This window comes from Segatella bryantii, from assembly GCF_022024215.1.
GTDB classification, from domain to species: domain Bacteria; phylum Bacteroidota; class Bacteroidia; order Bacteroidales; family Bacteroidaceae; genus Prevotella; species Prevotella bryantii.
In genome coordinates this window covers 392,501-450,171 of record NZ_CP091798.1, presented here as the reverse complement: position 1 = coordinate 450,171, position 57,671 = coordinate 392,501, and the positions used below count along the sequence as shown (strand labels likewise).

The following is a 57,671-nucleotide window of genomic DNA, read 5'->3' as shown; positions in this document are numbered from 1 at the left end:
ATCTTACACTATCGGCAACCACACACTGGGGGTAAGTGGTTATTACAATCGTTATAAGGAATCTCAACCATCCTTAACTACCGTACAAGAAGATCCAAGTCTGTATTACTATCAGATGACAGGTCTTGAGGCTGCTACAGGTACGCTTAAAGGATGGACGGGCTATAGCCGTGAATACGTAAACCACAAGTTTGGTGGCGAACTGAGTTATGGTTTTCGCAACAACAGTTATACGCAGGTCACCTCAGTAAGTATCTCCCGTGGTGCCGAATCTATCTTTGAACAATATAAGCGCGAACCTGGTAAATATTATGAATACAATTACAAGGTAAACACCCAACATCGCATATACCGTACCCAAACTATACACCAAATCGATGCACAGGCTGTTTTCTCTCAAGACTATGCAGATGAATATCGCCCAAAGTTGATCATTACTATCGATAGTATACATGGCTATACTTCTAATCAATATATCAACCAGTTTACCTACAAAAAGCGTTATCAGTTAAAAAGTGCTGACGTAAGTCTTCACTATCGTGCCAACAGGCTCGAAGGAAACAGCATAAAAAGCTATATCGGTTTGCAAGCAGGCTTTACCTCTATCAACCAAAAACATCTACTGCCAACCAGTACTTTCAAGTATCAATCAACAGACCTACTTGCCGAATATGGTATTGCCCTTCTGTCCAACCATCAGTTATGGATAGACGCACAGGCAGGTTATCACTTTAGTAACCAAGCAAAACTGAATTTAGCCGATGCTACTGGTACATATGCACAAAGCGTACTGATACAAGATTTAGCTTATTATGGAGCCCATTACTTCAAGGGTAAGCTACAGATAACCTGGCAGATGCCTATTACTATCAAAGGCTATCGCAGCATATGGTATGTTAAAGGATATGTCAACACCATACAAGCCCAACATAGTCTCAATACGACAACTTATGGCTTCACTATAGGTACGTTTAATTAAAAAATATGATCACAAAAAAAATAGGAGTCTGCTACTCAGACTCCTATTTTTATATCAAAATTTAGTAATGTTTTTAGCAATATCTTGATACATACTCTTAAATCGTATAGAAAATAAAAAAGCCCTTAGGAAATTCCTAAGAGCTTAGCGGAGAGAGAGGGATTCGAACCCCCGGTACCTCTCGGTACGACGGTTTTCAAGACCGTTGTAATCGACCACTCTACCATCTCTCCAGGCGTGAGCCGATTTGCTATTTCTTTTTAGCGAGTGCAAAATTAATTATAATTTTTGAAATTACCAAACTTTTCTGCTAAAAAATACTTTTCACGCCATTTTTTCATAAGATCCTTGATAACACCACGCTGTCTGATAAGACCAATAAAGTGGCTTCCAACTGATAGAATCATATAAATTTTATTGATATCAACTGTGTTATGGTTAGCTTTTTCACTACGACAATCATACTCTTCTTCCTGAATACACTCTGGTGCACCCTCCTGCCAAACTTGGTGTCAAGAACGAGATCAGAGTCAACGATTTTGTAAAGAATTTAAGATAAAAGGTGCAAGATATGAACATATATTTACTATAAACATGATAGTAGATATGGCTATCGACAATATACTCTGTATACTTGTCATAACCAATCTCTCTCATTTTTGTAATAACCTTATTAATATCATGTTCTTTCATTTTGATATTCCGATAAACGAATACTATACATGAAGGATAATCCAGGAATAAGAATCGGCAATACGAAAAGCAAAATCCTGAAAGTGCCCACCTTTATTCCATAATAAGACCGTATTATCCCCACCCAACTGTCGGATAAGCTGCTCATGATAGGAACGAATATTATCGCCAACTTGTTTCATATAACGATTCTTACAATGCTCCTCTCTGTCGCCAAGACTCATATATACTTTTTTAGCTTGAACGGGATGATTCTCTACATAAGTCATCCAATTCGAAATCCATACAGAAGGAGAAGCAGCTGCAATATAATCGAAACAAGAAGAACGAGTTGAAGCCCACAGAGCAAACAAACCACCCAAAGAATACCCACCAAGCACTACTGGCAGTGCTCCATATTGCTGATATAACTGAGGAAGTATCTCGTTTTCTAATAACGCTAATACTTGAGGCGCATACTTTCCCGACTCAGGTCTACGGTCTACAGCTTGATCATTCCATGGCATAAGTTCCTTGCACCAATCGATAATCGGCACACCCACTAGGACAAATGAGCGATTGGTTGAAGCATGTATTCTATCCACAATTTCATCAAGAAGCGCAATTTCCTTACGCTCTACTAACTGAATAAGAATGACTTCTGGAGCCTCATCCGCATAAATCATGCAACGACGAAGCGTTTCATCGAAAGTTGTTTTTATCAATAGTTCCTGATACATGCTCTTAAATCGTATAGAAAATAAAAAAAGCTCTTAGGAATTTCCTAAGAGCTTAGCGGAGAGAGAGGGATTCGAACCCCCGGTGCCTCTCAGCACGACGGTTTTCAAGACCGTTGTAATCGACCACTCTACCATCTCTCCATGGTATCGCAACCAATAGCTTTATTCTCAAAAGCGAGTGCAAAGGTAACATAACATTTTGGTTCCACCAAATTTTTTCTTAACTTTTTTGCTCAAAATGATAAAAAAGCGTATTTTTGCAACATGATATACCCAGATAACTTCGAAATCAAGATAGGTTTTAGTGAAATACGACGATTACTGAAGGAACGTTGTCTTTCAACTCTCGGCAAGGAAGAAGTAGACAGAATCTCTTTTTCTACAAAAGCTGATGAGGTTAATGAGTGGTTGGCACAAGTACGCGACTTCAGAAGAATACAAGAAGAAACCGAGAATTTCCCTCTCAGTTATTTTTATGACGTTCGCGCAAGCGTATTACGTGCCCGCGTAGAAAATACATTTCTTGAGGAGCATGAACTCTTCGACTTACGTCGCTCGCTCGACACTATTGCCCAAATCGTCAAATTCCTAAATACGAATGTAGATGGTGATGATGAAGAAAATGAAGAACAAGACGGATGGAAAGTAGATAAGAAATATCCATATCCCGCTCTACATCGACTGGCTGAAGATATTATGACTTTCCCTCAGCTGATTTCTCGTATTGATCAGATCCTTGACAAATTTGGCCATATTCGTGATAACGCTTCGCCAAAATTGTTGGATATTCGAAGAGAACTTGCCCGTACAGAAGGAAATATCTCCCGCATACTGAATGGGATATTACGATCTGCTCAGAGTGAAGGCGTAGTAGAAAAAGATGTTACCCCTACCCTTCGCGACGGCCGACTGGTAATTCCTGTGGTGCCTAACCTTAAGAAAAAGATTCGTGGTATAGTACATGATGAGAGTGCTACAGGAAAAACCGTTTTTATCGAACCGGCTGAAGTTGTGGAAGCCAACAACCGGGTAAGAGAACTAGAAAGTGAAGAACGCCACGAGGTGATTCGCATTCTCACCGAATTTACGGACAAAGTACGCCCACATATTAAGGAGATTATTCTAAGTTATCTATTCTTAGGACAAATAGACTGTATCCGCGCAAAAGCAGAATTGGCTAAAATAATAAGAGGATTTGAACCAGAAGTTAAAAAAGGTCCTGCTATGGATTGGATTCAGGCTTCTCATCCGCTTCTGCGCTTATCACTGGAAAGACAAGATAAGAAAGTAATACCACTGGACATTACATTGACGAAGCAAAAACGCCTACTTATTATTTCTGGTCCTAATGCCGGCGGTAAATCAGTTTGTCTCAAAACTGTAGGTCTACTACAATATATGTTACAATGTGGTCTTTCTATTCCTGTAGGCGATCGCAGTACTACCGGTATGTTTACCAATATCATGATTGATATCGGCGATGAACAAAGTTTGGAAAATGACCTCAGTACCTATTCTTCACATCTATTAAATATGAAGAATATGATGAAACATGCGAATGAATCTACAATCATCCTCATTGACGAGTTTGGTACAGGTACGGAACCGGCTATCGGTGGTGCCATAGCAGAAAGTGTACTGAATCAGTTCTGTCAGAAAAACGCATTTGGAGTAATCACCACCCACTATCAAAACCTAAAGCATTTTGCTGATTCTCACGAAGGAGTGGCTAATGGTGCCATGCTCTACGATAGACATGAGATGAAACCTCTATTTCAGTTGGCTATCGGTCAACCAGGAAGTTCATTTGCTATAGAAATTGCTCGCAAAATAGGTTTACCAGAACAAGTCATTCAAGAAGCATCTGAAATCGTTGGTAGTGACTATATTCAAAGTGACAAATATTTGCAGGATATCGTACGAGACAAACGCTATTGGGAAACCAAACGCCAGAACATTCATCAGCGTGAGAAAGACATGGATAAAGCTGTGAGCCGCTATGAAACTCGTCTGCAAGAAATAGAAGCACAAAGAAAGGAAATTCTCGCTAAAGCACGCCAAGAAGCCGAAGAATTGCTGAAAGAGAGCAATAAGAAAATAGAGAATACAATTCGTGAAATACGCGAAAAGCAGGCTGAGAAAGAAGAGACCAAACGAATAAGACAGGAGCTTCATGAATTTGAAAAGGAAGTCAGTGCCATCGATACTAAGGCTAACGATGACATGATAGCCCGACAAATAGAAAAAATAAAACAACGCAAAGCGCGTCACGAAAAACATAAGGCTGAAAAAGCTCAAAAACAGGAACAGGCTGCTGCAACCTTACGCCAAGCTGTAAATAAACAAACGGGTTCTAAAGTGCTTGAAGTGGGCGACGAGGTACGTATTAAAGGAACTAGTAGCACAGGAAAACTGGAAAACATAGACGGTAAAACGGCTACGGTTATTTTTGGTGGCATGCGCACCAAACTAAAATTAAATCGTTTGGAATATGCAGCTACACCGTCGACATCTTCGCAAGATAGCCAAGAGAAGACGCTCAGTAAAAATGAAGAAATGGCGGAAAGACTTCGTTCGTATGGAATCTCGAAAGAAACAAGAAAGACGATGGATGACCATAAACAGAATTTCCATCAGGATCTTGACGTAAGAGGTATGCGAGGGGACGAAGCTTTAACGGCCGTACAATATTTCATAGATGATGCAATTCTGGTTGGAATGCCTCGCGTAAGAATACTCCATGGAAAAGGAAATGGCATTCTGCGTCAGCTCATTAGACAATATTTAGGAAGCGTGCCAAATGTAACACATTATGGCGATGAGCACGTTCAATTTGGCGGCGCAGGTATCACGATTGTTGACATCGGATAAAAAAAATGCAAAAAAGTTAGCAAAATATTTGGCAGAACCAAAAATAATGCTTACCTTTGCAACCGCAAAAATGAGACGGGCAAGTCTCATACGGTCAGCTCCCTCGGAACTCCCCCAGGATGGGAACATAGCAAGGGTACTTGGTCGTAGCGACGCGATATGAATCGCTTGCCCACCCATGCCTCTTTAGCTCAGTTGGCCAGAGCACGTGATTTGTAATCTCGGGGTCGTTGGTTCGAATCCGACAAGAGGCTCAAAAAGTGAATCAAAATTACTTTTGATTCACTTTTTTTGTTATACTACTACAACAACTTTTATTACCCTACCCCCATCAAAAGAATCCATGTAAAAACATACCCAAACGGGGCCATTTACAGAGATATCCCTAAGTAGACATACCTCCATAAGCCATTAAGAAGTTAAAGAAATAAGAAAAATTATCATAACGCAGAAGGCTATCTCAAAGAAATTGACTATTTTTGCATATTAAAAAGGAAAGTATAATGATTACTCAACAAATAATACAACAGACTAGAGCATTTGCCCGTCAGGATGGTTTTTTCCTATCCCTAGTCTGGATAGCGTCTTTTATTGGAGCCATGCTAGCCCACAAATGGCCTAGCCTCAGTTTAATATCATTCATTTTTGCAATATCCACCCCCTTCGTGGTAAGCTATACGCTTAAACTCTTCCGCGATAAAGCACTGGATGGGCTCATTTCATTTAGACGAGCTTGGTTTTATGCAATGGAAACATATTTCTATGCTACCCTAATTCTAACCGTTGTGCAATTTGCATATTTCGAATGGGGAGACACAGTAGGATTTATGACCCAAATCAATGAATCCGTTAAAATCGCAAGCGAATACTACAAGCAACAAGGAATATCAGCTCAGGAGATTAAAAATATGGGAGAAGCTCTAACTATGATGTCTTCTGCAGCATGGGCTTCGCTATTTATGATATACGAACTCATATTTGGATGTATTACCAGCCCTATCATCGCACTGCTGATGAAAAGAACAACGAAAATAACAAAATAGAAGAATTAAAATAATATTATCATATGAATATTTCAGTTATCGTTCCTCTCTACAATGAGGAAGAATCATTACCAGAACTCCACGCATGGATTAAACGCGTGATGACAGCAAATAATTTTACTTACGAAATTATTTTTGTCAATGACGGTTCTACAGACCGCTCCTGGGATGTTATTGAAGAACTGAGCCAAAAAGACGAAAATGTAAAGGGTATCAAATTCCGTCGTAATTACGGTAAGAGCCCAGCTCTATATTGTGGATTCAAAGAGGCTAAAGGTGATGTCATCATAACTATGGATGCAGACTTACAAGACTCACCTGACGAAATTCCTGAACTTTATAAAATGATTACTGTAGATCATTATGATTTAGTATCAGGTTATAAGCAGAAACGATATGATCCACTTACCAAGACTATACCTACCAAACTGTTTAATGCTACTGCCAGAAAAATCAGCGGTATACATAATCTCCACGACTTTAACTGTGGTCTAAAGGCTTATCGCAAGGAGGTTGTCAAAAACATAGAGGTGTATGGCGAGATGCATCGTTATATCCCATATCTTGCAAAAAATGCTGGTTTTGACAAGATTGGAGAAAAGATAGTACACCATCAAGCAAGAAAATACGGTTCAAGCAAATTTGGCATTAACCGATTTTTCAATGGCTATCTCGACTTGCTCACCTTATGGTTCTTGAGCAATTTCGGCAAAAAGCCAATGCACGTATTTGGCTTTTTAGGCTCTATCGTCTTCTTTATCAGCTTCTTAGCTTTGATAGGAATGGGTATTGGCAAGATTATCGAACTATCCCATGGCAACTATGGTCATTTGGTTACAGAATCGCCTTACTTCTATATCTTCCTTACTACCATGATGATAGGAACACAACTCTTCCTCACTGGTTTTATAGGAGACTTAGTAAGCAGAAATTCGCCTCGCCGAAACGATTATCAGATAGAAAAAGAAATAAGATGCGAAAAATAATTCCCGTTTTATTTGTACTTCTCCTCACAATGGTAGCATGCTCCAGCAGTATCGACTATCCACTGAATAATACAGTTTATACAAACTATAAACTGGCAGGATATGTAGATACCCTGAAAGACACGCTGACCATTTGGACAGTAGACCAAAACAACCAAAGAGATACGGTTTTTCAATCAAAAGCCAATGTTGATAGTTGCCTGGTGGCTATGAGCTATACGAGAGATCAGGATATCCTTATCTTTGAAGTAAAGAGTTTAGATCACCAGACTTATCTCGATACGGTGACGGTAAGTAAGACCAATCAGCCGCACTTTGAAACAGTAGACTGTCCACCTGCTTATTTTCACACCATAACGAAGGTTGACTATACAACCAACGCACTCGATTCTATTCGAATTAACAAAAAGGAAGTAAACTACGATGCAACAACCCCACACTTCTATATCTATTTCAAAGATCTTGACTAGTTTGCTGCTTCTATGCACGCTGAGTATACAGGCGCAACCAAGAGGAAAAGTTATTCCAAAAGTAGAAAAGGATACAACTGCTCTATTTAAAAATATAGCAGTATCTGTTGATCTTGTGGGTGTTGCCCAACTTGCATTTGGCGACTATGGGCAATACGAAGCTGCCGTGCGCATCAATCTGAAAGACAAATACTTTCCTATACTTGAGCTTGGATATGGAAAAGCCAACACGACAGACGAAACGACTAACAATACCTTTAAGACGAAAGCCCCTTACGGAAGAATCGGTATCGACTTTAATTTATTAAAAAATAAACACGATATCTACCGACTCTACGGAGGAGTTAGATATGCTTTTACATCCTATAAATATGATATCATCAATACTACGGTTACAGACCCCGTATGGAAAGACCAAGTGGACTTCAGCTACACAGGCGAAAAAGCAAATATGCACTGGCTCGAACTTGGACTTGGCGTAGACGCTAAGATAGCTGGTCCGCTACATTTAGGATGGAGTGTACGATACAAAAGAAGACTAATCCACTCTGAGGGAGCTATCGGTAACAGTTGGTATGCACCCGGATTCGGACGAAATGAAGGTTCACATTTAGGAGGAACATTTAACGTAATCCTAGAATTTTAAAAAGAAAACAAATGGAAACCACACCCAAGAAAACAGCATGGCAAATAGGGGCATTACTTGTACTGACAGCCATCATTATAGTTATCGTTCGTCAGCAAAAAACGATTCCCTTTCAACATAATACCGGATTTATTTTCGGAACCATATATAATATAACTTATCAGTCTGATAATGACCTGCAAACCGAGATAGAAGGAGAACTTAAAAAAGTAGATGAGTCTTTATCTACCTTCAACAAGACATCTACTATCTCTAAGATAAATCAAGGTAAAGATGTAAAAGTCGATGATATGTTTGCAGAAGTTTTCTCTCTAGGCGAGAATATAGCCAAAGAGACAGATGGCGCATTTGACATGACCGTAGCCCCAATGGTTAACACCTGGGGGTTTGGATTCAAAACAGGAAAAGAACCATCCAAAGCTGTTGTTGACAGTTTAAGAAATATTGTGGGCTACCAAAAAATCAAAATGGAAAAAAAACATATTATCAAGCAAAACCCAAATACGATGCTTGACTGTTCGGCCATTGCGAAAGGATTTGGAAGTGATGTAGTAGCCAAGTTCTTAAGACAAAAAGGAATTAAGAATTTTATGATTGAAATAGGTGGAGAAATCGTAACCTATGGCCTGAATGAAAAAAGAGTACCTTGGAAAATAGGTGTAACCAAACCTGTAGACGACTCTTTAAACAATCAGCAAGAGATACAGACCATATTAAATGTTACCAACAAAGCTATGGCAACTAGCGGTAATTATCGCAAATATTATTATAAGAATGGCAAGAAATATGCTCACACCATAGATCCCAAAACGGGCTATCCTGTACAACATAATATCCTCTCTTCAACCGTTTTTGCTGACAATTGTGCAACAGCAGATGCATATGCTACAGCCTTTATGGTAACCGGATTAGATGGAGCCAAAAAAATATTAGCAAAACACCCTGAACTCATGGCATACTTTATCTACGCCGATCAAAATGGAAAAAATGCCGTTTGGTATTCTCCAAAATTAAGAAAAAAGATAGTAAACTAGAACATGAAAGAGCTACAAATATATAATAATCTCTTACAACTCCCTCTCTTTCTTGGTATTAGTAAAAATGACATCTCACTTATTGTAGCACATACAAGATTCAATTTTTCAACAATACGAGCAGGAAAAGATATTGTAAAAGAAGGTGATCCATGCCATGAATTATTTTTCATTTTAAATGGAAAAGTTGAAATTAAAACGGTTTCTGACGATGGAAGTTACTACGTTACAGAAATTTCAGAAGGGCCATCTGTGATACAGGCTAACCGCCTATTCGGATTACACCAGCGATATACACGTACTTATAAGGCATTAGAAGATTGCAAACTCTTCAGCCTAGATAAAAAAGAAGTTTTACGACTTAGTGATCAATTTGTCATATTCCGAATCAATATATTAAATCTACTTTCCATGGAGAACCAACGCTACGAACATCGCCCATGGAAAAAAGTTCCACAAACACTCGAAGACAAAATAACACGCTTCTTTGAAGAGCACTGTATATACCCTGCCGGTCCAAAAACCTTCTATATCAAAATGAACCAACTGGCACTCGAAGTAAATGATAGTAGACTAGATGTGTCAAGAGCATTAAACAATATGCAAGATGCCCAAAGACTGACATTATATCGAGGAAGAATATTTATACCCGCATTGGAAAAATTACTGATGTAACAATAGTTAAATTCTTTGATAATCAGGCTTTGTCTTTTATTATTTTTATTATCTTTGCAAGGAATTATAGAAAAGCATAGTATGAATGAAAATATAAAAGAAAATAGCAAACATATCAATCCTTTTTTTCACCCTTATAACACCCCTCATGACACCGTACCTTTTAACCAAATTGCGTTAGAAGATTACGAAGAAGCATTCATGGAAGGTATCAAAAGGGATAACGAGGAAATCGATAAAATTATTAATAATCCTGATGAACCAACATTTGATAATACGATAGTTCATGAGGATGATGAAAAAGGCCCACATTATTATGACCTGTTAGATCGTGTTTCTAATGTGTTCTCGTGCATGTTAAGCGCAGAGACAAATGATGAATTGGACGCACTAGCACAAAAAATGAGTCCTATTCTTACGAAGCATGCCAACGATGTAAGTCTTAATCCAAAATTGTTTGAACGTGTAAGAAAAGTATACGAAAACCATCGTGAACTTACACCAGAAGAACAGATGCTACTGAATAATAGCTATGACGGATTTGTTAGAAGCGGAGCTCTACTGGATGAAAAAGGCAAAGAAAAACTCCGAAAACTGACTGAAGAATCAAGCATACTTACGTTACAATTCTCACAAAATTTACTTAAAGACACCAAGGCTTTCGAACTTCACATTACTGACGAAAAGCAATTGGAAGGTCTACCTGATAGCGCAAAAGAAGCAGCAGCTCTTTGTGCCAAAGAGAAAGAAAAAGATGGTTGGATATTTACTCTCGACTATCCAAGCTATTCTCCTTTTATGACATACTCAACTCAAAGAGAATTGAGAAAACAAATGTACATGGCACGCAATACGCTATGCACACATGATAATAAAGAAAATAATTTAGATATCTGCAAGCGTCTCATCAACCTAAGAAGAGAAATTGCACAATTGTTAGGCCACGAAACCTATGCAGACTATGTGCTAAAACACCGTATGGCAAGTAATGCTGATCATGTATACAAATTGCTGAACGATCTCATCGAAGCCTACAAGCCAACTGCTCTGCAAGAAGTAGAGAGTATCAAGCAAGAAGCCCAAAAATTAGAAGGAAAAGATTTCGAACTCGAACCTTGGGACTTCAGCTATTACTCGCATAAACTGCAAATGGAAAAATATAATTTGGACGCAGAAATGCTTCGCCCATACTTTGAACTATCTAAAGTTATCAAAGGGGTATTCGGCTTAGCTACCAAATTATATGGAATTACGTTTAAAGAGAATAAAGATATTCAGGTGTACCATCCTGACGTAAAAGCATACGAAGTATTCGACAAAGATGGCAGCTATCTGGCTGTACTTTACGCAGATTTTTATCCACGTAAGGGTAAACAGGGAGGTGCTTGGATGACCGAATTTAAAGGTCAATGGATAACCAAAAAGGGCGAAAACAGCAGACCACACGTAAGCGTAGTTACTAACCTGACCAAACCTACTGCAGAAAAGCCTGCCTTACTGACACTCTCTGAAGTAGAAACATTCTTGCATGAATTTGGACATTCTCTACATGGTATGTTTGCCAACACCCGATTTGAAAGTTTGTCTGGCACAAATGTATGGTGGGATTTCGTAGAACTACCTTCACAATTCATGGAAAACTATGCCATTGAAAAGGATTTCTTACGAACATTCGCTTTCCACTATGAAACAGGAGAACCTATACCTGACGATCTCATTGAACGAATCGTCAAAAGCCGTAATTTCTTAGCGGCTTATGGCTGTCTAAGACAAGTAAGTTTCGGCCTTCTCGATATGGCCTATTATACTAAAAAAGAAGCTTTCGATGAAGATATTATACCATTCGAGAAAAAGGCTTGGGAAAAGGCTATAATTACTAAACAATTGCCAAACACCTGTATGACAGTACAATTTGGACATATTATGGCTGGTGGATATGCAGCAGGCTATTACAGCTACAAATGGGCAGAAGTACTCGATGCTGACGCCTTCAGCGTATTTAAAGCAAACGGTATTTTCAATCAGGAAACTGCACAACGATTCAGAGATAATATCTTATCAAAAGGTGGAACGGAACATCCGATGACACTGTATAAACGTTTCCGTGGACAAGAACCTACTATAGACGCTCTACTCAAACGTAATGGAATTATCAAATCATAGTAACACCATGACCTCAGAAGAAAAAAAACACCAACTAGACTTGCGATACCTACGTATGGCACGCATTTGGGCTGAAAACAGCTATTGCAAAAGACGTAAAGTCGGCGCATTAGTAGTTAAAGATAAAATGATTATCAGCGATGGATACAACGGTACGCCTAGTGGATTCGAAAATATATGTGAAGATGATAACGATGTAACTAAACCATACGTTCTTCACGCAGAAGCAAACGCTATCACAAAACTTGCTAGAAGCAGTAATAATAGTGATGGCAGTACGCTTTATGTTACTGCTTCTCCTTGCATTGAATGTGCAAAATTAATAATTCAAGCTGGTATTAAACGAGTAGTTTATGCTGAAAAATACAGGCTTGAAGATGGTATAAATCTTCTGAAAAGGGCAAAAATAGAGGTAGAATATCTTAATCCAGACGATAAATGACAAATTCTAACAAACATAACCGATATACACCCTTACTGATGGCTCTATGTATAGTCATCGGTATTCTTATCGGTTCTTTTTTTACAAATCATTTTTCAGGTAACAGACTGAATATTATAAATTCAGGTAGTAATCGCTTGAATAATTTGCTTCATATCATTGATGATCAATATGTGGACGAAGTAAATATTGACTCCCTCGTGGATAAATCTATTCCACAGATTCTGGCAAACTTAGATCCACACTCTGTCTATATTAATGCTAAAGATGCAAAACAAGCAGAGGATGACCTTAAAGGGTCTTTCTCTGGAGTAGGTATCGAATTTGTAATTCGAGAAGATACCATCCACGTGCAAAATGTAATACATAATGGACCTGCAGAAAGAGCCGGAATATTAGCTGGTGATAAAATCGTAACTGTAGATGGAAAAAAATTCGTTGGTAAAATGGTTACTAACGATGAAGCACAACGCAGATTAAAAGGGCCTAAAGATACAAAGGTACAGATCGGTGTCGTAAGATATGGTACCAAGGAAGTCAAGAACTTTACGGTTACTAGAGGAGAAATACCACAAAAAAGCATTTCTGCAACATACATGATCAATGAGGCTACTGGTTACATCAGAATCAAGAACTTCTCCGAAACAACCTATCCAGAACTCCTGATTTCATTGGCCAAACTTTCGCAAGAAGGCTTTAGTAACTTAATCATCGATTTGCGAGATAATACAGGCGGTTATCTTACATCTGCCACACAAATAGCAAATGAATTTTTACCAAAAAATAAGCTGATTGTTTATACGCAAGGTAGACATAGTAGAAGACAAGATTACAAGAGCAACGGAAACGGAAGCTACCAAAATATACCGCTTGTAGTATTAATCAACGAGGCGAGTGCTTCTGCTGCTGAAATTTTCGCTGGAGCTATGCAAGATAACGATCGTGCTACAATTATAGGAAGACGCTCTTTCGGAAAAGGCCTAGTACAACAACAGCTTGCTTTTAACGACGGTAGTTTGATACGTTTAACTATAGCTCGCTATTATACACCTTCTGGTAGATGTATTCAAAAACCATATACTTTAGGCGAGGGAACAAATTATGAGCAGGATTTACTGACCAGGTATCAGCATGGCGAATTCTTCTCAAAAGACAGTATTAAGCATACGGGGCCGGCATATCACACCAGTATAGGCCGAATCGTATATGGCGGAGGTGGTATCACACCTGACATTTTCGTTCCAGAAGATACTACAGAAGTAACCTCTTACTTAAAGCAAGCAAGTATGAGTGGACTGATACTACAATACGCTTTCACATATACGGACAACAATCGCTTGAAATTGAATAATTTTAAGGAAATGTCTGAAATGGCGGATTACCTGAAAAAACAGAATACGGTACAACAATTCGCCATCTATGCGGATAAGCGCGGACTACAGAGAAGAAACTTGATGATCAAAAAATCACATGCTCTTCTCGAAAGATATATTAACAGTAGAATTATCTACAACATGCTTGATGAAGAAGCCTGGAACGAATATCTTAATCAAAATGACCCAGTTGTAAAAACTGCACTACAGGTTTTTAGCAATCACGCCGCTTTTCCTAAGCTCCCGGCAACCAACTCACAAAACCATTCTCAAAAAGTCATCAAAAAAAGGAAAAAGTAATCGATGAACAAACAAGAAATCAGAAAGAAAATAAAGCAAATTAAGCGACAGTTCTCTGAGTCTCAACTCAAGGAACTGTCGCTTCCTATTATAAAAAAATTATTTCTTTCACCTACAATACAAAAAGCGAATACAATTGGCCTATACTATTCGCTTCCTGACGAAGTCGACACCCATGACCTTATAGACATACTCTTGCAAAAAGGAAAAAAAATCATACTTCCAAAAGTAATTGATGATTCCAATATAGAAATGAGAGAATACTCAAACAGCAAAGATATGGAAGTAGGTTCCTACCATATTCAAGAACCCATCGGGAAAATTTTCGAAAACTATTCTTCAATCGATGTGATAATAGTACCAGGAGTAGCCTTTGATAATCAAGGCAATCGTTTAGGAAGAGGAAAAGGATATTATGACCGATTCTTAAAAAAAATTCCAGCTACAAAAAAAATCGGTATATGCTTTGATTTCCAAATGATAGAGCAAATACCGACTGAAAAGAATGACATCCCCATGGATGATATCATCACCAATTAATAAAACCTGATTTCTGTAATAATCTGAGCTTGAACTTCCGCATTTAAACGCTCTACTAATTTCGAACGCATCATGGAGAGATCCTGTCGCAAAGCAGGACTTAAAATCTTTACAAATAAGGTTTGATTTTTGATATATTTCTCACCGGTCAATGCTGCAATAGAAGGACCAACAACAACAGGCCAACTATCTATCAGACGCTTCTGAAGTAATGGAGTTTCCAAACCTTCAGTACGAATAAAATTAAGAAGAATCGCCTCGAGCGAACGTGGATGACGTTTAAACATATTATGCGTTTCTTTGAGTAATTTCACCGTTTTCGACAGAGAAAATTTTATAAACATTGTTACTATGTTTCAAAATACGATCTAAATGATCTCTGTTCGTGTCTGTTATAAAAATTTGCCCATAATTATTGCTTGAAACGAGATTAACAATCTGCTCAACCCGATCTGCATCTAATTTATCAAAAATATCATCAAGCAATAGTAAAGGAGTAGTCCCAGAAGCTGTACGTTTCAAAAAATCAAATTGAGCTAATTTCAAAGCCAGTACAAATGTTTTATTCTGCCCCTGACTACCTTCACGCTTCATCTGATAATCACCAATAAGCATTTCCAAATCATCACGATGAACGCCATGAAGAGAATATCCAACAGCACGATCTTTAAAGCGATCACGACTAATAACATCATACAAATCACCTCGCTGACCATGAGAAACATATCGAAGACTCACCGTTTCACGATTGCCCGAGATCTTCCTATAAATCTCTTGAAATACAGGAACCAATTTCTTGACAAAGTCATCACGTTTTTGATAAATCAGAGTACCCTGTTCTGCCATTTCATGCTCCCAAATATCAAGAAGAGAAACATCAGGTTCGTCCTCCATTTTCAGCAAAGCATTACGCTGCTGCAACGCCTTATTGTAATTATTCAACGCATCCATATAAGTATTGTCATATTGTGAGATGACAACATCCATCAACTTGCGGCGCCCCTCACTACCCCCTTCGATCAAAAAAGAATCTGAAGGAGAAATAAAAATAAGAGGAATCAATCCAATATGCTGGGATAAACGCTTGTATTCTTTTTTGTTACGCTTAAAATGCTTTTTGGTACCACGCTTCATACCACAATAAATATTTTCAGAGTCTCCATTGTCCGTAGAATAATTTCCTTCAAGAACAAAGAAGTCCTCATCGTGCGTAATACATTGCGAATCCATAGGATTATATGCACTATGACAAAAAGAAAGATAATATACGGCATCAAGTAAGTTTGTTTTACCTACTCCATTTTGTCCGATAAAACAATTAATTTTAGGAGAAAGAACAAGATCTGCTGTCCTAATATTCTTATAATTGATTACTGAAATATTATTTAAAACCATAATGTGATACTATCTTTAGGTTGCAAAAGTAATGTAAATCAATGGAAAAAGAGAAAAAAGTAAGTGATAAATTTCAATATGTGGGATAAATTCATTAATTTTGCCACGCTAATATATGAATAATAAAAACAACTAAATACATGGCAGACAATATGGAAATGGGTGCTCAGGAGATGAATGAGTCACTCAACAGTTCACAGGCCTTTATCGAGAAAAACAAAAAGGCCATTTTCGTTGCAATTGCAGCTATTATCGTAGTTATCCTTGGTATCTTTGCCTACAATGCTTACATCGTAGGTCCACGTGAGGAAAAAGCAAGTACAGCACTTGGTAAAGGACAAGAATACTTTGGCCAAGAAATGTTTGACAAGGCCCTTAACGGAGATGGTGCAAACTACGCAGGTTTTGCTAAAATAGCTGAAGACTATAGTGGTACAGATGCTGCTAATCTTGCTAATCTATATGCAGGTTTATGCGAAGCCTACCTTGGCAAATGGGCTGAAGCTCAAAAATATCTAGAGAATTACGATGCACAAGATGATCAAATGGTAAGTCCTGCTGCTATCGCTGCTTTAGGTGATGTTTATGCACACAACAACCAATTAGACAAAGCAATTGATAGCTTTAAGAAAGCTGCCAAGATGGCTGATAGTAAAGCTGCTGATGGTGTAAACAATAGCTTATCACCTACATTCCTTTTGAAAGCCGGTGAAATTCTTGAAAGCCAAAACAAACAGGAAGAAGCACTTGAAATCTACCAAGATATCAAAAAGAATTACTTAAATTCTGCACTCGTACAGTCTGCAGAAATTGATAAATATATCGAAAGAGCTACAAAGTAAAATGGCTACAGCACTTCATAATCTATCAGAATACGATATTAACAAAATTCCAGATGCTAGCAACATGTGCTTTGGCATTGTAGTTGCAGAATGGAATCAAGAGATAACAGGCGCCCTCTTACAGGGCGCAGTTTCTACTCTGCAGAAACATGGTGCACTCGAAGAAAACATACATATCAAAACTGTTCCTGGAAGTTTTGAACTCATCTATGGCGCTCACCAAATGGTCTTAAATGGCGGATATGATGCCGTTATTATCCTTGGAAGTGTAATTCGTGGTGAAACACCTCATTTTGATTACATCTGTGAAGGGGTTACTTACGGCATAGCAAGACTTAACGCTACACAGGAAATACCTGTTATCTATGGACTTCTTACCACAAATGACCTTCAACAGGCTAAAGATAGAAGTGGTGGTAAGCTAGGTAACAAAGGTGATGAATGTGCTATTGATGCAATTAAAATGGCAAAATTCTAAAGTTTATATTCCAACATGAAACTATACCAGCTATTACAGGCCTTTGAGTTTAAAGAACTCTTTCCTGAAATTAATAACATGTTCCCTAATGCAAACCTGCATAGAGACGTTTATGAAAAGGCATTTCAGCTTGCTTGTGAGCTCAAACCAATAGCAAGCAAAAAGGTTATTAGATATGAAGTCATGAACGACCCTGACACAAATGAAATGTTTTATGGTTCTGACGACAAGAATTTTGAAGGTCCTTGGGAAGTCGTTATTGGTAAAGAAATAAAAAAAGAAAAAGGAGTAGATCTTAATGACACTGAAATAGCTGCAAACTGTCTACTCAACCTACTCATGATTAGTAGATGTCCTAAGAGTTTCGAACCAGAATATAGAAAACTGATGAAATAAAATATATATCACATATATTATTCTGAAGCCTCATCCTCATCATCGGATGGGGCTTCTGTCATATTATTAGTATCCATTTGAGTATCTTTATTAATGGAAACATTACCCATACGGGATACTTGGACTATTAATGGTACATATTCATCACTATTAGCATCAGGTGAACCTACACTAGCAGCAAACCTTAATACATCGCCTTTTGCTTCAACAAAAATAACACCTAACAAAGCACTTCTCTTAGCCATATCGTCATCAATATATGGCGAGAAGTCGCTCTTAACAAATGAGCGATGAAAAAATTCTGTTCCATCTGAACGCAATACCCTAACCGTTACACGATTATCATAGTACTTAGTATGATCATCAACTCGAACAATACCAAGCTTGGTATCTGCCTGACGTTCATATTGTACAGTATATTCTTGCCCTAACCATTGTACTTTACGTGACTGAGCATAGTTACTCATCTTTTGTGTACGGGCAGGAGCCTTTACCACAGGCTTATGCGTGATAATAATATTTTTTTCTTTCTTCTCATGACAAGAAGAAATGTTTACCACGGCTAAACCAATCATAAAGTAACAGAAAATCTTTTTCATCGCGCAAAAATTTTACGGATACAAAGATAATAAAAAAGACTGTAATAAAAGAATATCACTAAAATTTATTATCTTTGCCAGCAAAACAAAAGATTTTAGGATGAGAATTAGCACCTTATACATACTGCTATTGCTTACAGTACTGGTTTCATGTAATAATCCGCAGAAATCAAAATCTTCTGATACTGTAAAAGATACGATACCCAATATCGTCATGCTTATTCAAAAATGCAGCAGACTTTATACGACTGAAGTTCATGTGCACAAGATTATAACTCATGAAGATGATAAGAAAATAAAAGGCTCTTTTTTAGGACAAGATATAGACATCACACTTCCTGCTAGTGAAAGAAAAATAGCCATTCCCCTAGATGCAACACTAAAGGCATATATAGATTTTAGCCATTTTACAAACAGGAATATTACTAAAAAAGGAACAAAAATTGAGATTATATTACCTGATCCCAAAATCATACTTACTAGTTCAAAAATCAATCATCAAGAAATTAAAAAACAAGTTGCTTTCATGAGAAGTAACTTTACTGATGCTGAATTAAGTCAGTTTGAACAACAAGGAAGAGCACAAATCATCAAACAAATACCTGAACAAGGTATAATCTCGTCTGCACAAGAAAGCGCTGCCAAGATACTTATACCTATGATTCAAAGAATGGGATATCAAGAGAGCGATATCAAAATTACATTCAGGAAACAATTTACTCTTCATGATATCCAAATATTAATAGATAAATCAACTGTAGAAAATGGAGAAGCAAAATAAAAGATTAAAAAACATTCTCAGATATATACCCTTTTCTGCCTGGTTGGCTATACTATCTATTGTCCTCATCGGAGGTCTTGTCTTCTATCTTACTTTGCAGTTCAGGAAAAGTGAAGTACATATCGAAGAAAATAAAAATATCGATATTACGCCTACTCAAATACGCTCTATCGAAAGTATTGGAGAATGGGAATTTCTCACTATTCATGATGAAGAACTCATAGACACCATCAAAAAAGGGTTCTTTACTGACAGTCAACTCACAAAAATATACTATGGAACTTTAAGATTAGGTATTGACTTGCAAGAAGCTCCACATGACTGGATTGTTACGAAGGGAGATTCTATCATCTGTACACTACCAGCTATAAAATTGTTGGATAAAAACTTCATTGACGAAGCAAAGACGAAATCTTTTCTCGAAAAAGGAGATTGGCAAGATCAAGATAGAGAACTGTTATATCAGAAAGCCTATAAGAAAATGTTGAACAGATGCATGACACCTCAAAATATCAAATCAGCTGCCAATAATGCAACACAACAATTTCATCAGCTCCTAAAATCAATGGGATACGAAAAAATTAAGATTAAAATAAAATCTACTAAATAAAAAGGTATGGAACTACTTAATAATTTATTCTCTGAATTAAGTGGACTGTTATGGGGATGGCTTATGATTATCCTATTATTAGGTACTCATATATTCCTTACCATCCGCCTTCGCATTCCACAACGCAAGATTTTCACCGCAATAAAATTATCCTTTAAACATGATAAATCTGCCCATGGAGATGTTTCACAATTCGGAGCTTTAGCAACAGCTCTTGCAGCAACCATCGGAACAGGAAACATCATTGGAGTAGCGACCGCAATAGCCTTAGGAGGTCCGGGGGCGGTCCTATGGTGTTGGCTTACGGGTGTATTTGGCATAGCCACAAAATATTCAGAAGGACTCTTAGCTATAAAATATAGAACCATCACAGAACGTGGCGAAATGTTAGGAGGCCCTATGTATGCTTTAGAAAAAGGACTTGGATGGAAATGGCTGGCCATACTGTTCAGCATTTTTACAGCAATAGCAGCTTTTGGTATCGGAAACACGGTACAAGCCAATGCTATCGCTACTATAGCGACAGAGACTTATAATATATCTCCTGTCATTACAGGAGCTATCGTTTGCACCCTCACTGCCTTTGTGTTATTGGGAGGTGTAAAAAGTATTGCAAAAGTATGCCAAATATTAGTCCCTTTTATGGCTCTTTTCTATGTATTAGGCTGTATATATATTCTATTCGTAAATGTACACTACATCGTTCCGGCAATACAACTGATTGTCATATCAGCTTTTAATCCTCAGGCTGCCGGAGGAGGATTTGTAGGTGCAAGCGTGATGATGGCAGCAAGATTTGGTATCGCCAGAGGTCTTTTTTCTAATGAATCCGGATTAGGTTCTGCACCTATCGTAGCTGCAGCTGCTCAGACCCGAAATCCGGTTCGCCAGGCACTCGTCTCTTCTACCGGAACTTTTTGGGATACTGTTGTAATATGTGCACTAACAGGTATAGTCATTGTAAGTAGTATTATCGCTTATCCTGACATGAACTATAGCGATGGTGCCACTTTAACCAAAATAGCTTTTAGCAAAATACCTTATATAGGCTCTCCTCTACTTAGTTTTGGCCTTCTTACCTTTGCTTTTAGTACAATACTTGGATGGAGCTACTATGGAGAAAGGGCTATGGAATACTTAAAAGGAAGGAAATGGATGCTTGCTTATCGCATATTATACATTACTGCTACATTTTTTGGAAGTATAGCTAATCTCAGTATCGTATGGAATATAGCAGACTGTATGAATGCTCTGATGGCAATACCAAACTTAGTTTCATTACTGTGTCTAAACGGTGTTTTAGTACAAGAAACTAGAAAATATCTATGGAAAGGAAATCTTGATCAAGACATGGAAGAATAAGCACAAAGCCTGATTACAAAAAATTGCAATCAGGCTTTTACTTTACTCACTAATATCAACAAAAAAGTCTCCTTTTTATACATGCAAAGATACAACGAAAAAGAAAAGATAATCAGCCTAAATAAAAAAAATCGCACAAAAACGTAGACAAACGATTGCACGATATTAATGATTAAAACTATTGCCTATGATGGATAAAAATATATACTTGAACTGATTAACATGATGTTTTTACTGCATAAACACTATGTTTTTAAGTCGTAAACATCATACTTTTAAGTCGTAAACACTATACTTAGGTCTAGCACCTACAAAGTGACAAATGCAAAATGAATAACGTATTGACATTCAGATAGATATAAAGCCATGCAAATAAGGAACTCCCAAGACAACTCATGTCTCAACCAAATTCAAATATGCATGATAAACTTGGGTGATTATTTTTTACTAGACTCTCGAATCTTTAAAATCATTGGAACGACTTCTTTATATACATGTGTATCACCCATAATACCCCTCATCAACAGTTCACAAGCTTTTGAACCCTGCTCATGTGCCTGATCCATGATAACAGACAAGCGTGGCGTTACAAAGGCAGCCGTATCACCATCTGTAAATCCAATAATTGCCACATCATTAGGAATACGTAATCCTTTTGCCTTTATAGCATCAAACGCAGCATAAGTGATAATATCATTAAAAGCTAGAATCGCATCAGGATGAGCATTCTCAAGAACCCTAATCGTATTAGCCCGTGCTACCTCAAAGTCTATTTTATCGCAAGCCACCAATTCACGTTCTATAGGAATATTTCGATCTCGCAGTGCTTGTAAATAGCCATGCTTACGACGCTTTACCATATTCAGGTTATTAGGACCACCTATAAAAGCCACTCTCTTGGCACCAGAATCTATCATATGAATTGTTGCATCATATGCTGCTACATCACCATTGCCAATAACATGAGAGAACTGATCATCAAGACAAGTACGAGCAAAGAATACCAAAGGAACACCTACTTCCTTTAACTTAAGAAAAGGAGAAAAGTCAACAGTATCCTGAGCTAAACAAACAATTATCCCCTCTACATGCATATCCAAAAAATTCTCGATAGCTTGCGCCTCACGTTCATGGTCTTCATGACTATTGGCACTTAGTACAGAATACCCTTTACGACGAGCGAAATCTTCTATTCCATCGAGTACTGCAGCAAAATAATGGGTAACTAAATTCGGAACAATAACTCCTATAACCTTAGGTGCCTCTTTACGAAGAGATTGAGCAAATGGATTCGGACGATAATTCATCTCCTTAGCTAAAGCCTTAACCTTAACTTTCATTTCCTCACCTACCTCATGCGAATTACGCAATGCACGAGATACAGTTGCTATACTAACCCCAAGTTTATCTGCCAGGTCTTTCAAGGAAGTCCTGTGTTGTTTCATAATGCTTTAGTTGATAATTTATGCAAAGATACTAATAAAGTCTTAATTCGCAAACGTTTACGTTTATTTTTCTTTATTTCAGGATACAATTTAGATAAAAATCAAGTACTTTTGCACTCGTTAGGAAAATGAGTAATGAATAGTTGATAATAAGTTAGTTAGAAAACAAGAGCTTGAAACTGTCGAGAGATATTTTCAAGCCTTTTTGTTTATATATAGTATTCTGCAGAATCTACCAAACCCGCACGCAATGCATATTTAGTAGCTTCATGTACATTGTTTACATTTAACTTTCGGAAAATATTTTTACGGTGAGTATTGACGGTATGGAAACTTGAAAAACGCTTTTCTGCAATTTCCTTTGTGGTCATACCCAAAGCAATATCTTTGAGGATTTCTATTTCTGTTTTTGTCAGATTTATTTGCTCTTTTTCAGGAGTAACCTCACGTGATACGAGAAGCATTTCTGTCATTCGCTGGCAAATATATCGATGATTACGCATTGCAAACATTATAGCTTCATGTATTTCCGGCAAAGAACTCTCTTTAAGAAGCACACTGAACTGAGAGCTAGAGGCGATAATACGACGGACAAAGTCGATGCTTAAATCTTCACTAAACAAAATCCACTTGGTTTTAGGAAAGCGAGCACCAATAATCTCTAACTCTTCTACATCATTAATATCAAATAATGTATAATCCAATATAACTACAGCATCTTCTTCTTGCTTAAGAGCCTCCAACAATTCACTTTTATCTTCAGTGAACTGTGTTACAGATTCTGGTATATCAGAAATGATATAGCTTAAGCCTGCGCGCGTTATATCTTGTTTATCAGCCAAAAATATTTTCATTTTACCTTAAAATCTTACATTTTGACGCAAATTTAGACAAAATAATTCATATTTCGAAATAAAAACATAATTATTTGTACTAAAATGTCATTTTAAATCCAAATCTTATTCCCCACTTATTTAAATACTTACGTTGTTCTAAATAATTAATACGACGAACCAAAGATACACTTAAAAACTTTAATATATTATGTATACCAAATTCCGCTTCCCAATACGGTTGATTCCCCATAAGATGCGACTTAGAAGGAAAAATATAAAGTCTTTCATCAGAAGAGTTCTGTGCCGGATTATTCTTATCCGTCAAGGTTCCCCAAATGCCTTTTATAGCAAAAAACTCTCTAAACTTTAACGATTTGATTAGCGGTATTCTATTAAGCAATTTTCCATTTAAGTTCCATTTAATCCCCCAAAATACTTGTCTGTCATTCAAAAATTCCCAATCACTTAACAAGGAAAAAGAAGTTTCATTTGCAATAAAACTCAAATTGACGGGTGGCTGTAATAAAAGTGGGAATGGTACTTTATTCCACTGTGCCATTGCCCGAATATTGAAAGATAAATATCCCCAACTCCCCAACCATTGACGTTTATAAAAAGATAACGTGCTGACATTGCTCTTAAACTGCCCACCCAAGAAATGTTTAAATCCCACGGTATGGGATATACCAATTTCAGGAGAATCTAAATTTATGGGTAATCGTTGTTGTTTCGTATTCACATAAGTGACACCTGGATTATACACCACACCCATCGTTGCATCTGATAAGCGTATTTTATGTACTTCTACACTATCTGTAAGTTTATAATAATGAAGTTCACCAGCCGTTTGATTACTCTGAGTCTGAATGGAAGCACTAAAACGAAGTCCCCAATCTGTTTCATATCTAAAAGACAAACGCTGTCGATTATAAAGAAATACTTCTTTCAAGGCAGAAGTACGTGTCATAAATATATTGTCTTTATTATGCCCTAGATTGAGATCTGAAGGAGAAGTGAGGTCTGATGACGTATCAAAAGTTAAACTACGCTGAGGAAACTCAAATACATTTGCTTTTTTCTTGTTAAAAGAATAAGTAACAGCACTACTATAATACCACTGTTTACTATCTACACCATAAGCCGCAAAACCCGACCAAAACCAATGTGGGTTTAGATAAGCTGTCGTACGACCAGATAATCGTAATCGAATTTTATCAACATAATTCATGCTGACTAAAGTATTAACAGGCCCAAAATCAAACTTGCTTTTCCGATTTGCCCCACCCGTTTCAACATAATTTTCTATCAACGCTTTAACACCAAATATGATATACTTCCATCCTTTGCTATTTTGCATTTTATGTATAAAAGTATCCATAGAACTTTCACTTTTGGTCAATGCTACAGCACGATACTTATTCCAAAAAGATTCATCCCGATTAAAAGCCTCAAAATCATATTTTACTTTTACCTTACCACGAAAAAGTTGCTTGGGTATCGTGTCAAAAGAATAATCATTATACCTGGTATTCCTGACTATTAATAAATCTTGCAACACCTTATTCACATGAATTTCTGCATACATATCATCTTTAGAAAGTACCCATTCACCATTACTCAACTGGGAATATTTCTGTTCTATCTTCATATTATCTACCCAATTCACATCACTTTTTTGGGGTATAAACAGAATACATTTCTTTACATGCAATGTAGAATCTTTCAGTACAAAGATTTCACCACGAAAGCCAAAATCCTGCTGATTAGCTGGAATAAACTGTAGGTGATAACATAACTGATGATCTACATACACTGTATCTTCGATATAAAAGTGATAAAAAGAAATTGCCGTCTTACCTATTGGAGAAACAAAGGGAAATTGAAGTAATCGTACGTAATCATTATAGATATCAACATCCGTAAAAACATCTTTAATTACTTCGTTCAAAATATCACCAGTTTCGATAACATTACCAATTCCATTGCTTTGCTGTCCCTGAATGATCTCCTTCTCTGAAAAAGGATTCTTCCTATAAATATGCTGAGAAACCGTTTCGTCAACAGATAAAGGTAATATTTTCTTATCATTGATTGGTGATTTCTCTATCTGATCAAGCATGTATTGTCGTTTTTTTAAAAAATTACCCTGCAATTGTTTTTCAGTGATATTGTTGAATGCCATGGTTATCTTCTGATAGCGATTATACTGAAAATAATCATGATTTTTCAAATCCGTCTTAGCCTTCGCAGCAATAACCTTTTTCATTAATTCTACTGCTGGATTATCTTTGCGTCGATATCGTCCAGACTTACTTTTCACAACAACTTCATTTAGCGAACGGCTCTCTTCTTGCAAGGTCAACTTGCCCAAATCGGTCATTGAGCTAGTAACTCGAATTACTATGCTTTGATATCCTACAGAACTAATTACCAATGTACCACCAACCCGCCTAGGAATAGAAAACAGACCATCCTTATCACTAGATACAGCTAAACGAAGCCCTTTGTAAGAAATACTTGCATAAGGAATAGCACCGCCATCCTTACCAATTATCTTACCTGAAATATTTTGAGCATGAGCCATGATGCTTATAAACAACAACATCATAACAAGCAAAAATGCGTTTTTCTTACAATTCATTTCGTATATCATTACTTGCAAAGTTATGATTTTTTTATCAAACAAATCAGGCATTTTGGTATTTTAAGTTTTTTCTGTTAATTTTGCGTTTCAGAAAGAAGAAAATAACTGAAAAAACAATGAATAACAAAAATAATATTTCTGACAAACGACCACCACTCATTCCTATGTTAATAGGAACTGGATTCGGAAGCGGTTTTTGGCCATGGGGACCAGGAACAGCGGGTAGCATAGTTGCTTTATTAGGTTGGTTTGCACTATCTTCACTCTTCCATAATGATAACAGTGCAATACAACAATACATCATAATAGCCTTTATCCTACTCTTTACTTGCTTGGGAACATGGGCCATAAGGATACTCCAGCCTTACTGGGGTGAAGATCCTTCAAAAGTTGTTATAGACGAAATGGTTGGCATATGGATTCCTTTGTCCATCTTACAACCCGAAGACTATTTAGGAGCAATACTGGCACTCATCAGCTTTAGAATCTTTGATATATTTAAGCCTTTCGGTATTAAAACCTTAGACCATCAAGAAGGAGCTTTTTGGGTTATGGCCGACGATATACTTGCAGGAATATATTCTCTGATAATCATAACAATTTATCTACAAATATTCCGTTTTACATGATAATGGGAAAAATTAAACATGAAATTTGGCTTTTATCCAAAGCTGAAATAAGTGCTAGTATAGCTAGTATTGTAGATTTTGGACTTGCTATTTTTTTTACTTATTGCAACATATTAGAATATACATATGCAAACATAATAGGCATCATTTGTGGTGGAATAACCAACTGTTGTATCAATTCCAAGTATGTCTTCGATATTGCCGAACGAAAGAAAAAAGATATTCTATTTCGATACTTTACCGTTTGGACAGCGAGCTTGATACTGAATGGCTTTGGTACCAATATGCTCACTGGCCTTTTGGGAAATGCCCTTTTTATCCCTATTAAAAGTTGTATCGCTTTCCTTGTTGCTATTTTTTTCAACTATCCTCTTCAACGGAATTTCGTTTTTACAAACAAAAATAAATACAAATCATGAATTATAGAGATTATTTACAAAAACTAATATATGGGGGCATAGATCCTCTTATCCATGGAATGATTCATTTAGGAATAACACCCAATATTATTACCTTCTTAGGTTTCCTTGGTAACATTTTTGCTACAGCACTTTTTATATCTTCTGTTCAATATAAAATCAATTATGCCACTATTGGATGGGGAGGATTTGTCATTTTAGTAGCAGGCTTATTTGACATGATGGATGGAAGACTTGCCAGAACCAGTAATAAGACATCTTCTTTTGGAGCACTCTGGGATTCTACTTTAGATAGATATAGCGAACTTGTAACTTTGTTTGGTATTGTTCTTATTTTTGCCTCAACAACAGCAGAATGGTTTTGGTGCACCATCGTAAGTTTTACTGCAATGGTCGGTTCTGTTATGGTTAGTTATGTTAGGGCGAGAGCTGAAGGTTTAGGTATAGAGTGCAAAGTAGGATTTATGCAACGACCAGAAAGAGTTGTTGTGACGGCTATAACCGCAATAATTTCCGGATGCACCAATAATTTATGGTGGTTAGCTGGTGGAATGATAACGATAGCATTCTTAGCAAATTTGACCGCATTTTGGAGGATTTGGCATTGCTACCACGAATTAAAAAGAAAAGATTCAAATATTTCCTCTTCAAACTAACAACATCAAATGATTTCTCTAGCAATACTTTTTGTCTATTTCACGCTACTCGCCTGGAAAAGAACCAGATGTTTAGCATTTTACATGCTTCCATGGGTTATATTTGGATTATGTTACGATGTCATGCGCTTTTACCCAAATTATAAAGTAAATCCTATTGACATAAAAAACATATATTATACAGAAAAAGAATTATTCGGCATCACAACCTCGCAAGGAATTTTAATTCCTGGAGAATGGTTTAAACTTCATACTTCTTCTTTTTTCGATTTCATGGCTGGTATTTTCTATCTCTGCTGGGTACCGGTGCCACTATTTTTTTCATTCTATTTATTTTACAAGAAAGAATACGATTGGACTCGTCGTTTTACATGGTCTTTTTTAGTGGTAAACCTTGTTGGCTTCATGGGATATTACATTCATCCCACCGCTCCACCATGGTATATCGATCTTTATGGGTTTGAACCTATACTCAATACACCTGGCAATCCGGCCGGACTCATAAGATGGGATAAACTAACTGGAATATATTTTTACAGCAATATGTATGGAAATAATTCTAATGTATTCGCCGCCATACCAAGTCTCCATGCTGCTTACTTATTAGTTACAACCATATATTCCATCATGAGCAAGCGACGATGGTATGCCTCTTTGACATTTGGAATACTGTGCATTGGCATCTGGTGGACGGCCGTTTATACACAGCACCATTACGTTATAGATGTCCTTTTAGGCATCTTTACAACAATAATAGGCATACTCCTTTTTGAAGGAGGTCGGAAAATTATGAGAAATAACATATTTTTATGAAATAAGTTATAACTAAAATCAAGAAATTTATTACCTTTGCACAAATATATTGATACACCATATAAATGAGTTATCCAGATTTAGCAAATCGATTAAATCAAGCTGTTAGCAAATTATCTGCACAGGAATCACTCAAGGGACTTTTTCACCAGCATCGTGATGGTGATCCTCTTCCTTCTGGAGATAAATTAAAGGAAATAATCGACTTATCACGTTCAATCCTCTTTCCAGGATATTTCGGTAGAAGTTCGTTCACCAGTCAGACATTAGAATTTCATATCGGTGTACGAACAGAACGGTTACATAAAATGCTAACCGAACAAATTCTCGCAGGTTTATGTTTCACAGATTGCGATGAAAAAGAAACCCCTGAACAAATTGATACCCGAAAAAAGAAAGCTGCAGAGATATCATTGAAAGTCATAGAACAGTTTCCTGAAATAAGAAGAGTTCTTGCAACAGATATCACAGCAGCATACAATGGGGATCCCGCCGCAAAAAGCAAAGCAGAAATTGTGAGTTGCTATCCTGTTATAAAAGCACTGATAAGCTATCGAATAGCTCATGAATTGAATAAACTCCAAGTACCTCTCATCCCGAGATTAATTACCGAGATAGCTCATTCTGAAACAGGTATAGATATTCACCCTGCTGCAAGTATCGGTGAATATTTCACTATCGACCACGGTACCGGTGTAGTAATTGGTGCCACATGTATCATCGGTAAAAACGTTAAACTGTACCAAGGTGTCACACTAGGTGCAAAGAGTTTTCCACTAGACGACAATGGAAACCCTATAAAAGGAATAGCACGACACCCAATTATAAAAGATAACGTCATCATATATTCAAATGCCACTATTTTAGGCAGAATTACTATCGGTGAAGGTTGTATTGTCGGTGCCAATGTGTGGGTTACAAAGGACATGAGACCCAAAACAAAAAAATACAAACAAGTAAAAATCGATAAATTAGATATAGAATTCAATAATGGAACAGGAATTTGAACTCATCGCCAAAACATTTATGGGTCTTGAACCAGTTTTGGCTCAGGAGCTCACCCAGCTGGGTGCTAACAATGTACAAATAGGCAGACGCATGGTTTCTTTTACAGGAAATAAAGAAATGATGTATCGTGCTAACTTCCAACTGCATACTGCAATTAGAATTTTAAAGCCTATAGCCCACTTCAAGGCAGCATCAGCTGAAGACATGTACGAGGAAGTAAAAAAAATAGACTGGAGTAAATATCTTGATAATAAAAAAACATTCTCTGTAGATTCTGTAGTATACTCTGAGGAATTCAGAAATTCAAGATTTGTTACATATAAAGTAAAAGATGCAATTGTAGACTGGTTCAGAGAAAAAACAGGAACCCGCCCAAATATTAGTATCAGTAATCCTGACATACGCTTAAACATTCACGTTGCAGAAGATAAAGCTACACTCAGTCTGGATTCAAGTGGCGAAAGTCTTCACAGACGTGGTTACAGACAAGAAAGCGTAGAAGCTCCTCTTAATGAAGTTCTGGCTGCCGGCATGATTCTCATGACTGGCTGGAAAGGCGAGACCGATTTTATTGATCCTATGTGTGGTTCTGGTACACTATTGGTAGAAGCTGCACTTATCGCTAGAAATATTTCTCCTGGTATTTTCAGAAAAGAATTTGCTTTCGAAAAATGGGCAGACTATGACGCTGACTTGTTCGACAAGATTTATAATGACGATTCTGCAGAACGAGAGTTCAATAATCACATCTATGGCTATGATATCGATATGAAGGCTGTTAATACAGCTAGATTAAATATTAAAGCTGCAGGTTTATCAAAAGATGTCACCGTAGAACAAGCTGATTTCAAAGATTTCAAACAACCAGCAAACAAGAGTATTATTGTTATGAATCCTCCTTATGGAGAACGTATTTCTACTCCAAATCTGCTTGGTACATATAAAATGATTGGCGAACGCCTAAAACATGCTTTCACCGGTAATGAAGCTTGGATCTTGAGCTACCGTGAAGAGTGCTTTGATCAAATCGGCTTAAAACCATCAATTAAGATACCTGTATATAACGGTAGTTTGGAATGCCAATTCCATAAATATACTATTTTTGATGGTAAACTTCGAGAGTTTAGAAGCGAAGGTGGTATCGTTAAAACAGATCGCGAGAAAAAAGAAATGGCTCAAAAGCACCGTTTCAAACAAAATCGTGAATTCAAAAAAAGACTTGAAGAAGAAGAGGAAAACGAAGAGGGTGATATTCGTTCGTTTACTTTCCATAAGCCTAATTTCGGAAAATATGACAATAAAGACCGCAAAAAAGGTCGAAAAATGAATTTCCGTGACAACGAAGATAGCTTTGACCGTAACTTTAAACACGGTAAAAAGAATTCTAAAAGAAATGACCGTGATTTTAAACGAGGTAATCGTGACTTTAAACGTGGTAAAAACAGATTTGAAGATGAAGATTAATAAGTTTCAGTCTCAGAAAGTGTGTCTCCTTCAAACCGCATTAACTTTTATGTTTATGGCTGTTTCAACGTTATCATATGCTCAAAAGCTTAAGACTTTTACATTGGAAGACTTAAATTTTGGTGGTAATAACTACCATAATATGATTGCCAAAAACAGATGGACAACATGGTGGGGAGATCAGTTAGTAAGACTTGACACTGAAGAATGCTATATAATCAATAAAGCTACCGGAAAGGAAACTAAATTATTCACTCTTTCTGATCTTACAAAGATCAAAGGAGTGGATAATATCCATTCTTTGTATGATGCAACTTTTCCTAATGCCAAAAAGTCTATTGTAAAAATCGGAAACCAACTTATTGACTGGAAGAAGAAGTCATGTACTGTTGATGCTACTCCTAAAGCATATATTAAAAATTACCAGCTTTATGTAAAAGACAAAAATGGAAAGGAGCATCAGCTTTCAACAGACGGAAGCCGCAACATCGTATATGGACAAAGCGTACATAGAGATGAGTTCGGTATTTCAGATGGTCGCTTTTGGAGTCCAAATAAGGAAAAACTTGCTTTCTATCGAATGGACCAGAGTATGGTAACTGATTATCCACTAGTTAACATACCAGAAATAGAATGGTATCCTGAGAAAAATCAAAGCAGAATTGCTACTCCTGCTCCTGAAAAATATCCAATGGCAGGCGAAACTTCTCATGAGGTAACTGTAGGCATATATAATTTAAAAACAAACAAGACAATATACCTCAATGTTGGAAATCCACAAAATAGATATTTTACCAATATCGCTTGGGGACCAGACAACCAAACTGTATATATATTTGAACTTAATCGTGATCAAAATGACTGCAGACTAGTTAGTTACAATTCTGAAACTGGCGAAAAAATTGCAGAACTCTATCGAGAAACTGACACAAAATATGTAGAGCCACAACATCCTATAGTATTCTTGCCTTGGGATCATTCTAAATTTATTTTGCAAAGTCAAAAAGATGGATATAATCATTTTTATCTGTTCAACACACAAGGTAAACTTCTGAAACAGATTACTTCGGGCAACTGGGTAGTCATGGATTTTATAGGCTTCAATGCTAAGCAACATTCTATTATCTATGCAAGCAATGAATTAAGTCCAATCCAAAGAAATATTTTTTCAGTCAACTTGGAAAGTGGAAAACGAACATTAATAGATGATAATGGCGAAGGCTGGCATCATGCAAGTCTTAGTCCTAACGGACAATTTATAACAGATAATTACCAGACACCTACTATTCCTAGAAAAATTGCTATTATCAATATAGATAATAGTAAACGAACACCATATTATACAGCAGAAGATCCATGGAAAGGATATAATGTTCCTGAATATAGCTGTGGTACATTAAAAGCTGCAGATGGTAAGACGGATTTATATTATCGTATGGTAAAGCCTGTTAATTTTGATCCTAATAAAAAATATCCAACTATAATCTATGTATATGGAGGTCCACATGCGCATAATGTAGATGCTAGATGGCACTATAGCAGCAGAGGTTGGGAAACCTACATGGCTCAAAATGGATACTTACTTTTCATTCTCGATAATCGAGGTAGTGAAAATAGAGGAAAAGAATTTGAGCAAGCTACATTCAGACATTTAGGACAAGAAGAAACTAAAGACCAGATGAAAGGTGTAGATTTCTTGAAAAGTTTGTCTTATGTCGACACGACAAGAATTGGTGTGCATGGCTGGAGTTTTGGTGGCTATATGACCATAACAATGATGACACATCATCCTGAAACATTCAAAGTAGGAGTTGCAGGTGGACCTGTTATCGATTGGAAATGGTATGAGGTTATGTATGGAGAACGCTACATGGATACCCCTGAAAATAATCCAGAAGGATATCAACAAACCAGCTTATTAAATCAGGCAAAAAACTTAAAAGGAAAATTACAAATTATCATAGGTTTAAACGATCCAGTAGTTGTTCCACAACATGCATTTAGCTTTCTTAAAGCCTGCATCGGAGCCAACACACAACCGGATTTCTTCGTATATCCTGGTGAACCACACAACATGAGAGGCCATCAGAGTACACACCTGCATGAGCGCATCTCACAATATTTCTTTGACTATCTTAAATAAACCATAAATAGACCAGAAACAATGAAAATTTTACTGTTAGGAGGTGGCGGCAGAGAACATGCCTTAGCATGGAAAATTGCCCAGAGCAAAAAAGTAGAAAAACTATATATTGCTCCAGGCAATGCTGGTACAGGCTCTGTTGGAGAAAATGTTGCAATTGGTGTCAATGAGTTTGACAAACTTAAGGATTTTGCTGTAAAAAACGAAATCGATATCGTTGTTGTCGGACCAGAAGACCCTTTAGTAAAGGGTGTTTACGATGAATTTAAGAATGATCCACGTACAAAAGACATTCCTGTTATCGGTCCATCAAAACAAGGTGCAGTTCTTGAAGGAAGTAAGGACTTCGCTAAAGCGTTCATGGAACGCCATAATATCCCAACAGCAAAGTATCATACTTTTGATGGTACAACCCTTGAAGAAGGATTAAAATTCCTTGAAACTCTTAAAGCACCATACGTATTAAAAGCTGATGGATTGGCTGCAGGAAAAGGTGTCTTGATTTTGCCTACTTTAGAAGAAGCTAAAAAGGAGTTCAAGGATATGCTTGGTGGCATGTTCGGCAACGCATCTGCAAAAGTTGTTATCGAAGAATATCTTAGCGGCATCGAGTGCTCTGTATTTGTACTTACAGATGGTAAACACTATCAGATTCTACCTGAAGCAAAAGACTACAAACGTATCGGAGAACATGATACGGGTTTGAATACTGGAGGAATGGGTAGTGTTACTCCAGTACCTTTCGCTACTAAAGAATGGATGAAGAAAGTAGAAGAACGTATCATCAAACCTACGGTTAATGGCCTTGCGGAAGAAAATATCGATTATAAAGGCTTTATTTTCTTTGGCCTTATAAATGTAGAAGGTGAACCTATGGTCATCGAATACAATTGTAGAATGGGCGATCCTGAGACCGAAAGTGTAATGCTACGATTAAAAAGTGATATCGTTGACCTTTTCGAAGGTGTAGCAAACGGTAATCTGGATAAGTATACTGTTGAATTCGATGAACGTGCTGCTGTCTGTGTCATGCTGGTTAGCGGCGGTTATCCTGAAGAATATGTAAAAGGATATCCTATATCAGGTATAGATCAAGTAGAAGGCAGTATTGTATTCCATTCAGGAACAGCAGTGAAAGATGGCCAAGTCGTTACAAATGGTGGCCGAGTTATTGCTGTTAGTAGCTATGGAAAAGACAAAGAAGAAGCTCTTCAGAAAAGTTTCCAAGAAGCACAAAAGATTGAATTCAAAGATAAGTATTTCCGAAAGGATATTGGACAAGACCTCTGATTTAATAAATTTTGGAGAAAAAAAGATTTCAAAATAAAGTTGCAGGTAGTAGGATTTCTCTACCAATAACAGCTTTATATGGAGCAATAATATGGTTGGCAAGCGGACTATTACAACAAGCATTGTGGATTCCGTTTGCCACATTTATCGTATCCACCTATCTTATGGTGGAACTGAATAATCAGAATGCACTGATTCGAATATACAGCCGTATGGTAACATGCTCGTTTTTAGTTCTAACCTGCATGGCATTACCGACTAAGATCTCTATAGAACCATTTGCAGTTCAACTAAGTTTCATTGCATTCTATATTATCATATTAAATGCATATCAAAGGAAATCAAGTTCTGGGTGCATCTTCTTCGCATTTACAGCTATTAGTATAGGCTCTGTATTTTGGGTACAAGAACTCTTTTTCGTTCCGCTGCTATGGATAATTGTAGCAACTAACATTTTAGCTTTTAGCGCTAAAAACTTTTTTGCATCGCTATTAGGTTTAATAACACCTTACTGGTTTATTGGTGGCTATTTACTATATCAAGATAAACTAGATATAATAATTAATCATTTCACACAAATAACTCAATTTGGTAAAATAGCAGATTTCAGTTCATTTACATCACTACAATTTTCACAATTTATTTTTATCATTCTGCTAGGTATTATTGGAAGTGTTCATTTCATAAGGAATAGTTACAAAGATAAGATCAGAATCAGAATGATATATGAACTATTCATCACAATGTTTGGCTGTACTACTTTATATATCATATTACAGCCTCAACACGCATTAAACTTATTAATGATATTAATAGTTAATACGGCATTATTAATAGCACATTTTATATCTTTGACAAAAACAAAAATAACAAATATTGTATTTTTCGTAATAACAATAATCGCACTATTCTTAACGCTTACCAACATATGGATAGCATCTTTGCATTTTTAATAGACTGGGGATATTGGGGAATGCTAATAGGAGCATTTCTTGCTGGAAGTTTTTTCCCATTCCCTAGTGAGGCTATCATGACAGGATTAGTAGCAACTGGCCTTGACCCCACAACACTCATTTACTATGCATCTATTGGAAATATTCTAGGTTCTTTATTTAACTATGGCGTCGGTAGATTAGGAAGACTAGACTGGATTGAGAAATACCTACATGTTAAAGAAGAAAAGATAAACAAAACCCTAAAATTTATGAATGGGAACGGAGCGTGGATGGGCTTCTTTGCGTTTATTCCTGTTTTAGGTAGCGCGATTACTATCGTTTTAGGATTAACAAGAGCTAACTTCCCAATATCTTTATTCAGTATATCTGTTGGAAAAATTGCTCGATATTTAATTCTGGTATATGGTTTAAGTTATATATTTTAAATCGACATATGGAGAAAAATTTGATTATGTTCCTTTGCTGCTTATTATGTATGGCATGTCAAGGAAACAAAAAAGATAACGCTAAAGAAATAGCTGTAACGATAGAACCACTACGCTATTTCACGGAACAAATAGCAGGCGGTAATTATCATATTATAACTATGGTACCACCTGGCAGTAATCCCGAAATCTACGAACCGACTTCAAAACAAATGGTAAATTTGGCAAACTGCTCTTTAATTATCAAAATTGGAGAACTCGGATTTGAGAAAACATGGATGAATAAAATTACAGCTACTGCACCTAATATAAAGGTAATTAGTGCTTCTAAAGGTATAACACCTGTAAAAAGCGCATATAACATTCCTGATCCACACACGTGGATGAGTTGTACGAATGCCGCTATCATTGCAAAAAATATTTGCGAAGCATTAATACAAAAAGATCCTGCGCAGAAACAATACTACGAGAAAAATTTGAAAAAATTACTCAATAAAATAAGTAAGACAGAAAAGGATATTAGAAGTAAATTTGCTCATGAGAAGCAAAAGAGTTTTTTAATCTATCATCCAGCCCTCACATATTTTGCTAAGGAATACAATTTCATTCAACTTCCTATAGAAGAAGAAGGAAGAGAACCGTCAGCGGCACAACTTAAGAACCTCATTACAAATGCACAAAAATATGGAACTAAAATCATGTTTATACAAAAGGAATTTTCCAATCGAAATACAAGTATCGTAGCCAACGGTACCAATACCAAACAGATTGAAATTAATCCTCTTTCATATCAATGGCATGAACAAATGCTAAACATAGCAAAAAACTTACAATAACATGGAACCTATCGTTGAAATTAAAGATGTGTCAGCAGCCTATGACGGTAAACAAGTGCTTGAACATGTAAATTTAACTATATACCAAAATGATTATCTTGGTATTATTGGTCCGAATGGTGGAGGAAAGACCACTTTAATAAAACTAATTTTAGGGCTCAAGAAGCCAACTCATGGGCAAATTATTTATTATAAAAATGGGAAAAGTATCAAAGATATCACTATGGGATATTTACCACAGTATAGCAAAATTGACAAAGATTTTCCTATATCAGTACATGAAGTGATACTATCGGGATTAGCACATCAAAAGAAAATATTTCGTCCCTACTCCAAGTCACAGCTTCATCAGGTAAAAAAAACTTTGGAAGAAATGCAGTTAACAGATTTAGCTGAAAGACCAATAAACGCACTAAGTGGAGGACAACTACAACGCGTTCTGTTAGCACGAGCTATCGTTTCCAATCCTGATATTCTCATACTCGATGAGCCTAATACATATATAGACAAAAGATTTCAAGCACAAATGTATGAAATGCTAAGCCAAATCAACCAACGGTGTGCTATTATCATCGTCAGTCATGACATCGCTGAAATCTTAGAGAATGTAAAACATATAGCATGCGTTAATCACCATCTACACTACCACGCAAACGCAGATCTTCAACAAGAAAAGCTAGAAGAGCATTTTCTTAAAATGTAATAGATTGGAAGTTTTCATATTAAAACTTTTTAATTTCATTTTACAAACTGTGAAATAATAATATAGAGAGAAGAACTTCTCTTTCTTTTTATTATCTTTGCAAAAAATAAACCGAAATAACACAAATAGTTTATAAATAAATGAAACAGTACAGATTAGTGGACAATATCCTCGGATGGGTCGTTTTCTTTATTGCGGCTTTCGTATATTGTTCCACAATTGAACCGACAGCCAGCTTTTGGGACTGTCCTGAGTTTATTGTTACAGGCTATAAGCTAGAAATTGGCCACCCACCAGGGGCTCCGTTCTTCATGCTTACAGCAAACCTTTTCTCACAATTCGTTAGCGATCCTTCTCAGGTAGCTCGTATGGTTAATACCATGAGTGCACTATTAAGTGCTACTTGTATTATGTTCCTTTTTTGGACTATATCACACCTTGCTCGCAAGCTTCTTATAGACAAATGGGAAGAGCTAACCATGAGTAAATTAATCGCAATAGAGGGTTCTGGCCTTGTTGGTGCATTAATCTACACTTTTAGCGATACATTCTGGTTTAGCGCAGTTGAAGGCGAAGTTTACGCTTATTCTTCTGCTTTCACAGCTATTGTATTCTGGCTGATTTTAAAATGGGAAGATCATGCTGATGAACCTCATAGTGACCGCTGGTTAGTATTAATTACCTATATGACTGGCTTATCTATCGGTGTTCACTTGCTTAACTTGTTGTGTATTCCTGCTATTGTATTGGTATATTACTATCGTAAAACTCCAAATGCGAACTTAAAAGGAAGTCTGATTGCTCTAGCAATATCATTTGTAATTGTAGCAGCAGTACTCTATGGAGTTGTTCCTGGTATCATTACTGTAGGCGGCTGGTTTGAACTGTTCTTTGTAAACGTACTTGGTTGCCCATTCAATACTGGCGAAATCATTTATATTATTCTCTTGGTTACCATAGTTATCTGGGGTATCTACGAAAGCTATGTAGATAAGAGTGTAAAACGTAGCAATATTGCATTCCTCCTATCCATTGCCATGCTTGGTATTCCTTTTTATGGATATGGCTGGTCTGCCGTACTTATTGGTATCATCATACTCGCTGCTCTTTATTTCATCGTCAACAAGAAGATTACAGTTGACGGGAAAAAGATTCAGCTCGTTTCTGCACGCATTAAGAATACATCACTTCTCTGCATGCTGATGTTAATGATAGGCTATTCAAGCTATGCACTTATCGTTATTCGAAGTGCAGCCAACCCTCCAATGGATCAAAACTCTCCTGAGGATATCTTTACTCTTGGAAGTTATCTCAGCCGTGACCAGTATGGTGATCGTCCACTTCTTTACGGTCAAGCATATACTTCTCAGGTAAAACTTGAGCAAGATGGCAATATGTGTAAGCCTGTTTATAAGGAAGGTGCACCTGTATATCAGAGGAAGGAAAAAGCCTCTAAAGACGAAAAAGATTCATACTTTGTAGTAAGTCACAAAAACAAGCTGCAATACGCACAAAACATGATTTTCCCTCGTATGTATGACCAAGATCATGCAAGTGCTTACGAAAGCTGGCTCGGTGGTGTAGAAGGTAAAGAAGTTCCATATGACAGATGTGGTGAAAATATCACAGTTAAAGTTCCATCAATGTGGGACAACTTAAGATTCTTCCTTTCATACCAATGCAACTTTATGTATTGGAGATACTTCATGTGGAACTTTGCCGGACGTCAGAATGATATTCAAGGCAACGGTGAAAAGGAACACGGCAACTGGATTACTGGTATTTCATTTATTGACAATGCTATGTATGGAGATCAAAGCATGTTGCCTGATGAATTAAAAGCAAACAAAGGACATAACGTATTCTATTGTTTACCATTGCTACTTGGTCTTATTGGACTTTTCTGGCAAGCATACCGTGGACAAAAGGGTATTCGTCAATTCTGGGTAGTATTTTTCCTGTTCTTCATGACAGGTTTAGCCATCGTACTCTACTTGAATCAAACTCCTCAGCAGCCTCGTGAACGAGACTATGCTTATGCAGGTTCATTCTACGCATTTGCCATCTGGTGTGGTCTTGGTGTAGCTGGTATTTTGGATCTGATCAAGCAGAAATTCAACAAAGACAATGTAGCATTAGCAGCATTAGTTTCTGTTGCTTCGTTACTAGTTCCTATACAAATGGCTTCACAAACATGGGATGATCATGATAGAAGTAACCGATATACATGTCGTGACTTCGGTCAGAATTATCTCATGTCACTACAAGAAAAATCTCACCCTATATTGTTTACTAATGGTGATAATGATACCTTCCCTCTTTGGTATAATCAAGAGGTAGAAGGAGTAGGAACAGATGCACGTGTATGTAACTTGAGCTATTTACAAACAGACTGGTATATTGACCAGATGAAACGTCCTGCATACAAATCGCCATCTGTACCAATTACCTGGCCTCGACTTGATTTCTGCTCAGGTACAAATGAGTATGTAGAAATCAATGCTGAAGCTAAACAACAAGTTTTGGATTTCTATAAAGAAAATCCTGAAGCAGCTAAGGCACAGTTTGGTGACGAACCTTTTGAATTGAAGAATATTCTGAAATATTGGGTTCGCTCAAAAGATGCTAATATGCATTTCATCCCTACAGATACGGTATATGTTACTATAGACAAAGAAGCTGTCAAAAAGAGTGGAATGCTGATGGCATCAGATTCTATTCCAGACCGTATGGTAATTTCTTTAGCAGGTAAGAATGCTCTTTACAAGGGTGATTTAATGATGCTTGAAATGATAGCACAGTGCAACTGGACACGTCCTGTCTATGTAGCTATTACTGTTGGTGAAAACAATTATATGAATCTCGGCAATAATTTTGTTCAAGAAGGTCTTGCTAATCGTATTACTCCTTTCACAACGAATGTAGAAGGGGCCAAGAATTTTGATACAGAGCGTACCTATCATAATATTATGAAACGCTTTAAATTTGGCAACTTAAAACAGAAAGGCCTTTATATTGACGAGACTACCATGCGTATGTGTTACACACACCGCCGCTTAATGGCTCAATTAGCTCTTCAATTAATTGCTGAGAACAAAAATCAGAAAGCACTCAAAGTATTGGAAAAGGCAAGCGTAGAAATACCATCATACAATGTACCGAATAATTATATGAGTGGTAGTCTCGACATTGCCAAGAGCTATGCTTTCTTAGGTCAGAAAGCAAAAGCAAAAGTTCTTGTTGAACAAGTATTCAAGAATGCTAGCCAATACATGAGATGGTATTTAAGCCAGGACAACAATGACTTCATGCTTTCACAAAGAGAATGTATGACACAGCTCATGATTATGCAGCAAACTGCTGAAGTTGCAACAATGGTTGATAAAGTGCTTAGCAATAAACTTAACAACCAGATTAACAGCTTCTACAATCAATATCGTAGCCGTGGTGGTCAAATGCCTCAAGGTCAAGAATAAAGAAATAAGATGTTAATAGAGCAGCCTGCTAAATGGTTGCGCTGGTTATATCCCAGAGCGACTTGGAGAATGGACAAGAACGAACGTTCAGTGTATTTGACGTTCGATGATGGTCCAATCCCCGAGTCGACTCCATTTATTCTTGAAACACTTAAAAAGTTTAATGCCAAAGCAACCTTCTTTATGGTTGGAGAAAATGTCATGAGACATCATGACCTATATACACAAATCGTACAAGAAGGTCATCAAGTTGGTAATCACACATACAACCATATTGGTTCTCTAAAGCATTGGGCTATTACATATGCCTATAACACAGAGAAAGCCAATCAACTTATTCACGCTCATCTATTTCGCCCTCCTCATGGGTGGATGAAGCATAGTGTATATTGGTGGATGTCACGAAGGTATCGTATCATTATGTGGGACGTTGTTACACGAGACTATTCTAAATGGATGACTGCTGAAGATATCTTTGAAAACGTCAAGAAATATACACGCAATGGAAGCATAATAACTTTTCATGATTCTCTGAAGAGTATAGAGAAACTTCATTATGCTCTGCCAAAAGCGTTGCAATGGTTAAAAGACCAAGGTTATGAATTCAAAACTTTTGAATAATACTGTTGACAAGAAAGTTTTAAGTCAAAAAATAAAAGCTGAGGCAAAAAGTCTCGGCTTTTTTTCCTGTGGAATAGCCCAAGCAAAAGCCGTTGATCATGAGACTGCTCAACATATCAAAAAGTGGTTAGCCAATGGTGATCATGCAGGTATGGCTTATATGAACAATTACACCGACAAACGTCTTGACCCTAGATTACTGATGAACGGGGTTAAAAGTATTGTTAGTGTAGCATTAAACTATACCCCGAACATAACTCTTCCACAAGAAGAATACCAATTTGCTGCTTATGCTTTAGGAAAAGACTATCATGACATTGTCAAAAGTAAATTACAACAATTGGCAGAGAAAATAGGATTTACACCTCTACCATACCATGAAGAAGATAGAAAAACCGATGGTAGCATAAATTATTATAGGGCATTCTGTGATTCTGCTCCCGTTCTTGAAAGATATTGGGCAACACAAGCAGGATTAGGATGGACTGGAAAAAATCATCAGCTTATTATACCTCGCGCTGGCAGCATGTTTTTCTTAGGAGAACTGTTCCTTGACATTGAATTAGAATACGATCAACCATTATCAAACAAATGTGGCAAATGTCATCAATGTATAGATGCCTGTCCAACTGGTGCTCTCCTAGAAAATCAAGAACTAGATGCTAACAAATGCTTATCCTATCAAACCATAGAAAACAGAGGAGAACTAAATAAAGAATTTGCCAAGAAAATGGGAAATGTAATTTATGGATGTGATAGATGCCAGCAAGCTTGCCCTTGGAATAGATATGCCACACCTAATACGACTCCTGAATTACAGCCCAAAGACGAACTCCTGCACATGACCAAAGAGAAATGGCAACACTTAACTGAAAAGCAATATCAACAGCTATTTCAAGGAAGTGCCGTCAAACGCGCTAAATATAGTGGTTTAATGCGCAATATAAACGCATTGGATAATGAAGAACTATAAAAAAAGGCTTGAATCATTTTTTAGATTCAAGCCTTTTATATAGTTCAATATTTTTATTGCATACTATATACAACATCCATTAGTTTCTTACCTAAAGCATCTGCCTCTGCCATAGTTTGAGCCTCACTATAGACGCGAATAATCGGTTCTGTATTACTCTTACGTAAATGAACCCATTTATCAGGGAAATCAAGCTTTACACCATCAATATCAGTAACTGTTACATCCGTTTCAGCTCCATATAGTTCTTTTACTTTAACAAGAATAGCATCTACATCAGTTTCAGGTGTCAAATCTATACGATTCTTAGCAATACAATATTCTGGAAAAGAAGCACGCAATTCACTAACTTTGCAGCCTTTCTTAGCGAGACTACTTAAGAACAGAGCAATACCCACCAATGCATCGCGACCATAATGACTCTCTGGATAGATAACACCACCATTGCCTTCACCGCCAATAACAGCATGTACATCTTTCATCTTAGTCGTTACATTAACTTCACCTACAGCAGCAGCAGTATACTTACCACCATGCTTCTCGGTAACATCACGCAATGCACGTGTAGAACTCAAATTAGATACCGTATTTCCTGGTGTATGAGCCAACACATAATCTGCAACAGAAACCAATGTATACTCCTCACCAAACATTTCACCATTCTCACAAATGAAAGCCAAGCGGTCTACATCTGGATCAACGACTATACCTAAGTCATAGCCTCCATTCTTCATTTCACCCATAATACCAGTAAGATTTTTCTCCAAAGGTTCTGGATTATGTGCAAAATCGCCATTAGCTTCACCATTTAAGAACTTAGCCTCAACACCTAAAGACTCTAATAACTTTGGCAATATAATACCACCTACTGAATTAATAGAATCTACGATAACCTTAAAGTGGGCATTACGAATAGCTTCAAGATCAACCAACTGTAACGATAATACAGAATCTATATGTCGCTTATCAAAAGTATTATCCTCCTGATATTTGCCCATATGATCAACATCTGCATAATCAAAAGCTTCTTTTTCTGCAATAGCAAGAACTTCATTACCTTCATCTTTAGTCAAGAACTCACCCTCTGCATTCAAGAGTTTGAGTGCATTCCAATGACGAGGATTATGACTAGCTGTAATAATAATACCACCGGCAGCACCTGACATACGAACCGCGAGTTCTGTAGTTGGTGTAGAAGCCAAACCGATATTAATGACATCGTAGCCCATACCCATTAAGGTACCACAAACAACATTCTTTACCATTTCACCCGATATACGAGCATCACGACCTACAACAATTTTATTACTGTTTGACTTACCACTCTTACGAATAAAAGTAGCATAGGCTGATGTGAACTTTACGATATCGAGCGGATTCAAAGTATCGCCCACTGGACCACCAATAGTACCACGGATACCAGAAATTGATTTTATAAGTGTCATAACTATTTTGTTAATTTTGCCGTTCGTAAGTTATTTCATATAAACAAGGATAAACATTTGCCGAAGCATATTGCTGTCCTTGACTATGTGGAACAATTAGACGAACTTTTGCAATTTCATCACCTTCTTTTTCTACTCTACCTACTTTAATATATTTCAAAGGAACAAGCCATCCAGAAGGCACAGAAGTACTTCCATAATAAGAATACATTACACTGCTATTTGCATCAAAAGAAGCAGAGAATGTACCAGAGGTATTAGTTACCGACATGATATCGGGAGTAGGTGAATAATACATCACATTGTTAGTTGCTTGTAATGTGTCTTCCATCAAATTCCACTCGGAAAAACGACATAACACATTCGTGGTTTCCCCACTTTGTATCATTTTTCCACATCCACGACGTATAATCTGCATATAGACACCTGTTGTTTCAAACAACACATATTCATTATTATCCAAATTCGTAGTTGTATCTTGTTCTAGGAACTGAGACTCTGAGATTACTTTAATACCTTGATCAGCTATATAATTATTAATGCAATCACGCTCTTTTTCTTTCTGTTCTGCATATGTCTCAGTATCTGAACAGGAGTTCAGAACAAATACCCCGATAAGGCACGCGAGGATAAGGGTCAGTTTCTTCATTTTTCCAATTTATATTTTAACGAAGCAAAAGTACGTATTTTTATTGACATACGAAAAACAATACCAAGTTTTTACTATTTATTCGCAAGCATAACAACGATTTAACGGTTTTTAGAGTTAATGGTTTTGTTGATATTAGGTAGAATTATGTTAAAAAGAACATTTCCATCAAAATAAAATCATATTTTTGTTATTCAAAACATCTATGAAAAGTATGGACGATTATAAAAGACAGCAAATACTACAATCAACATCCTATAAAATGCTGGAAAGAATAGCAATTTATATGGATACTTATCATCTTGATCCTATTATCGGCCTTATACCAGGAATAGGCGATCTCATCAGTGCTATTTTAGCTATTCCCTTCATATACTATAGCCTCTTCACGCTCAAATCCATACCACTTACTCTTGCTATCATCAATAATATTCTTTTAGATATATTCTTGGGATTGATTCCGATGTGGATTGGCGATTTCATTGACATATTTAATCTGTCTTTTAAACGAAATATCCAACTCATTTTGGGATATATCAATGATGACCCAATCATCATAAGGAGAATTAGAAAGAAAGTAATTCTGCTATTCATAACTATGATAATACTCGGGATACTGATTATATTCATGCTGAGACTCACTGTGGTGTTTATCCAGTGGATAATAAAATTCCTATAAAAAATAATCCGCAAGACTGCTTTTATCCAGTCTTGCGGATCATGATAAGCCATCAGCAAGAATAATTTATATCAAGAAACAGAGAATACTACTTTTTCAAAAGTTCTGCATAAGCATAAATAGCTTTTTTGGCTATCTCTATAGCATCAGCAATTGTACCATTAACCCTGCCACCACTTGCATTTAAATGACCACCACCTTCAAAATATTCTTGCGCAACCTTATTACATGGAAAATCATCTACAGAACGCAAACTTACCCAAACGAGATTATCTCGCTCGACATCTTCACGAAGAGATATAGACATTTTTACACCTTTTATTCTTAAAGGTTCATTTACTAATCCTTCTAAGTCGCCCTTAATAAAATGGAATTCTTCCATTTCTCTACGCGACACTGCATAAAAAGTAGCATGAAGATCATCCAATACATTTAATTTTTGGCTCATAATATAGCCGCGAAAGCGCATAGCCCATGAGCTGTAATTATTAAAGACATTTCTATAAATTTTGTCTTTATCGATATGCTTGGTCAGCAATTCGCCTATAATAAAATATATAATAGGGTCTGTACTATTATAGGTAAAGCCGCCTGTGTCTGTCATCATTCCACAATATATGCAACTTGCCCACTTACGCGACATCGATTCAAAACCACCAAGCTGCCACACGAGCCTAAAAATCAGCTCACAAGTACTACTTGCTTCCGGACGAGACACTACTAAAGAAGCATCGTCAAACGAAGGTTGCAGATGATGATCTACAACCAAAACTTTAGCAGGAGAAGAAACCAAGGCTTTCTCCATATCCTCGACTCTATTAGGTGCATTAAAATCAAGACAACAAACTAAATCTGCTTCTTGGAAGAGTTTTGTTGCCCTTTCCTGATTTTTATCAAACCTTACTATCTTCTCAGAATTAGGTAACCAATGTAAAAAGTCGGGATAAGCATCTGGAAGTACTACTACAGCATCCTTGCCTAAGGAACAAAGATATTCTCTCCACCCCAGACATGCACCCATTGCATCACCATCTGGAGATTTATGTCCACAAATAACAATATGATTTGAAGCTGCTATCAACTCTTGGAGCATAGCAGCTTCTGTATCTGTAAGAATATTAATATCCATCAACAATTAAAAGAGCTTATTAGGATAAACTCCCTCGTCAACCAACTGCTGAATTTTAGCTACAACACTTGGACGATCTTCTGAGTAGGTCACACCAAACCATTTACTTGTAGTATCAAGAACCTTTACGGTCGCAGTACCATCGTTGATCAACTTATTAACAACCCATGGGATAAGGTACTCTGCCTTGATATTGGTTTTGGTCTCAGGAGCATCCAAGAATTCCTTGAAGAAGGCATCACTATATTCAAAATAATCTGGAGTAAAGCCCCATACATTCATAGAAACAGGAGTATTATCTGCTATAGATACCCACTCACCATTCTCATCTTTATATGCTACCTTACCATCTTCCTTACGCTCTATTTCTGTACGCTCAACTACTGTTGTCAAATGTTCCGCTTCATCCTTAGAACATACACCACGTGATACTGTACCATTTTCTGACAAAGTGTTACCTACACGGAACCCTACCATTGCATAAGTATTCTTAGCACCTTCAGGAAGATCTGCCAAAAACTTACCAATTACCTTGAAACAATCACGATTATAGAAATCATCACAATTGATAACGCAGAAAGGTTCCTTTACTACATTTTTAGCCATTAAGACTGCATGGTTAGTACCCCATGGCTTGGTACGACCTTCTGGTACAGAGTAACCGTCAGGTAGTGCATCCAAAGCTTGAAAACATACTTCTGCAGGAATATGACCTTCATATTTTGAAAGAACTTGTGTGCGGAATTGCTCTTCGAAATCTTTACGAATAATAAATACGATCTTTCCAAAACCAGCTTGAATAGCATCGTAAATAGAGTAATCCATGATAGTTTCACCATTAGGTCCAAGACCATCTAACTGCTTGAGGCCTCCATAACGACTGCCCATACCGGCAGCGAGTAATACCAAAGTAGGTTTCATATTTTTATACTTTATAGTTGAAATAATTCTTTGTCATGCAAAAGTAATCATTTTATCCGAAGAGCACAACTATCCTATGATAATTTTTAGAAAGGATATCCGATTGCTAAATGAATACTTTGCGCATTTTTAAAGCTACTGACATTGTAAAATCCTGACTTTTCTGTTTGATAAGGAACATGAAGACCAATACCCCAATCAAGTCTCAATACAAACATACCGATATCGTATCGTAATCCTATACCTGTGCCAACAGCTATCTGTCGGGCAAAGTCTTTTAATGCAAAAGTACTTCCTGGTCTAGCATCATCAGAATGTAATGCCCACACATTACCTGCATCCAAGAATATTGCACCATATAAACTGCCAAATAATTGAGGTCGATATTCCAAATTAGCCAACAATTTTATATCACCAGTTTGATCTATATAAGAAAATCGTCCATCTGCAGGTACATACTTTCCTGGTCCGATACTTCTGACATTAAATGCACGTATACTATTAGCTCCACCTACATAAAACTGTTCATAATAAGGAGCCTGTGTGGCATTTCCATAACTCCAAATTGCACCGACATTAAAGTGTCCGACCAGTGTTGATGACTCTCCTACCTTCCACTGCTTCACAAAATCCGTTTCAAGTTTTAAAAACTGCGCATAAGGATTTTTAAACATGGTCTTATTTGTTGTATTCCATTTTTCACCAAACAACACATAAAAACCAGAAAGGATATTACTTGCCTCACTGACCGTAGTAGACCAAGTTATAGGATTCTGGTATTTGCTTGGACTTCGATAGCTATACGTGTAACTCATTTTGGGAACAAACTGATCACGCATTGAGATTTGCAAATAAGGATTCAAAGATAATAGACTATCAAAAGCCTGAGTCTTATCATTCATATACTGGTAAGAAATACTTAGCGGAGTAAAAGAATGGCGAGATGTTTCTGAATTTGCCCACTCATAAGTTAATTCACCCGATACAACATGACGCTTAAAATAATCTGCACGATTAAGTATATTCGTTGCCACCTTAAGCGTTGTTGATGGCACACCATAATAATGGTGCCTTCGACGTCTAACTCCTTTTCTGCTACCTACAAATAAACTCCAAGGTGTTAATAATCTCGGCATCGTAAGCGAAACAGCTGCTCCATATTCGTAAGAATTCATCTTAGACGAAGAATGTTCATTTTGATGCGCTGTTTGCCATTCATACGAACCATTAACGCTTATATCAAGAACTTCTCCTCCTCGGAACGCATTCTGCTTCGTTAAACCCATAACCAATTGAGGTCCGACTCTACCTGTAGTCTTCCCTTTGGCATTACCTTCTATATAAAAACTATAAGGTTTATCAAATATTAAATCTAGATTCACATCCAGTGTATCACAGTTCAAACTAGAATCTCGTGGAGTAAACTGTAAATTAGTATAACTAAATAAGCCCAAAGACTGCAAACGCTGCTTTAAAGCATCTTCATCTTCATAACTATATAATTTACGTGAACGTAAATTGACTCCACTTAAAATGACACCTGCACGCAAAGGAGGACGCTTTCCATTATAATTAATAATTAAATTTCTAAAACTTCGCGAACTATCTAATGATTCCATAAACTGCTTTTTAAAGTTGATTGCAATCTTACCAATATACCATGGATGAGAAGCTCGCTCACTAATGCTATCAACCATCTGAAATCTAAGTTGCACCTTTCCCGGAGTATTCACTGTATCTGCCAAATATTTTGCATCACTTTCTTCATAATAATAATATCCATGATTTCTGAATAAATTGGCAATGCGAAGTCTTTCTGCCTCTAAAGTGGCTACTTCGAAAGCATCACCTTTATGCAAAAGTGTCTCCTGCATAGAACTATGAATCAGGCTATCCGTCTGAAGAGGAAAATTCTTATAAGACACCGTATCTAAAGTCCACAAATGTCCCATATCTACAGTATAGGCTATCTTTGCTTGTTTCGGATTGTGCTCGGTGACATTTTCAAAAGATACTTTTCCATTAAAATAACCGAATTTCTGCAATTGCTGTTGGGCTACCTGAGCACGTAACAATGGATTTACTTGGCTCAACAATTTTGGCTTAGAACCAAAAGACTTAGCTAACCACTTTCCTATACCTCCCTTGGAATTTGCAAAAGCATTCCACACCCAAAGTCTTATCGGGAAAGGTGTGCGATAATAACTACTCCCCATGAAGGCACCAGTAGGTGCTGATGCCAAAACTGATTCCATTTCCAGCATCGTCTCATCAGCATGAACTCCTGGTTCATAGTTTACATATTTTATTTTTTTCAACCCCGTAAACAATTGTTCTCCTTCAGGAATGGCACTGGTAGAAGAGCATGACTGTATGAGTAGCAATACTCCACATACAATCATTAATGATACTATCTGAAATATACTATTTTGCTTCATGATTGTCTAACTTTATTTTTACCGTATCTTTACGATTAGGCATCATCATATTCGTATTTGGTTCTGATTTAAAACGCAATAGGTCTTTAAAGCTGTTTAGCTTTCTTCGCCATAGAAAACCTACACCGTATTCTCCTATCTGCCCCTCCAACCAATCATATACATTATTCTTGTAGAATAACGTAACATACTTACTAGACGCAGTACCCAAACGATATTGTAGCTCTACATCATCGAAAAAGTTATTCTGACTTCCTGACTGATCCATATTTGCTCCTGTCGAGACTTTTCCACCCACAATAACACTTAATCTGTTATTTAAGAATCTCTTAGAGAATTTAAAACTGTAATCAGTATGGACTAATCCTGCGGAATTAGTTGTATTATCAACTGACATACCTAAATCAAGACCCATACTTCGAAGTGCTGTACCGGTAATATTATTAATCTGCGAATTCAAGAAAGACGTCAACGCACTATTCATCGAGAATGAAGTGGTATTACCATCTGATAAATACATACCTGATGCCAACATCGTAATTGCTACTTTACTTCGTCCTTCTTCTGTCAGGGTGTTCAGCTCATCCTGTACGGTCATATCATTTGGAGCTTCAATGATAAACTGTACACCTGGTTTTGCCAAAGTCTTTGTTAATTTAACACCACAGATAAAATCTACAGTATGCTCATCACCTGAACTAGACGCCACATTAGATTTCACATTTTCTGTAGCAGTAATATTCAAAGTTGGATTCATCACATCTCCAGTAAACTCGATAAAGCTACCTTCTTGAATATGAAATGTTTTCAATGGAATTACAGGCAAAGAATATTTCATCTCACCACTATTCAAAGTATATCGACCAGTCAGGGTCAATTCATCTATTGGATTGTAGCTCATTCTAAGATCACCTCCGCCTTGCAAATCTATATAGTTCGTCTTATCCTCATTAAGAGTACAATGTATATGGGCTGACTCATCTACAGATATACTCATTGACATATCTAATCCTTCAAGCTTAGGTTTTTCTACAGTTTCTGGTATAGAGTCTTTAAAATTAGTGAACTTAATCAAATCATCCATCTGATTATCAGTAGCAAGTTCAGATTCTTTCAAGACATATGTCATATCAGTATTCCCCAACACATCAAGTTTTCCTCGCATCTTCAAATTAGATACAGGACCATTCATCATACCATAAAAATTCACAAATGCTTTTCCATAAGCCATTGAACGTACGTTTTCTTTTGCATTAATCAATTGAAGATTTTCTGCTCTCATTCTGACATCCATCATCATTCTGTCCAGATTTGAGAAATCTAAATTTCCAGAAATGTTCAACGAATTATTATTATTGGCAAACATCTCAAAATTTTCAAAAAGCAAATTACTGCCTACTATACGAACAGGGTCATTGGCAAAACGCATTTCTACACCATATGGATCGCTATAAAGATAGCAAGAATCTAAATATATTTCTCCATTTACATCAGGTCTACTTAATGAACCTTTTATACTTAAAGAGCCATCACCATAACCTCGTAAACCCACAATACGCTCTGGTATAAAACCATTAATCATTGAGACAGGTAATCTATCCATTGTCAATTCAGCATCAAGATAGCCCTCCCCCTTAGATTGATAAGAACCTTTTAAGATGCCAACTTCGTTTCCTTCGCTCAACAATATACCATCTACGACATGAGTTCCATCTGCTTTTGGCATATATACAAATTCTGTACCTACATTACCCATGCTGCAATGCTCATAACTCATCTGGTCTACGGTTACGGATGACGAAACGGATAATTTGTCCTTGGTCTGAATAATATGAAAATCACCATTAGCTATACCTGATATATCAGGCATATATGGAATAACGGCTAACAAATTATGTAAATCAAGTTTGGTTATTCCCACTGTCAAGTCTTGCAACGCTTCCGAATTTTCATCATCTGTATACAGTTGGATACCCATTCCGTCGTCTGACTTCAGTACCATGTTAGCAGACAAGCGCCTATCATCGCCCAAGAATACGTAGTTATCACTATTATATCCGAATTTCTTATATCCGAGAACCGGGTCATCACCAAAAATACTCACTTTAATGCCCTTATGCTCCATAGAAGCATTAAGTCCTAAATCAAACCCAAGTCTGTTATCCCGATCAAAAATTTTGGCAACTAGACTAGTACCTGTCGTATTTATTCTACCATCAAAAAGGGCTTTAAATACATACTGAGGGTTCGTCGGACCATTTCTTACCATTCCTTCATAATATATCGTACTACTGTCAGAACGTAAAGCTAATCGCAATGTATCCAACTGTACACTATCTGCGATTAAAGAATCAATAGCCAAATTACCATTCAGGCCTAATATAGGTGATGATTCAAGCTGAATATCAGCCATTTTAAACTTATAACCATAGCGAGAAAGTGCCTTTATAAAGAAATTTTCCTTACCACTCTTCAGATAGATATGTGCATAAGGCAATTGACGTCGAAGGCGCAGTTGGTCAATTGTTCTGTTTTTCAGTTGTCTCTGCGCTTCAACCATTAAGCGATTCCCCAAGTTCATTAATCTCTGATAACCACCCTGAGCATTCATATTGAGATGAAAATCACCACAATCTATTACCGCATGTGTAGTATCACGACGTGTCAAGACATCCATAACAATATCATCAGGGCGTAAGCTCTTTTTACCTTCTCTAAAGGTGATATCACTTACTAACCCTTGCACCTGATAATAATCCTTCAAATTCGTACTCAAATCAACATGCCCACAAAGAGATGTAACCAAAGGACTCTTGACCAAATGCAAATGATATAAATCTGCTTTACGAATATCTGCAGTAAAAGTTCCCTTGATATGCTTCAAATTAAGAAGAGCATCTAGAGATATTATTCCATCCAGGAGATTATTTTTACTATTGATATCTGCATGAATTTTTCCGTTTCCAAGATGAGCAACAGCATTTATATGATCTAGATTATATCCACCATACTGAAATTTCTGAACTGTCGCTTTAGCATAAAGCCGGGTACGTGGCGACAAGAATTCCGTACCTGAGCCTCTAGCTGTTATGTATCCTGTAAATGGATGTAAACCCTGATTAGGGATAAAATGTTGCACAGGAAAACGACTCGCACGTAAATTAGCCCGATAAGTCATCGTTTTTAAACTAATTGCCGCATCTGCATTGACACTACCTCCACCTTGTTTAGCTATAAAACGAGTAGATATCTGTTTACTAGCCATATCAAATAGTCCGTTAATATGGATTCCATATGGAATATTCAGTATGCTCGTAAGCGACTTGTCCAACATATTCGTCACAAATCCCATCCGATAGGTTTTCGCATCCAATTGCAAATGAGCCTGCAAACGATCAATATTATCCAACCTTTTTAGCCATCCTGTTGTTTGGATATTAAATGCAGAAGGTAATTTAATATTCAATCCATACAAATTAACCTTCTTCATATTGCCATCAACAGTTCCGTTGATTGTCAACAGTTCATTAGGATATCCCTTACGGAAAGCTACTGGCATTGAACCCATAAAACGCATCAAATCTTGCTTACCAAAAGTACCATGAACGATAGCGTGTAATTTTCCAGGATTCTTATCGTCAAAAGTATTAAGATCCAGGGCAACATTCGCTTGAAGCGAAGATTCAGGGGTACGAAGTTCTAATTCTGGTAAAAGAATTTTTGTCGAATCAAGCATCAATGGACCTGTAAACTTACTCAAGATTATACCACTTTTTTCCCGAAAACTCGCCTTACGCATTTTCAAACGTAAAAGAGGTGCTTGATAATAAAAAGAGTCAACCCCTAACTGAAGATTATTCAAATCAATATGATTCACATCAAGTCCTTGGGTATGCACTTTAAAACGATTATCGTATTGAACATGTCCGTCTTGCACGTCCAATTGGCCTACCTGATAAATACTTTTCTTTAAATCCAAAAATCCTTTTTGGGCAAGTGCATCAACTAAATAAGCCTTTACCTGAATGGTATCCCCAGGCATATGAACAGTTACACCTGACTTCTGCACATGTACCTGATCTATAAAAAGCTTCCAAAAATTCTTACTCGGTGTTGTATCGGGCGGAACCGTATCACTCAGAACAACATTCAACTGAGAGTTTAAGAGCTGAGCATCATTTAAACGAAGCGTTTCTTTCGTCAAATCAATATTATGACTTACAAGAGATAATTCTCCCACAACACCTTTTATTCTAACATCGGGAATAAAGTGTGTTGTATTAAGCTTAACTTGCTGCAAACGTAATTCATCAACCTCCACCTGACTTTTCAGAAGAGGAAGCAATTGTATCCGAGCTACTAACTTAGAAGCATCAGTAACCGTATCCTTAACTTGAGGCAGGGAATCATTCTGCTCAATCATTTTAAAGTTCTCTACAGCTAAATCAAGCGGGAACTCTAAACTAACATGACCAACAGAAATTTCCATCCCTGTTTTTTCAGAAGCTACTGAGGCTACCTTATTTGCCACCCAATTCTGAAATGGAGGAAAATAGAATAAAAGTGTAATTATAGTAAATAGGATAAAAGGTGTCAGTACTATTACCAATATCCATTTCCAAATTTTCTTCATACCATGCACTTAAATAGGAATTTAATCCTGTAATAATGCAAAGTAAGTAAAAAAATTGATAAAAACGAAATATTAGAATAAGAAAAATGTCTTATTCTAATGTTTCGGAGCAATTGATTGCCATAAGTTATCATCAGGGAGAGGAGCTGTTGCCTTTATCGTTTCTTTAGAAACTGGATGTACGAATTCTACAAAACGAGAAAGCAACGAAATACTACCATCGGGATTACTACGAGGAGCACCATATTTTAGATCTCCCTTAATAGGACATCCCATATGAGCCAATTGACATCTAATCTGATGATGACGACCAGTCATAAGATGAATTTCCAATAAACTGTAATTATCAGTATGACCTATTAGCTTATAACTGAGAACTGCCTTTTTAGAATGAGGCACTTCCTTATCATACACATAACTTTTATTTTGCTTTTCATTACGTGTAATCCAATTGATTAGTGTCCCTTCAGGATTTTTAGGCACATTTTTCGTGATAGCCCAATACGTTTTGTGAACGTTACTATCACGAAACATCTGATTCAGTCGAGATAAAGCCTTGGAAGTTTTAGCAAAAACAACAAGGCCAGAAACAGGACGATCAAGGCGATGTACCACGCCAAGAAAAACATTCCCTGGCTTGTGGTACTTCTCCTTGATATACTTTTTTACTATCTCAGATAGTGGTTCATCGCCAGTTTTATCACCTTGTACGATTTCACCACTCTTTTTAGAGACAATAATGATATGATTATCTTCGTAAACGACTTGCATGTATTACATATTCATACCACCATCAACCTGGATAACCTGACCAGATACATAGCTAGAAAGATCAGAAGCCAAGTAAACTGCAGTATTAGCAATGTCCTCAACATTACCACCACGACGAAGAGGAATTTTACTAATCCATTCTTTACGAATATCATCAGGTAAAGCCTGAGTCATTGCAGTATCAATGAAACCTGGAGCAATAGCATTAGCACGAATACCCTTAGGCCCCATCTCCTGGCCAATACTCTTAGCTAAGGCAATCAAACCTGCCTTAGAAGCAGCATAATTAGCCTGACCAGCATTACCATGAACACCAACAACTGATGCCATATTAATAATGCTACCACCACGCTGACGCATCATGAATGGTATACATGCATGAATGAAATTAAATGCACTCTTCAAGTTTACTGCTATAACGGCATCCCACTGAGCCTCTGACATACGAAGCATCAAACCATCTTTAGTGATACCAGCATTGTTAACCAAGATATCAATTGAACCAAATTCTTCTTTTACAGCCTTAACAGTTTCTTCTGTCTGAGCAAAGTCTGCAGCGTTACTAGCATAACCTTTAGCCTTTACGCCCAAAGCAGCAATCTCACGCTCTGTTTCCAAGCCACCATGCTCTTCATCGATAACGAGATCAGTGAAAGCAATGTTAGCACCTTCCTGAGCAAACTTCAAAGCAATAGCCTTGCCGATACCACGTGCAGCACCTGTAATAAGAGCTGTCTTACCTGTTAATAATCCCATTTTGTTATTTTTTATGTTTATAAATAATTTGTTTTATAAAAAAGTAATTATTTAGTACTTACCTTCCCTAAAGCTCCATAAACCACTTTAGCCACCAGCGGCTTACTGCTTTCCTCCGTTAGTCCATGACCCAAACGTCCATAAATGAAGGGAACTTCAAGTCCTTTAATGCAATAATGAGTAATATCTGCTACAAGATCAACATTTTCTATATCAAACTCACCATCATTTTTCCCATCAGAATAGACCTTACGAAAAAGTTCAATTTCATCCTCATCGAAATTTTTCCTCACTTTTTCTACCATCCATATATTTCTGAAAAATTCAGCCCTTAAGTTTCCATTACGAACAACAGTCTCCTTAATCATACTTAAATGAGTATAGATGAGTTCAATAATCTTATCCTGTGGACGTATCTTTTTAGCAGCAACCTCATCTAGCTTATCAGACAAGCGCTCTAGCTCTGACTCAATCACAGCATAATATACATCTTCCTTACTTTTGAAATACGTATAAAGTGTTCGGCGACCTTTGCCTGAAGCGACAGCTATATCATTCATGGTTGTATTGTTCAACCCATTTTTCGCGAAAAGTTGTCTGGCAACATCTACCAGTTTCTGTCTGGTTTTTGATATTGACATTCTAAGATTCCTCCGTCATTTAATTGCACATAGAAATTATTGTGTGCAAAAGTACTCGAATTATTTGAATTAAACAAATAAATAAGACAAATATCTCATTTTTTTAATGAAGTATTTAAATAGATTTTTAAAACACTCGTAGAAACATTGTACATGATAAACGTGAGAAACTGGAAAAAAATAGATAAAAACAGCAATTTGTAAACCAATATGGCTATTATTTAGTTAACTAGTGTTAATTATTAAACAATATCACAGTTTTATTTGCTAGTTACAGAAAAATATACTACCTTTGCAACCGCAAATCAGAAATGACAAGCATAATAAATTAAATATCGCGGAGTGGAGCAGTTGGTAGCTCGCCAGGCTCATAACCTGGAGGTCGCATGTTCGAGTCTTGCCTCCGCAACTCAATTAAGTTGGTAACGATTAGTTATCAACTTTTTTTATTTTAAGCCAAAATTAATAAGAATCAAAATCTTTCTTTGTTCTCTCTTGATAACCATACCTCTTAGCAAAAGAACGCAAAACATAACAGAGAAATAATAACAATACACGCTCTTATTCCATTACATGCTTATTGCAAACATGAAATGTTAATCCGAAAACATAAAAGGTTAAATGTCTTCTTAACTAAAGAATTAAATGAACATTAACACAAGAATCTATATAGAAGACTATGAAAAAAATGAAATAAGAAAAAATCCGTTTAATCATTTAGATTAAACGGATTTTTTCTTATTTCATTTTTTCAAGAACTTTATTCAAATACAGCTGAGTTCGTTTCACACTATAATGGACGCCACCATTCCAGGATCTTATAGCCTTCTCTATACTATTTAAAGGATTAAAAACCTCCTGAATAAGAAGAAACA

52 protein-coding genes and 4 tRNA genes (2 of these 56 running past the window's edge) are annotated in these 57,671 nt (G+C 36.8%); 36 read left to right on the top strand and 20 right to left on the bottom strand.

All coding sequences use genetic code 11. From position 1 onward, the window contains the following. On the top strand, positions 1-979 hold the 3' portion of the coding sequence (locus L6471_RS05935; protein WP_237797558.1) for a DUF6850 family outer membrane beta-barrel protein. 512 nt of this gene lie to the left of the window's left edge; 979 of the gene's 1,491 nt are visible here — the last part of the coding sequence; its start codon lies beyond the left edge, outside the window; it ends in the stop codon at positions 977-979. 148 nt (positions 980-1,127) lie between these two features. Here L6471_RS05935 and L6471_RS05930 read toward each other — a convergent pair. The 4 genes from L6471_RS05930 to L6471_RS05920 form a co-directional block, all read right to left on the bottom strand. Next, a tRNA-Ser gene (locus L6471_RS05930) sits at positions 1,128-1,212 on the bottom strand. 42 nt (positions 1,213-1,254) lie between these two features. Continuing rightward, the gene (locus L6471_RS14130; RefSeq protein ID WP_256973028.1) at positions 1,255-1,386 is read right to left on the bottom strand and encodes a hypothetical protein; all 132 of its coding nucleotides are present in this window, start codon (positions 1,384-1,386) and stop codon (positions 1,255-1,257) included. Positions 1,387-1,695: 309 nt separating this feature from the next. After that, positions 1,696-2,391 (bottom strand): alpha/beta hydrolase-fold protein, encoded by a 696-nt coding sequence (locus tag L6471_RS05925; RefSeq protein ID WP_036858289.1) that lies wholly within the window; start codon positions 2,389-2,391, stop codon positions 1,696-1,698. 56 nt (positions 2,392-2,447) lie between these two features. Next, a tRNA-Ser gene (locus tag L6471_RS05920) sits at positions 2,448-2,532 on the bottom strand. Between the two features lie 123 nt (positions 2,533-2,655). Here L6471_RS05920 and L6471_RS05915 point away from each other — a divergent pair. The 12 genes from L6471_RS05915 (at position 2,656) to L6471_RS05855 (ending at position 14,934) form a co-directional block, all read left to right on the top strand. Then, complete coding sequence (locus L6471_RS05915; protein ID WP_237797557.1) at positions 2,656-5,262, top strand: endonuclease MutS2; 2,607 nt, start codon at positions 2,656-2,658, stop codon at positions 5,260-5,262. Between the two features lie 180 nt (positions 5,263-5,442). Beyond that, positions 5,443-5,516: transfer RNA gene (locus L6471_RS05905), tRNA-Thr, on the top strand. A 249-nt stretch (positions 5,517-5,765) separates the two neighbouring features. Then, positions 5,766-6,305 (top strand): DUF4199 domain-containing protein, encoded by a 540-nt coding sequence (locus tag L6471_RS05900; protein WP_237797556.1) that lies wholly within the window; start codon positions 5,766-5,768, stop codon positions 6,303-6,305. A gap of 23 nt (positions 6,306-6,328) precedes the next feature. Then, positions 6,329-7,291 (top strand): glycosyltransferase family 2 protein, encoded by a 963-nt coding sequence (locus L6471_RS05895; RefSeq protein ID WP_006281275.1) that lies wholly within the window; start codon positions 6,329-6,331, stop codon positions 7,289-7,291. After that, positions 7,279-7,761, top strand: a complete 483-nt coding sequence (locus L6471_RS05890; protein ID WP_027454175.1) for a DUF6452 family protein — start codon at positions 7,279-7,281, stop codon at positions 7,759-7,761. Before L6471_RS05895 ends, L6471_RS05890 begins: the two co-directional genes overlap by 13 nt. Further along, a complete protein-coding gene (locus L6471_RS05885; RefSeq protein WP_006281273.1) occupies positions 7,715-8,407 on the top strand; it encodes a DUF6048 family protein in 693 nt (230 codons plus the stop codon). The genes L6471_RS05890 and L6471_RS05885 overlap by 47 nt, the downstream gene beginning before the upstream one ends. Positions 8,408-8,418: 11 nt before the next feature. After that, positions 8,419-9,441 carry an FAD:protein FMN transferase gene (locus tag L6471_RS05880; RefSeq protein ID WP_237797555.1) on the top strand — a complete coding sequence of 341 codons (1,023 nt, stop codon included), beginning with the start codon at positions 8,419-8,421 and terminating at the stop codon, positions 9,439-9,441. Positions 9,442-9,444: 3 nt separating this feature from the next. Next, positions 9,445-10,116, top strand: coding sequence for a Crp/Fnr family transcriptional regulator (locus tag L6471_RS05875; RefSeq protein ID WP_006281271.1), 672 nt, complete (start codon positions 9,445-9,447; stop codon positions 10,114-10,116). Between the two features lie 81 nt (positions 10,117-10,197). Beyond that, positions 10,198-12,279 carry a M3 family metallopeptidase gene (locus L6471_RS05870; RefSeq protein WP_006281270.1) on the top strand — a complete coding sequence of 694 codons (2,082 nt, stop codon included), beginning with the start codon at positions 10,198-10,200 and terminating at the stop codon, positions 12,277-12,279. 7 nt (positions 12,280-12,286) lie between these two features. Continuing rightward, positions 12,287-12,721, top strand: coding sequence for a dCMP deaminase family protein (locus L6471_RS05865; RefSeq protein WP_006281269.1), 435 nt, complete (start codon positions 12,287-12,289; stop codon positions 12,719-12,721). A gap of 38 nt (positions 12,722-12,759) precedes the next feature. Further along, the gene (locus L6471_RS05860) at positions 12,760-14,394 is read left to right on the top strand and encodes a S41 family peptidase (RefSeq protein WP_237797554.1); all 1,635 of its coding nucleotides are present in this window, start codon (positions 12,760-12,762) and stop codon (positions 14,392-14,394) included. A gap of 3 nt (positions 14,395-14,397) precedes the next feature. Then, positions 14,398-14,934 (top strand): 5-formyltetrahydrofolate cyclo-ligase, encoded by a 537-nt coding sequence (locus tag L6471_RS05855; protein ID WP_237797553.1) that lies wholly within the window; start codon positions 14,398-14,400, stop codon positions 14,932-14,934. Here L6471_RS05855 and L6471_RS05850 read toward each other — a convergent pair. Next, positions 14,931-15,221, bottom strand: a complete 291-nt coding sequence (locus L6471_RS05850) for a DciA family protein (protein ID WP_006281266.1) — start codon at positions 15,219-15,221, stop codon at positions 14,931-14,933. The two genes, L6471_RS05855 and L6471_RS05850, sit on opposite strands and share 4 nt — an antisense overlap. A gap of 1 nt (position 15,222) precedes the next feature. Then, a complete protein-coding gene (gene recF, locus L6471_RS05845; protein WP_237797552.1) occupies positions 15,223-16,329 on the bottom strand; it encodes a DNA replication/repair protein RecF in 1,107 nt (368 codons plus the stop codon). A 140-nt stretch (positions 16,330-16,469) separates the two neighbouring features. Between recF and L6471_RS05840 the strand changes: the two genes are divergently transcribed. From L6471_RS05840 to L6471_RS05830, 3 genes are read left to right on the top strand one after another with little or no spacing between them, the layout of a single operon-like run. After that, positions 16,470-17,171, top strand: a complete 702-nt coding sequence (locus L6471_RS05840; protein ID WP_237797551.1) for a tetratricopeptide repeat protein — start codon at positions 16,470-16,472, stop codon at positions 17,169-17,171. A 1-nt stretch (position 17,172) separates the two neighbouring features. Then, entirely contained in the window at positions 17,173-17,649 is a 477-nt protein-coding gene (gene ribH / locus L6471_RS05835) for a 6,7-dimethyl-8-ribityllumazine synthase (RefSeq protein WP_006281263.1), read from the top strand. A gap of 15 nt (positions 17,650-17,664) precedes the next feature. After that, positions 17,665-18,045, top strand: a complete 381-nt coding sequence (locus tag L6471_RS05830) for a hypothetical protein (RefSeq protein WP_027454180.1) — start codon at positions 17,665-17,667, stop codon at positions 18,043-18,045. 17 nt (positions 18,046-18,062) lie between these two features. Here the strand turns inward: L6471_RS05830 and L6471_RS05825 are convergent, their stop codons facing one another. Beyond that, the gene (locus tag L6471_RS05825) at positions 18,063-18,644 is read right to left on the bottom strand and encodes a DUF4738 domain-containing protein (RefSeq protein ID WP_027454181.1); all 582 of its coding nucleotides are present in this window, start codon (positions 18,642-18,644) and stop codon (positions 18,063-18,065) included. A gap of 100 nt (positions 18,645-18,744) precedes the next feature. Between L6471_RS05825 and L6471_RS05820 the strand changes: the two genes are divergently transcribed. Genes L6471_RS05820 through L6471_RS05810 form a run of 3 tightly spaced genes read left to right on the top strand, consistent with a single transcriptional unit; the run spans position 18,745 to position 21,397 of the window. Further along, entirely contained in the window at positions 18,745-19,425 is a 681-nt protein-coding gene (locus L6471_RS05820) for a DUF4230 domain-containing protein (RefSeq protein WP_006281260.1), read from the top strand. Beyond that, positions 19,409-20,035, top strand: a complete 627-nt coding sequence (locus L6471_RS05815) for a DUF4230 domain-containing protein (RefSeq protein WP_006281259.1) — start codon at positions 19,409-19,411, stop codon at positions 20,033-20,035. The genes L6471_RS05820 and L6471_RS05815 overlap by 17 nt, the downstream gene beginning before the upstream one ends. Positions 20,036-20,041: 6 nt before the next feature. Then, positions 20,042-21,397 (top strand): alanine/glycine:cation symporter family protein, encoded by a 1,356-nt coding sequence (locus tag L6471_RS05810; RefSeq protein ID WP_094448199.1) that lies wholly within the window; start codon positions 20,042-20,044, stop codon positions 21,395-21,397. Positions 21,398-21,834: 437 nt separating this feature from the next. Here the strand turns inward: L6471_RS05810 and L6471_RS05805 are convergent, their stop codons facing one another. The 3 genes from L6471_RS05805 to L6471_RS05795 all read right to left on the bottom strand — a co-directional run bounded on the left by L6471_RS05805 (position 21,835) and on the right by L6471_RS05795 (position 26,319). Next, positions 21,835-22,842 carry a LacI family DNA-binding transcriptional regulator gene (locus L6471_RS05805; protein ID WP_006281257.1) on the bottom strand — a complete coding sequence of 336 codons (1,008 nt, stop codon included), beginning with the start codon at positions 22,840-22,842 and terminating at the stop codon, positions 21,835-21,837. 209 nt (positions 22,843-23,051) lie between these two features. After that, positions 23,052-23,696: a response regulator transcription factor gene (locus L6471_RS05800; protein ID WP_006281256.1), complete on the bottom strand. Its 645-nt coding sequence runs from the start codon at positions 23,694-23,696 to the stop codon at positions 23,052-23,054. 79 nt (positions 23,697-23,775) lie between these two features. Continuing rightward, complete coding sequence (locus tag L6471_RS05795; RefSeq protein WP_237797550.1) at positions 23,776-26,319, bottom strand: DUF5686 and carboxypeptidase-like regulatory domain-containing protein; 2,544 nt, start codon at positions 26,317-26,319, stop codon at positions 23,776-23,778. 119 nt (positions 26,320-26,438) lie between these two features. On the opposite strand from L6471_RS05795, the gene L6471_RS05790 reads away from it, so the two are divergent. The 15 genes from L6471_RS05790 (at position 26,439) to queG (ending at position 42,734) form a co-directional block, all read left to right on the top strand. Then, positions 26,439-26,951, top strand: coding sequence for a phosphatidylglycerophosphatase A family protein (locus L6471_RS05790; protein ID WP_237797549.1), 513 nt, complete (start codon positions 26,439-26,441; stop codon positions 26,949-26,951). A 2-nt stretch (positions 26,952-26,953) separates the two neighbouring features. After that, complete coding sequence (locus tag L6471_RS05785) at positions 26,954-27,370, top strand: GtrA family protein (protein ID WP_027454185.1); 417 nt, start codon at positions 26,954-26,956, stop codon at positions 27,368-27,370. Then, complete coding sequence (locus L6471_RS05780) at positions 27,367-28,026, top strand: CDP-alcohol phosphatidyltransferase family protein (RefSeq protein WP_094448202.1); 660 nt, start codon at positions 27,367-27,369, stop codon at positions 28,024-28,026. The genes L6471_RS05785 and L6471_RS05780 overlap by 4 nt, the downstream gene beginning before the upstream one ends. A gap of 84 nt (positions 28,027-28,110) precedes the next feature. Next, entirely contained in the window at positions 28,111-28,839 is a 729-nt protein-coding gene (locus L6471_RS05775; protein WP_237797548.1) for a phosphatase PAP2 family protein, read from the top strand. 65 nt (positions 28,840-28,904) lie between these two features. Beyond that, positions 28,905-29,846 (top strand): serine O-acetyltransferase EpsC, encoded by a 942-nt coding sequence (epsC, locus tag L6471_RS05770; protein WP_094448203.1) that lies wholly within the window; start codon positions 28,905-28,907, stop codon positions 29,844-29,846. Then, a complete protein-coding gene (locus L6471_RS05765; protein WP_094448204.1) occupies positions 29,830-31,311 on the top strand; it encodes a THUMP domain-containing class I SAM-dependent RNA methyltransferase in 1,482 nt (493 codons plus the stop codon). Before epsC ends, L6471_RS05765 begins: the two co-directional genes overlap by 17 nt. After that, positions 31,301-33,454, top strand: a complete 2,154-nt coding sequence (locus L6471_RS05760; RefSeq protein ID WP_373886419.1) for a S9 family peptidase — start codon at positions 31,301-31,303, stop codon at positions 33,452-33,454. The genes L6471_RS05765 and L6471_RS05760 overlap by 11 nt, the downstream gene beginning before the upstream one ends. A gap of 21 nt (positions 33,455-33,475) precedes the next feature. Next, positions 33,476-34,744: a phosphoribosylamine--glycine ligase gene (purD, locus tag L6471_RS05755; protein ID WP_094448205.1), complete on the top strand. Its 1,269-nt coding sequence runs from the start codon at positions 33,476-33,478 to the stop codon at positions 34,742-34,744. A gap of 11 nt (positions 34,745-34,755) precedes the next feature. Next, positions 34,756-35,697, top strand: coding sequence for a hypothetical protein (locus tag L6471_RS05750; RefSeq protein ID WP_237797547.1), 942 nt, complete (start codon positions 34,756-34,758; stop codon positions 35,695-35,697). After that, complete coding sequence (locus L6471_RS05745) at positions 35,673-36,125, top strand: YqaA family protein (protein WP_094448206.1); 453 nt, start codon at positions 35,673-35,675, stop codon at positions 36,123-36,125. The genes L6471_RS05750 and L6471_RS05745 overlap by 25 nt, the downstream gene beginning before the upstream one ends. An 8-nt stretch (positions 36,126-36,133) precedes the next feature. Then, positions 36,134-36,961, top strand: a complete 828-nt coding sequence (locus tag L6471_RS05740; protein WP_237797546.1) for a metal ABC transporter solute-binding protein, Zn/Mn family — start codon at positions 36,134-36,136, stop codon at positions 36,959-36,961. Position 36,962: 1 nt separating this feature from the next. Further along, positions 36,963-37,664, top strand: coding sequence for a metal ABC transporter ATP-binding protein (locus L6471_RS05735; RefSeq protein ID WP_006281242.1), 702 nt, complete (start codon positions 36,963-36,965; stop codon positions 37,662-37,664). Between the two features lie 140 nt (positions 37,665-37,804). Further along, entirely contained in the window at positions 37,805-41,140 is a 3,336-nt protein-coding gene (locus L6471_RS05730; RefSeq protein ID WP_094448208.1) for a protein O-mannosyl-transferase family, read from the top strand. Between the two features lie 9 nt (positions 41,141-41,149). Further along, positions 41,150-41,761: a polysaccharide deacetylase family protein gene (locus L6471_RS05725; protein ID WP_027454195.1), complete on the top strand. Its 612-nt coding sequence runs from the start codon at positions 41,150-41,152 to the stop codon at positions 41,759-41,761. Then, a complete protein-coding gene (gene queG, locus L6471_RS05720) occupies positions 41,739-42,734 on the top strand; it encodes a tRNA epoxyqueuosine(34) reductase QueG (protein ID WP_006281239.1) in 996 nt (331 codons plus the stop codon). Before L6471_RS05725 ends, queG begins: the two co-directional genes overlap by 23 nt. 53 nt (positions 42,735-42,787) lie before the next feature. Here the strand turns inward: queG and glmM are convergent, their stop codons facing one another. Further along, positions 42,788-44,179, bottom strand: coding sequence for a phosphoglucosamine mutase (glmM, locus tag L6471_RS05715; protein WP_094448209.1), 1,392 nt, complete (start codon positions 44,177-44,179; stop codon positions 42,788-42,790). Positions 44,180-44,189: 10 nt separating this feature from the next. Continuing rightward, positions 44,190-44,828: a DUF4827 domain-containing protein gene (locus tag L6471_RS05710; protein WP_006281237.1), complete on the bottom strand. Its 639-nt coding sequence runs from the start codon at positions 44,826-44,828 to the stop codon at positions 44,190-44,192. A gap of 262 nt (positions 44,829-45,090) precedes the next feature. Between L6471_RS05710 and L6471_RS05705 the strand changes: the two genes are divergently transcribed. Then, positions 45,091-45,507: a DUF4112 domain-containing protein gene (locus L6471_RS05705; protein ID WP_179226447.1), complete on the top strand. Its 417-nt coding sequence runs from the start codon at positions 45,091-45,093 to the stop codon at positions 45,505-45,507. Positions 45,508-45,595: 88 nt separating this feature from the next. Here the strand turns inward: L6471_RS05705 and L6471_RS05700 are convergent, their stop codons facing one another. The 7 genes from L6471_RS05700 to L6471_RS05670 all read right to left on the bottom strand — a co-directional run bounded on the left by L6471_RS05700 (position 45,596) and on the right by L6471_RS05670 (position 56,796). Continuing rightward, the gene (locus L6471_RS05700) at positions 45,596-46,636 is read right to left on the bottom strand and encodes a DHH family phosphoesterase (protein ID WP_027454199.1); all 1,041 of its coding nucleotides are present in this window, start codon (positions 46,634-46,636) and stop codon (positions 45,596-45,598) included. 6 nt (positions 46,637-46,642) lie between these two features. Next, complete coding sequence (locus tag L6471_RS05695) at positions 46,643-47,557, bottom strand: glycosyltransferase family protein (RefSeq protein WP_006281234.1); 915 nt, start codon at positions 47,555-47,557, stop codon at positions 46,643-46,645. Between the two features lie 86 nt (positions 47,558-47,643). Next, positions 47,644-49,995 (bottom strand): translocation and assembly module lipoprotein TamL, encoded by a 2,352-nt coding sequence (gene tamL / locus L6471_RS05690; protein WP_237797545.1) that lies wholly within the window; start codon positions 49,993-49,995, stop codon positions 47,644-47,646. Continuing rightward, positions 49,982-54,628 carry a translocation/assembly module TamB domain-containing protein gene (locus L6471_RS05685; RefSeq protein ID WP_237797544.1) on the bottom strand — a complete coding sequence of 1,549 codons (4,647 nt, stop codon included), beginning with the start codon at positions 54,626-54,628 and terminating at the stop codon, positions 49,982-49,984. Before L6471_RS05685 ends, tamL begins: the two co-directional genes overlap by 14 nt. Before the next feature lie 96 nt (positions 54,629-54,724). Next, positions 54,725-55,399, bottom strand: coding sequence for an RluA family pseudouridine synthase (locus L6471_RS05680; protein WP_006281230.1), 675 nt, complete (start codon positions 55,397-55,399; stop codon positions 54,725-54,727). Between the two features lie 3 nt (positions 55,400-55,402). Then, on the bottom strand, positions 55,403-56,155 hold the full coding sequence (fabG, locus tag L6471_RS05675; protein ID WP_006281229.1) for a 3-oxoacyl-[acyl-carrier-protein] reductase: 753 nt from the start codon (positions 56,153-56,155) through the stop codon (positions 55,403-55,405). A gap of 47 nt (positions 56,156-56,202) precedes the next feature. Continuing rightward, the gene (locus L6471_RS05670) at positions 56,203-56,796 is read right to left on the bottom strand and encodes a TetR/AcrR family transcriptional regulator (protein ID WP_006281228.1); all 594 of its coding nucleotides are present in this window, start codon (positions 56,794-56,796) and stop codon (positions 56,203-56,205) included. Positions 56,797-57,132: 336 nt separating this feature from the next. Between L6471_RS05670 and L6471_RS05665 the strand changes: the two genes are divergently transcribed. Beyond that, positions 57,133-57,205, top strand: a tRNA-Met gene (locus tag L6471_RS05665). Positions 57,206-57,534: 329 nt separating this feature from the next. Here the strand turns inward: L6471_RS05665 and L6471_RS05660 are convergent. Beyond that, on the bottom strand, positions 57,535-57,671 hold the end of the coding sequence (locus tag L6471_RS05660) for a lytic transglycosylase domain-containing protein (RefSeq protein ID WP_094448210.1). 346 nt of this gene lie beyond the right edge of the window; 137 of the gene's 483 nt are visible here — the last part of the coding sequence; the start codon falls outside the window, past its right edge; it ends in the stop codon at positions 57,535-57,537.

Bases quoted from the DNA above. Each gene is read 5' to 3' on its own strand.
- L6471_RS05760 (WP_373886419.1), top strand. From the start codon at position 31,301: ATGAAGATTAATAAGTTTCAGTCTCAGAAAGTGTGTCTCCTTCAAACC.
- L6471_RS05900 (WP_237797556.1), top strand. From the start codon at position 5,766: ATGATTACTCAACAAATAATACAACAGACTAGAGCATTTGCCCGTCAG.
- L6471_RS05785 (WP_027454185.1), top strand. From the start codon at position 26,954: ATGGGAAAAATTAAACATGAAATTTGGCTTTTATCCAAAGCTGAAATA.
- L6471_RS05915 (WP_237797557.1), top strand. From the start codon at position 2,656: ATGATATACCCAGATAACTTCGAAATCAAGATAGGTTTTAGTGAAATA.
- L6471_RS05705 (WP_179226447.1), top strand. From the start codon at position 45,091: ATGCTGGAAAGAATAGCAATTTATATGGATACTTATCATCTTGATCCT.
- L6471_RS05840 (WP_237797551.1), top strand. From the start codon at position 16,470: ATGGCAGACAATATGGAAATGGGTGCTCAGGAGATGAATGAGTCACTC.
- L6471_RS05810 (WP_094448199.1), top strand. From the start codon at position 20,042: ATGGAACTACTTAATAATTTATTCTCTGAATTAAGTGGACTGTTATGG.
- L6471_RS05670 (WP_006281228.1), bottom strand. From the start codon at position 56,796: ATGTCAATATCAAAAACCAGACAGAAACTGGTAGATGTTGCCAGACAA.
- L6471_RS05740 (WP_237797546.1), top strand. From the start codon at position 36,134: ATGGAGAAAAATTTGATTATGTTCCTTTGCTGCTTATTATGTATGGCA.
- L6471_RS05775 (WP_237797548.1), top strand. From the start codon at position 28,111: ATGCTTCCATGGGTTATATTTGGATTATGTTACGATGTCATGCGCTTT.
- L6471_RS05735 (WP_006281242.1), top strand. From the start codon at position 36,963: ATGGAACCTATCGTTGAAATTAAAGATGTGTCAGCAGCCTATGACGGT.
- L6471_RS05725 (WP_027454195.1), top strand. From the start codon at position 41,150: ATGTTAATAGAGCAGCCTGCTAAATGGTTGCGCTGGTTATATCCCAGA.
- L6471_RS05685 (WP_237797544.1), bottom strand. From the start codon at position 54,628: ATGAAGAAAATTTGGAAATGGATATTGGTAATAGTACTGACACCTTTT.
- L6471_RS05855 (WP_237797553.1), top strand. From the start codon at position 14,398: ATGAACAAACAAGAAATCAGAAAGAAAATAAAGCAAATTAAGCGACAG.
- queG (WP_006281239.1), top strand. From the start codon at position 41,739: ATGAATTCAAAACTTTTGAATAATACTGTTGACAAGAAAGTTTTAAGT.
- L6471_RS05830 (WP_027454180.1), top strand. From the start codon at position 17,665: ATGAAACTATACCAGCTATTACAGGCCTTTGAGTTTAAAGAACTCTTT.
- L6471_RS05765 (WP_094448204.1), top strand. From the start codon at position 29,830: ATGGAACAGGAATTTGAACTCATCGCCAAAACATTTATGGGTCTTGAA.
- L6471_RS05680 (WP_006281230.1), bottom strand. From the start codon at position 55,399: ATGCAAGTCGTTTACGAAGATAATCATATCATTATTGTCTCTAAAAAG.
- L6471_RS05870 (WP_006281270.1), top strand. From the start codon at position 10,198: ATGAATGAAAATATAAAAGAAAATAGCAAACATATCAATCCTTTTTTT.
- L6471_RS05860 (WP_237797554.1), top strand. From the start codon at position 12,760: ATGGCTCTATGTATAGTCATCGGTATTCTTATCGGTTCTTTTTTTACA.
- L6471_RS05695 (WP_006281234.1), bottom strand. From the start codon at position 47,557: ATGAAACCTACTTTGGTATTACTCGCTGCCGGTATGGGCAGTCGTTAT.
- ribH (WP_006281263.1), top strand. From the start codon at position 17,173: ATGGCTACAGCACTTCATAATCTATCAGAATACGATATTAACAAAATT.
- L6471_RS14130 (WP_256973028.1), bottom strand. From the start codon at position 1,386: ATGATTCTATCAGTTGGAAGCCACTTTATTGGTCTTATCAGACAGCGT.
- L6471_RS05790 (WP_237797549.1), top strand. From the start codon at position 26,439: ATGAATAACAAAAATAATATTTCTGACAAACGACCACCACTCATTCCT.
- L6471_RS05800 (WP_006281256.1), bottom strand. From the start codon at position 23,696: ATGAAAATATTTTTGGCTGATAAACAAGATATAACGCGCGCAGGCTTA.
- epsC (WP_094448203.1), top strand. From the start codon at position 28,905: ATGAGTTATCCAGATTTAGCAAATCGATTAAATCAAGCTGTTAGCAAA.
- L6471_RS05730 (WP_094448208.1), top strand. From the start codon at position 37,805: ATGAAACAGTACAGATTAGTGGACAATATCCTCGGATGGGTCGTTTTC.
- tamL (WP_237797545.1), bottom strand. From the start codon at position 49,995: ATGAAGCAAAATAGTATATTTCAGATAGTATCATTAATGATTGTATGT.
- L6471_RS05825 (WP_027454181.1), bottom strand. From the start codon at position 18,644: ATGAAAAAGATTTTCTGTTACTTTATGATTGGTTTAGCCGTGGTAAAC.
- L6471_RS05895 (WP_006281275.1), top strand. From the start codon at position 6,329: ATGAATATTTCAGTTATCGTTCCTCTCTACAATGAGGAAGAATCATTA.
- L6471_RS05865 (WP_006281269.1), top strand. From the start codon at position 12,287: ATGACCTCAGAAGAAAAAAAACACCAACTAGACTTGCGATACCTACGT.
- L6471_RS05795 (WP_237797550.1), bottom strand. From the start codon at position 26,319: ATGAATTGTAAGAAAAACGCATTTTTGCTTGTTATGATGTTGTTGTTT.
- L6471_RS05885 (WP_006281273.1), top strand. From the start codon at position 7,715: ATGCAACAACCCCACACTTCTATATCTATTTCAAAGATCTTGACTAGT.
- purD (WP_094448205.1), top strand. From the start codon at position 33,476: ATGAAAATTTTACTGTTAGGAGGTGGCGGCAGAGAACATGCCTTAGCA.
- L6471_RS05815 (WP_006281259.1), top strand. From the start codon at position 19,409: ATGGAGAAGCAAAATAAAAGATTAAAAAACATTCTCAGATATATACCC.
- L6471_RS05890 (WP_027454175.1), top strand. From the start codon at position 7,279: ATGCGAAAAATAATTCCCGTTTTATTTGTACTTCTCCTCACAATGGTA.
- L6471_RS05780 (WP_094448202.1), top strand. From the start codon at position 27,367: ATGAATTATAGAGATTATTTACAAAAACTAATATATGGGGGCATAGAT.
- L6471_RS05875 (WP_006281271.1), top strand. From the start codon at position 9,445: ATGAAAGAGCTACAAATATATAATAATCTCTTACAACTCCCTCTCTTT.
- L6471_RS05880 (WP_237797555.1), top strand. From the start codon at position 8,419: ATGGAAACCACACCCAAGAAAACAGCATGGCAAATAGGGGCATTACTT.
- fabG (WP_006281229.1), bottom strand. From the start codon at position 56,155: ATGGGATTATTAACAGGTAAGACAGCTCTTATTACAGGTGCTGCACGT.
- glmM (WP_094448209.1), bottom strand. From the start codon at position 44,179: ATGACACTTATAAAATCAATTTCTGGTATCCGTGGTACTATTGGTGGT.
- L6471_RS05745 (WP_094448206.1), top strand. From the start codon at position 35,673: ATGGATAGCATCTTTGCATTTTTAATAGACTGGGGATATTGGGGAATG.
- L6471_RS05710 (WP_006281237.1), bottom strand. From the start codon at position 44,828: ATGAAGAAACTGACCCTTATCCTCGCGTGCCTTATCGGGGTATTTGTT.
- recF (WP_237797552.1), bottom strand. From the start codon at position 16,329: ATGGTTTTAAATAATATTTCAGTAATCAATTATAAGAATATTAGGACA.
- L6471_RS05820 (WP_006281260.1), top strand. From the start codon at position 18,745: ATGAGAATTAGCACCTTATACATACTGCTATTGCTTACAGTACTGGTT.
- L6471_RS05850 (WP_006281266.1), bottom strand. From the start codon at position 15,221: ATGTTTAAACGTCATCCACGTTCGCTCGAGGCGATTCTTCTTAATTTT.
- L6471_RS05925 (WP_036858289.1), bottom strand. From the start codon at position 2,391: ATGTATCAGGAACTATTGATAAAAACAACTTTCGATGAAACGCTTCGT.
- L6471_RS05700 (WP_027454199.1), bottom strand. From the start codon at position 46,636: ATGGATATTAATATTCTTACAGATACAGAAGCTGCTATGCTCCAAGAG.
- L6471_RS05805 (WP_006281257.1), bottom strand. From the start codon at position 22,842: ATGAAACAACACAGGACTTCCTTGAAAGACCTGGCAGATAAACTTGGG.